The 56,342-nt window shown below is 66.3% G+C and carries 53 protein-coding genes (2 of these 53 only partly in view); 35 read left to right on the top strand and 18 right to left on the bottom strand.

Annotated elements, in window-relative coordinates; all coding sequences use genetic code 11:
• Positions 1-26, top strand: the final stretch of a protein-coding gene (locus AC1DCZ_RS04365) for an amidohydrolase family protein (RefSeq protein ID WP_476973531.1). The gene continues 655 nt to the left of window position 1, outside the view; only the last 26 of its 681 coding nucleotides appear in the window; its start codon lies off the left edge, out of view; it ends in the stop codon at positions 24-26.
• Positions 1-337, top strand: partial view of an amidohydrolase family protein gene (locus tag AC1DCZ_RS04360; RefSeq protein ID WP_476973530.1) — the 3' portion only. Its footprint begins 56 nt before the window's first position; the window shows 337 of its 393 coding nt (coding positions 57-393); its start codon lies beyond the left edge, outside the window; it ends in the stop codon at positions 335-337. Before AC1DCZ_RS04365 ends, AC1DCZ_RS04360 begins: the two co-directional genes overlap by 82 nt.
• A gap of 573 nt (positions 338-910) precedes the next feature.
• The gene (locus tag AC1DCZ_RS04355; protein ID WP_476973529.1) at positions 911-2,578 is read left to right on the top strand and encodes a phosphodiester glycosidase family protein; all 1,668 of its coding nucleotides are present in this window, start codon (positions 911-913) and stop codon (positions 2,576-2,578) included.
• 328 nt (positions 2,579-2,906) lie between these two features.
• On the opposite strand, the gene AC1DCZ_RS04350 is transcribed toward AC1DCZ_RS04355, so the two are convergent.
• Positions 2,907-3,320: a hypothetical protein gene (locus tag AC1DCZ_RS04350; protein WP_476973528.1), complete on the bottom strand. Its 414-nt coding sequence runs from the start codon at positions 3,318-3,320 to the stop codon at positions 2,907-2,909.
• 341 nt (positions 3,321-3,661) lie between these two features.
• Here AC1DCZ_RS04350 and AC1DCZ_RS04345 point away from each other — a divergent pair, with 341 nt between their 5' ends.
• The 5 genes from AC1DCZ_RS04345 to AC1DCZ_RS04325 all read left to right on the top strand — a co-directional run bounded on the left by AC1DCZ_RS04345 (position 3,662) and on the right by AC1DCZ_RS04325 (position 7,673).
• A complete protein-coding gene (locus AC1DCZ_RS04345; RefSeq protein ID WP_476973527.1) occupies positions 3,662-3,937 on the top strand; it encodes a hypothetical protein in 276 nt (91 codons plus the stop codon).
• A 259-nt stretch (positions 3,938-4,196) separates the two neighbouring features.
• Positions 4,197-4,661, top strand: coding sequence for a GatB/YqeY domain-containing protein (locus AC1DCZ_RS04340; protein ID WP_476973526.1), 465 nt, complete (start codon positions 4,197-4,199; stop codon positions 4,659-4,661).
• 107 nt (positions 4,662-4,768) lie between these two features.
• Positions 4,769-6,361 carry an ABC-F family ATP-binding cassette domain-containing protein gene (locus AC1DCZ_RS04335; protein WP_476973525.1) on the top strand — a complete coding sequence of 531 codons (1,593 nt, stop codon included), beginning with the start codon at positions 4,769-4,771 and terminating at the stop codon, positions 6,359-6,361.
• A gap of 98 nt (positions 6,362-6,459) precedes the next feature.
• Positions 6,460-7,224 carry an alpha/beta fold hydrolase gene (locus tag AC1DCZ_RS04330; RefSeq protein WP_476973524.1) on the top strand — a complete coding sequence of 255 codons (765 nt, stop codon included), beginning with the start codon at positions 6,460-6,462 and terminating at the stop codon, positions 7,222-7,224.
• Between the two features lie 125 nt (positions 7,225-7,349).
• On the top strand, positions 7,350-7,673 hold the full coding sequence (locus tag AC1DCZ_RS04325) for a hypothetical protein (protein ID WP_476973523.1): 324 nt from the start codon (positions 7,350-7,352) through the stop codon (positions 7,671-7,673).
• 93 nt (positions 7,674-7,766) lie between these two features.
• On the opposite strand, the gene AC1DCZ_RS04320 is transcribed toward AC1DCZ_RS04325, so the two are convergent.
• The 3 genes from AC1DCZ_RS04320 to AC1DCZ_RS04310 form a co-directional block, all read right to left on the bottom strand.
• Positions 7,767-8,501 (bottom strand): AarF/UbiB family protein, encoded by a 735-nt coding sequence (locus tag AC1DCZ_RS04320; RefSeq protein WP_476973522.1) that lies wholly within the window; start codon positions 8,499-8,501, stop codon positions 7,767-7,769.
• Between the two features lie 34 nt (positions 8,502-8,535).
• Positions 8,536-9,531 (bottom strand): magnesium/cobalt transporter CorA, encoded by a 996-nt coding sequence (gene corA / locus AC1DCZ_RS04315; RefSeq protein WP_476973521.1) that lies wholly within the window; start codon positions 9,529-9,531, stop codon positions 8,536-8,538.
• A gap of 102 nt (positions 9,532-9,633) precedes the next feature.
• A complete protein-coding gene (locus tag AC1DCZ_RS04310; RefSeq protein ID WP_476894221.1) occupies positions 9,634-10,131 on the bottom strand; it encodes an Lrp/AsnC family transcriptional regulator in 498 nt (165 codons plus the stop codon).
• 178 nt (positions 10,132-10,309) lie between these two features.
• On the opposite strand from AC1DCZ_RS04310, the gene AC1DCZ_RS04305 reads away from it, so the two are divergent.
• Complete coding sequence (locus AC1DCZ_RS04305) at positions 10,310-11,551, top strand: MFS transporter (RefSeq protein WP_476973520.1); 1,242 nt, start codon at positions 10,310-10,312, stop codon at positions 11,549-11,551.
• A gap of 75 nt (positions 11,552-11,626) precedes the next feature.
• Here AC1DCZ_RS04305 and AC1DCZ_RS04300 read toward each other — a convergent pair whose 3' ends face one another.
• A complete protein-coding gene (locus AC1DCZ_RS04300; RefSeq protein ID WP_476973519.1) occupies positions 11,627-12,133 on the bottom strand; it encodes an Lrp/AsnC family transcriptional regulator in 507 nt (168 codons plus the stop codon).
• 133 nt (positions 12,134-12,266) lie between these two features.
• Between AC1DCZ_RS04300 and AC1DCZ_RS04295 the strand changes: the two genes are divergently transcribed.
• A complete protein-coding gene (locus AC1DCZ_RS04295) occupies positions 12,267-13,430 on the top strand; it encodes a trans-sulfuration enzyme family protein (protein WP_476973518.1) in 1,164 nt (387 codons plus the stop codon).
• Here the strand turns inward: AC1DCZ_RS04295 and AC1DCZ_RS04290 are convergent.
• On the bottom strand, positions 13,427-14,743 hold the full coding sequence (locus AC1DCZ_RS04290; protein WP_476973636.1) for an MFS transporter: 1,317 nt from the start codon (positions 14,741-14,743) through the stop codon (positions 13,427-13,429). The genes AC1DCZ_RS04295 and AC1DCZ_RS04290 overlap by 4 nt on opposite strands.
• 166 nt (positions 14,744-14,909) lie before the next feature.
• Between AC1DCZ_RS04290 and AC1DCZ_RS04285 the strand changes: the two genes are divergently transcribed.
• A complete protein-coding gene (locus tag AC1DCZ_RS04285; RefSeq protein ID WP_476973635.1) occupies positions 14,910-15,905 on the top strand; it encodes a LysR family transcriptional regulator in 996 nt (331 codons plus the stop codon).
• A 73-nt stretch (positions 15,906-15,978) separates the two neighbouring features.
• Here the strand turns inward: AC1DCZ_RS04285 and AC1DCZ_RS04280 are convergent, their stop codons facing one another.
• Positions 15,979-17,016 (bottom strand): nitronate monooxygenase, encoded by a 1,038-nt coding sequence (locus AC1DCZ_RS04280; RefSeq protein WP_476973517.1) that lies wholly within the window; start codon positions 17,014-17,016, stop codon positions 15,979-15,981.
• Positions 17,017-17,106: 90 nt separating this feature from the next.
• Between AC1DCZ_RS04280 and AC1DCZ_RS04275 the strand changes: the two genes are divergently transcribed.
• Positions 17,107-18,003 carry an N-acetylglucosamine kinase gene (locus tag AC1DCZ_RS04275; RefSeq protein ID WP_476973634.1) on the top strand — a complete coding sequence of 299 codons (897 nt, stop codon included), beginning with the start codon at positions 17,107-17,109 and terminating at the stop codon, positions 18,001-18,003.
• A 61-nt stretch (positions 18,004-18,064) separates the two neighbouring features.
• On the opposite strand, the gene AC1DCZ_RS04270 is transcribed toward AC1DCZ_RS04275, so the two are convergent.
• Positions 18,065-19,096: a pirin family protein gene (locus AC1DCZ_RS04270; protein WP_476973516.1), complete on the bottom strand. Its 1,032-nt coding sequence runs from the start codon at positions 19,094-19,096 to the stop codon at positions 18,065-18,067.
• 115 nt (positions 19,097-19,211) lie between these two features.
• Between AC1DCZ_RS04270 and AC1DCZ_RS04265 the strand changes: the two genes are divergently transcribed.
• From AC1DCZ_RS04265 to AC1DCZ_RS04235, 7 genes are all read left to right on the top strand, one after another.
• Positions 19,212-19,664, top strand: a complete 453-nt coding sequence (locus AC1DCZ_RS04265) for an NUDIX hydrolase (RefSeq protein WP_476894116.1) — start codon at positions 19,212-19,214, stop codon at positions 19,662-19,664.
• Positions 19,665-19,959: 295 nt separating this feature from the next.
• Complete coding sequence (locus AC1DCZ_RS04260) at positions 19,960-21,054, top strand: ABC transporter ATP-binding protein (RefSeq protein WP_476973515.1); 1,095 nt, start codon at positions 19,960-19,962, stop codon at positions 21,052-21,054.
• Positions 21,054-21,791 (top strand): ABC transporter permease, encoded by a 738-nt coding sequence (locus tag AC1DCZ_RS04255; protein WP_476973514.1) that lies wholly within the window; start codon positions 21,054-21,056, stop codon positions 21,789-21,791. Before AC1DCZ_RS04260 ends, AC1DCZ_RS04255 begins: the two co-directional genes overlap by 1 nt.
• Positions 21,788-22,534 carry an ABC transporter permease gene (locus AC1DCZ_RS04250; protein WP_476973513.1) on the top strand — a complete coding sequence of 249 codons (747 nt, stop codon included), beginning with the start codon at positions 21,788-21,790 and terminating at the stop codon, positions 22,532-22,534. Before AC1DCZ_RS04255 ends, AC1DCZ_RS04250 begins: the two co-directional genes overlap by 4 nt.
• Positions 22,531-23,493, top strand: coding sequence for an ABC transporter substrate-binding protein (locus tag AC1DCZ_RS04245; protein ID WP_476973512.1), 963 nt, complete (start codon positions 22,531-22,533; stop codon positions 23,491-23,493). The genes AC1DCZ_RS04250 and AC1DCZ_RS04245 overlap by 4 nt, the downstream gene beginning before the upstream one ends.
• Before the next feature lie 224 nt (positions 23,494-23,717).
• Entirely contained in the window at positions 23,718-24,938 is a 1,221-nt protein-coding gene (locus tag AC1DCZ_RS04240) for a pyridoxal phosphate-dependent aminotransferase (protein ID WP_476973511.1), read from the top strand.
• 70 nt (positions 24,939-25,008) lie between these two features.
• A complete protein-coding gene (locus tag AC1DCZ_RS04235; protein WP_476973510.1) occupies positions 25,009-25,863 on the top strand; it encodes a PPK2 family polyphosphate kinase in 855 nt (284 codons plus the stop codon).
• 10 nt (positions 25,864-25,873) lie between these two features.
• On the opposite strand, the gene AC1DCZ_RS04230 is transcribed toward AC1DCZ_RS04235, so the two are convergent.
• Positions 25,874-26,104 (bottom strand): exodeoxyribonuclease VII small subunit, encoded by a 231-nt coding sequence (locus tag AC1DCZ_RS04230; protein WP_476973509.1) that lies wholly within the window; start codon positions 26,102-26,104, stop codon positions 25,874-25,876.
• Between the two features lie 93 nt (positions 26,105-26,197).
• Entirely contained in the window at positions 26,198-27,484 is a 1,287-nt protein-coding gene (xseA, locus tag AC1DCZ_RS04225; protein ID WP_476973508.1) for an exodeoxyribonuclease VII large subunit, read from the bottom strand.
• 220 nt (positions 27,485-27,704) lie between these two features.
• On the opposite strand from xseA, the gene AC1DCZ_RS04220 reads away from it, so the two are divergent.
• Both AC1DCZ_RS04220 and AC1DCZ_RS04215 read left to right on the top strand, forming a co-directional pair.
• Positions 27,705-28,550 (top strand): hypothetical protein, encoded by an 846-nt coding sequence (locus tag AC1DCZ_RS04220; RefSeq protein ID WP_476973507.1) that lies wholly within the window; start codon positions 27,705-27,707, stop codon positions 28,548-28,550.
• Between the two features lie 34 nt (positions 28,551-28,584).
• Positions 28,585-29,673: a 4-hydroxy-3-methylbut-2-enyl diphosphate reductase gene (locus AC1DCZ_RS04215; RefSeq protein ID WP_476973506.1), complete on the top strand. Its 1,089-nt coding sequence runs from the start codon at positions 28,585-28,587 to the stop codon at positions 29,671-29,673.
• Positions 29,674-29,768: 95 nt separating this feature from the next.
• Here AC1DCZ_RS04215 and AC1DCZ_RS04210 read toward each other — a convergent pair whose 3' ends face one another.
• The gene (locus AC1DCZ_RS04210) at positions 29,769-31,031 is read right to left on the bottom strand and encodes a DNA recombination protein RmuC (RefSeq protein ID WP_476973505.1); all 1,263 of its coding nucleotides are present in this window, start codon (positions 31,029-31,031) and stop codon (positions 29,769-29,771) included.
• A gap of 150 nt (positions 31,032-31,181) precedes the next feature.
• On the opposite strand from AC1DCZ_RS04210, the gene ychF reads away from it, so the two are divergent.
• Both ychF and AC1DCZ_RS04200 read left to right on the top strand, forming a co-directional pair.
• A complete protein-coding gene (gene ychF, locus AC1DCZ_RS04205) occupies positions 31,182-32,267 on the top strand; it encodes a redox-regulated ATPase YchF (RefSeq protein ID WP_476894128.1) in 1,086 nt (361 codons plus the stop codon).
• A 357-nt stretch (positions 32,268-32,624) separates the two neighbouring features.
• Positions 32,625-33,347 carry a nuclease-related domain-containing protein gene (locus AC1DCZ_RS04200; RefSeq protein WP_476973504.1) on the top strand — a complete coding sequence of 241 codons (723 nt, stop codon included), beginning with the start codon at positions 32,625-32,627 and terminating at the stop codon, positions 33,345-33,347.
• Between the two features lie 246 nt (positions 33,348-33,593).
• Here the strand turns inward: AC1DCZ_RS04200 and AC1DCZ_RS04195 are convergent, their stop codons facing one another.
• Genes AC1DCZ_RS04195 through AC1DCZ_RS04185 form a run of 3 tightly spaced genes read right to left on the bottom strand, consistent with a single transcriptional unit; the run spans position 33,594 to position 35,632 of the window.
• The gene (locus tag AC1DCZ_RS04195) at positions 33,594-34,361 is read right to left on the bottom strand and encodes an SCO1664 family protein (RefSeq protein ID WP_476973503.1); all 768 of its coding nucleotides are present in this window, start codon (positions 34,359-34,361) and stop codon (positions 33,594-33,596) included.
• Complete coding sequence (locus tag AC1DCZ_RS04190) at positions 34,361-34,915, bottom strand: DUF3090 domain-containing protein (RefSeq protein ID WP_476973502.1); 555 nt, start codon at positions 34,913-34,915, stop codon at positions 34,361-34,363. The genes AC1DCZ_RS04195 and AC1DCZ_RS04190 overlap by 1 nt, the downstream gene beginning before the upstream one ends.
• Positions 34,916-34,939: 24 nt before the next feature.
• Positions 34,940-35,632 carry a histidine phosphatase family protein gene (locus AC1DCZ_RS04185; RefSeq protein WP_476973501.1) on the bottom strand — a complete coding sequence of 231 codons (693 nt, stop codon included), beginning with the start codon at positions 35,630-35,632 and terminating at the stop codon, positions 34,940-34,942.
• Positions 35,633-36,606: 974 nt separating this feature from the next.
• Here AC1DCZ_RS04185 and AC1DCZ_RS04180 point away from each other — a divergent pair.
• Positions 36,607-36,810, top strand: a complete 204-nt coding sequence (locus AC1DCZ_RS04180) for a GNAT family N-acetyltransferase (protein WP_476973500.1) — start codon at positions 36,607-36,609, stop codon at positions 36,808-36,810.
• Between the two features lie 122 nt (positions 36,811-36,932).
• On the opposite strand, the gene AC1DCZ_RS04175 is transcribed toward AC1DCZ_RS04180, so the two are convergent.
• Both AC1DCZ_RS04175 and AC1DCZ_RS04170 read right to left on the bottom strand, forming a co-directional pair.
• Entirely contained in the window at positions 36,933-37,088 is a 156-nt protein-coding gene (locus AC1DCZ_RS04175) for a hypothetical protein (RefSeq protein ID WP_476973499.1), read from the bottom strand.
• A 72-nt stretch (positions 37,089-37,160) separates the two neighbouring features.
• A complete protein-coding gene (locus AC1DCZ_RS04170) occupies positions 37,161-37,754 on the bottom strand; it encodes a hypothetical protein (RefSeq protein WP_476973498.1) in 594 nt (197 codons plus the stop codon).
• 768 nt (positions 37,755-38,522) lie between these two features.
• On the opposite strand from AC1DCZ_RS04170, the gene AC1DCZ_RS04165 reads away from it, so the two are divergent.
• The 3 genes from AC1DCZ_RS04165 to AC1DCZ_RS04155 all read left to right on the top strand — a co-directional run bounded on the left by AC1DCZ_RS04165 (position 38,523) and on the right by AC1DCZ_RS04155 (position 43,161).
• A complete protein-coding gene (locus AC1DCZ_RS04165; protein ID WP_476973497.1) occupies positions 38,523-40,304 on the top strand; it encodes an ABC transporter family substrate-binding protein in 1,782 nt (593 codons plus the stop codon).
• Between the two features lie 179 nt (positions 40,305-40,483).
• Entirely contained in the window at positions 40,484-42,025 is a 1,542-nt protein-coding gene (locus tag AC1DCZ_RS04160; RefSeq protein ID WP_476973496.1) for an ABC transporter permease, read from the top strand.
• Positions 42,022-43,161 carry an ABC transporter permease gene (locus AC1DCZ_RS04155; RefSeq protein ID WP_476973495.1) on the top strand — a complete coding sequence of 380 codons (1,140 nt, stop codon included), beginning with the start codon at positions 42,022-42,024 and terminating at the stop codon, positions 43,159-43,161. The genes AC1DCZ_RS04160 and AC1DCZ_RS04155 overlap by 4 nt, the downstream gene beginning before the upstream one ends.
• A 24-nt stretch (positions 43,162-43,185) precedes the next feature.
• On the opposite strand, the gene AC1DCZ_RS04150 is transcribed toward AC1DCZ_RS04155, so the two are convergent.
• Positions 43,186-43,815 (bottom strand): PH domain-containing protein, encoded by a 630-nt coding sequence (locus AC1DCZ_RS04150; protein ID WP_476894159.1) that lies wholly within the window; start codon positions 43,813-43,815, stop codon positions 43,186-43,188.
• A 79-nt stretch (positions 43,816-43,894) separates the two neighbouring features.
• Here AC1DCZ_RS04150 and AC1DCZ_RS04145 point away from each other — a divergent pair, with 79 nt between their 5' ends.
• From AC1DCZ_RS04145 to AC1DCZ_RS04125, 5 genes are all read left to right on the top strand, one after another.
• Positions 43,895-45,721 (top strand): ABC transporter ATP-binding protein, encoded by a 1,827-nt coding sequence (locus AC1DCZ_RS04145; protein WP_476973494.1) that lies wholly within the window; start codon positions 43,895-43,897, stop codon positions 45,719-45,721.
• A gap of 252 nt (positions 45,722-45,973) precedes the next feature.
• Positions 45,974-47,617 (top strand): peptide ABC transporter substrate-binding protein, encoded by a 1,644-nt coding sequence (locus AC1DCZ_RS04140; RefSeq protein ID WP_476973493.1) that lies wholly within the window; start codon positions 45,974-45,976, stop codon positions 47,615-47,617.
• Positions 47,618-47,833: 216 nt separating this feature from the next.
• Positions 47,834-48,763 carry an ABC transporter permease gene (locus AC1DCZ_RS04135; protein WP_476894162.1) on the top strand — a complete coding sequence of 310 codons (930 nt, stop codon included), beginning with the start codon at positions 47,834-47,836 and terminating at the stop codon, positions 48,761-48,763.
• Positions 48,753-49,760 (top strand): ABC transporter permease, encoded by a 1,008-nt coding sequence (locus AC1DCZ_RS04130; RefSeq protein ID WP_476973492.1) that lies wholly within the window; start codon positions 48,753-48,755, stop codon positions 49,758-49,760. The genes AC1DCZ_RS04135 and AC1DCZ_RS04130 overlap by 11 nt, the downstream gene beginning before the upstream one ends.
• Before the next feature lie 11 nt (positions 49,761-49,771).
• Entirely contained in the window at positions 49,772-51,487 is a 1,716-nt protein-coding gene (locus AC1DCZ_RS04125) for an ABC transporter ATP-binding protein (RefSeq protein ID WP_476973491.1), read from the top strand.
• Between the two features lie 100 nt (positions 51,488-51,587).
• Here the strand turns inward: AC1DCZ_RS04125 and AC1DCZ_RS04120 are convergent, their stop codons facing one another.
• Positions 51,588-52,466, bottom strand: coding sequence for an SGNH/GDSL hydrolase family protein (locus tag AC1DCZ_RS04120; RefSeq protein WP_476973490.1), 879 nt, complete (start codon positions 52,464-52,466; stop codon positions 51,588-51,590).
• Positions 52,467-52,736: 270 nt separating this feature from the next.
• Here AC1DCZ_RS04120 and typA point away from each other — a divergent pair, with 270 nt between their 5' ends.
• From typA to AC1DCZ_RS04105, 3 genes are all read left to right on the top strand, one after another.
• Positions 52,737-54,665, top strand: a complete 1,929-nt coding sequence (gene typA / locus AC1DCZ_RS04115; RefSeq protein WP_476973489.1) for a translational GTPase TypA — start codon at positions 52,737-52,739, stop codon at positions 54,663-54,665.
• A gap of 26 nt (positions 54,666-54,691) precedes the next feature.
• Positions 54,692-55,069: a hypothetical protein gene (locus tag AC1DCZ_RS04110; protein ID WP_476973488.1), complete on the top strand. Its 378-nt coding sequence runs from the start codon at positions 54,692-54,694 to the stop codon at positions 55,067-55,069.
• A 260-nt stretch (positions 55,070-55,329) separates the two neighbouring features.
• Positions 55,330-56,139 (top strand): hypothetical protein, encoded by an 810-nt coding sequence (locus tag AC1DCZ_RS04105; protein ID WP_476973487.1) that lies wholly within the window; start codon positions 55,330-55,332, stop codon positions 56,137-56,139.
• Positions 56,140-56,342 lie beyond the last annotated feature (203 nt).

Here is a 56,342-nt window from a genome sequence, read left to right as displayed (position 1 = left end):
TTACATTGCGTACAGGATCCTGCTGAAAATGCTCAACGATAAAGACTTTGCGCTCAGCGCGCTGGCGGCGCTGGGAGACAAGAAGCAGTCCATCCTGCGGCGGTTTTACTACGACGTCGCCCTGTCCGCCAGCCCGGCGGCCCTGCCCAGCCTGCTCGAGGTAGCTGACCCCGGCCGCATCACGTACGGCACTGACTTCCCCTTCGCCCCCTCTGCGGGGATCGATTTCCTGCAGATGGAGTATGAGAATTACCCGCTGGACCCCTCCCTGCGCGCGGCGATAGACCGCGGCAATTCCGAGGCGCTGTTTCCCCGCCTGAGGCCTGATCAGGATTAGGTCAGTGTCCATCCGGGCCCCCTTGTCAGGCACATGCGGGTACAACGATCCTCCATCGGATTCCGTTGTTGCCGCCAACCGGTGACGGTCATCCTGCCGGGATCTACGGACCCTCCGGTCGGGACCCTGCGGGGACCGCAGCAAGGGGTAGAACGGCTGATCGTTGGCGGCATGCTCGTCTGGGCCGCGGCGCTGGCCATGCTTGCCTTCGGCACCGTCGCTCCTCCGAGCCAGTCGCGGGGCGTCCCGACCGGCAGCGAGTACGCAGCCTTCGCTTACTCTGGGACGCCACCTTGCCAAAGCGCGGACCATGCATGCCGTCCTTAGGCGCCTGTTCCGGAAGCGCAGTCCGTCTTGGACGCGTAGCGGGCCAACGGCGGCCGCCCCTCATCGTCGGAGGCTCCGTGAGGGCCGCTTGGTTGTCCGGCACCCAGGGCTGGCTCGTCCGGTATGTAGGTTTCCAACCCAATCCCGAGCCTGGTGGGTGAACGACCCGCAAAAGTTGGACTAACAGGTCGCCAACCCCGCGTGGAACGGGCGGAAACCGCCTGCGGCGCTGTCTACGGTGGATGGATGAAAGCCACCCCCCAACACCGCAACGCCCTGACTTGCGGCCTGGTTCTGGCCGTCTGTTCGGCGCTCCTCAGCCCTGCGGGCGTCAGCCATGCCGACGACAGTGAGAAGAACGGCCCCGGCACAGATACGGGCGCCCACCTTGACCTGGGTGCCGCGGATCTTCCGGAGAAACGAACCGTGAGCACGCTCGCGCCGGGCGTCACCTTGACGAAGATCAGTCATGGCGGACCAGACGCCTCGCTCTTCTGGACCGCCGAGGTGGCCATCCCCTCCGATTCACCGGATCCGGACGCGCCCGCCTCAGCACTCTCAAGCCAAGCCAGCGCGCGGCACACCGTCGACAGACTCAAAGCCGCCGGCGTGGTGGCCCGGGTCGAGCATGTCCAGTCCCCGCAACTGGCCGATGCCGGCGGCGACCTGGGGTACCGGGTCCGAGCCGGCCAGTTCGCCGCCCAGGCCGACGGCGATTCCATCGTCGCGAAGATCAAGGCGGCCGGGCTTGCCGCCTCGGTGATCTACACCGGCTGGGACGGCGACACCGGTGCCACGACCCGCGGGCCGTGGAACCTTGAAGTCATCACGATCGACCCCAAGACGTACCAGGGCCAGCTTGCCGCCTCCTTCGGCCCGGACCTGGAGAAACGGGAGACGACCAGCCAGTTGTCCTCCGACGCCCACGCCATCGCCGCGGTCAACGCAGGCTTCTTCGTGTTCGACCCGAAAGCCGGAGCCGAAGGTGACCCGGCCGGGGTCGGGGTCTACGACGGCAAAACCCTCAGCGAACCCGTCGCGGACCGCCCGGCCCTCGTCATGGACGGGAGGAAGAATGCCAGCAGCATTCAACGGCTCACCTGGGCAGGAACACTTTCCGGTGTCTCCGGCGACGCGGCCTTGGACGGGATTGACCGGGTCCCGGGTCTGATCCGCAACTGCGGCGGCGCCAACGACCTGCCGTCCCCGCTCGCCCTCCACGACGTCACCTGCACGAACGCCAACGAGCTCGTCACCTTCACCCCCGAGTTCGGACCCTCCACGCCCGCCGGTCCGGGACTAGAGGTAGCCGTGGACAGCCGGGACACCGTCACTTCCGTCGCGGAGACGCGCGGTGCAACCGTCCCGGCCGGCGGCCACACCGTCCAGGCAACCGGAACTGATGTCCCGCGGCTCCGTGCGCTGGCTCCCCTGGGCGCCAAAGTGAAAATCGGGACCGCCCTGCGCGGCCAGGACGGTAAGGCCCTCCACACCGACAAGGCCACCAGCGTCGTCAGCGGCGGTCCTGTGCTGGTCAAGGACGGCCAGGAAGACGTCACCGTCAAGCAGGATGGAATGGTCCACCCCAACGATGGCAACAGCTTCTACTACGGCTGGGTCCATAAGCGGAATCCGCGGACATTTGCCGGCACCGATGCCCGAGGGAATACCCTGCTGGTCACCGCCGACGGACGCTCGACCGCGTCGCTGGGCCTGAGCCTGAAGGAAGAAGCCGACGTCGCCAAATCGCTTGGCATGGTCCAGGCAATGAACCTTGACGGCGGCGGCTCGACCACGGCCGTGGCCGGAGGAACCGTCCTGAACAGCCCCTCGGGCGGCGCAGAACGACCCGTCGGGGATGTCCTTCTCGTCCTTCCCTCGCGCAAGGACAAGGAGGAAGACGCAGGCAAGTAGAGGGAGCACCGCGCCAGCTGCACGCCCCCCGGCCGTCGTCTAGTCCCGGGGATTCCGCTTCCGGGCCCTGCGTGCGGCCCGGACGGCCAGGACGATGAAGGCCGCGAAGAACCCCGCGGGCAGGAGAACCAGCGGGTTCCAGCCATCCAGTGTCATAAGTCATCCCTCGATCCGGTAATGATGCGTTGCGCAGACTCTACGCCGGGCCGCCGGGGACACTCAAAGGACCTGGAGCAGCACTCTCCGGCTCGCCCACCTAGCGTGCGCGGTGGTCCACATATTGGCGGACGACGTCGGGAGATTGGTTCTAAAGAAACCGCCTGACGGGTCAGGGCACCGTCACTGGCTTGAACCGGAAAGGCCCACCGCAGGCGGGACCGTCCGGGTGCTCCCCGGTAGGTTCAGTTTCGATCGGCAGCACGCGCTCAGCACGGGCACCTGAAGAGTCCACCGCGTCGACATGGACAGAGCTGACACTGACCGGCGGCACCAGATAGGGCGCGGACTGCGGCACCAGCCACCTGCCGTCCGGGCTCCTCGTTACCGGAGATGGAGTGCAGCCTTCCCCGAAGCAGGCTGAAACCGACGTCGGCCCGTGGGCGAAGACCAGTTCCACATCGCCCGTGTACGCGTACCCGGTTGCCGGGCAGACAGTGCGGCCGGATCCGCGGCTCACCACGGTCACGGCCAGCACAACGATCAGCATCCCCAGCATGACCAGAAATATCCCCCGCCGCTTCATAGCGTGAGCCTAACCCGGCAGCCCGGGCCGCTGACAGGGGCACCGGACTATCGGCGGCCCCGGTGTGGTGACGCGCCGGGACGGGTGCCGGATCGCTAGTGCGAACTGGCGGAAGGCACGGCATCAGCGCAACTCCGCTGGCAGGCCCAGCGATCTCCTCGGCTCCGGCCACGGACCCGCAGCTGTCAGGGACCACCGGCCGTCTCAAGAAGCCGGGCAGCTGACCCCCGGTTGTCCCGGTTATGGACCCCGACTGCGGGCCTTCGGCGTGTCACACCGGCATCAGCGCGTAGCCTCGAAGCAGGGGTTCCTCCCGCTCAACGCAATCTCCTGGGGGAAGCATGTTCCTGGAATTCGATGGTTACTTCATCAACCTGGCCAAGATCAATAACATCAAAGCCTCGACTGAATCGTGGGAAACTGACGTCTGGGACCTGTCCATTGACATGGGGAGCGACGACGGCGAAACGATCTGGCTCCTCAAGGGGTTCGACGGGTTGGCGCACGCGGAGGAGTTCAGGCGTGCTGTCATCCGCCATGCATGTACCACGGGGCTATGCACAGGCGAAGACATGGACCAGATTTTTCTGTCGACAAGGCCGGCCCGGTCGCACTAGTCCGGCCGCGCTTGTCCGCCCGCCGTACGAGTTCGGCCGGCGGAATTTCCTGGCCCGCGAAGCCGTCCTGACCGACGAGGCGGGGACGCATCCTTCCCGTGTGGCTGGAGTCGTTGGCTTGATGACGGACACTGGAAGGAGCAAGTGTCCGAGAACAGGGGCGCCCTGTTTGACCCGTACACATGATCGGTGCACATGACCGGTGCACATGATCGGAGCGTCCCGCACAGGGGCGCGAACGAAAACGAGGAACATCACCATGACTCTGAAAGACCGGCTGCACGCAGATGTCGTCAGCCACATGAAGGACCGCAACAAGGTCGCGCTCACCACGGTGCGCAACGTTCTGGGGGAAATCGAAACGCGCGAAAAGTCCGGTAAGACTCCGGTTGCGCTCGACGACGCGCAGGTGACGTCGCTGCTGCAGAAGGAAGCCGCGAAGCGGCACGACACCGCTCGCATCTACACGGAGGCCGGGGAGCCCGACCGTGCCGCAGCGGAAATCGCCGAAGCCGAAATCATTGAGGCGTACCTGCCAAAAGCGCTCTCCTCCGCTGAGGTGGAAGCCATCGTGGACGAGGCCATTGCCACCCTGAAGGCCGACGGCGTGGAGCTGACCATCCGGCAGCTGGGCGCCGTGATGAAACCTGTCACCGCCAAGGTCGCCGGACGCTTCGACGGCAAGGCCGTCAGCGAGATAGTGCGCAAACGCATCACGCAGTAGCAACACGCGCAACAGGACACCGCACAGCAGTACCTCCGCGCCAAGACCGCGGGCACGCCGTCGGCGAAAACCTCGCCGCGCCCCAAAAACCCTTTGAAGGGACAGCAATGAGCCTTATCCGGCTGCACGACGTCAACGTACGTTTCGACAATACGCAGATCCTGCGTGAGGCATTTTTTCGCCTTGAGCCGGGGGACAGGGTAGGCCTGATCGGCAAGAACGGCTCCGGTAAGACGACCATCCTGAAGTTGGCCCTCGACCAGGTGGAGCCGGACACCGGAACCGTGACCGTGGACCCCGGGACCAAGGTGGGGTATTTCTCCCAGTTCTCCGAGTTGAACGGCCAGTCGAGCATCCTCGAGGTGCTCGACGGGTTGTTCGTCGAGATCAAGGCCATCGAGGCCGAATTGGCTGCCATCGACGGCTCCATCGCCGAAGACCCTGTCGGCGCGGAACTGGACCGGTTGATCAGCCGCCAGGCGGAGCTGTTCGAGGCCATGGACCGCCTCGACGGCTGGGATTATGGCCGGCGCATCGACACCGTCCTGACCACGCTGGGATTCAATGAAGCCCACCGAGTCTGCGCAATCGATGAGCTCTCCGGCGGCTGGCGCAACCGCGCTGCCCTGGCCAAGATCCTGCTGGAGGGCCCCGAGGTGCTGCTGCTCGATGAACCCACCAACTATCTCGACGTGGCCGGCGTCGAGTGGCTCGAGGGCTGGTTCCGGGACTTCCGCGGGGCGGCGATCATCGTTTCACACGACCGGAAGTTCCTCGACGCCGTCGTCACGCGGATCATTGAGGTGGAAAACTTCCATCTGCACGAGTACCCCGGCAATTTTGCCGAATACGTGGTGCAGAAGCAGTTCCGCCTCAAGACGCTTGAGGCCCAGTTCGTGCACGAGTCGGAGCTGCTGGCGTTCGAGGCCGAGGGCATCGCGGACCGCCGCGAAGCCGCGAAGGCCGCCAGCCGCGGACTGGGAAACCAGCTGGCCAAGATCAAGAAGTCCCGCACGCCCCGGCCCGTGGACCAGATCGTCACGGAGATCTACGGTGGCCTGCATGTGAAGGATGTCCTCTGCCTGGTCGAAGGGCTGGGCAAGTCCTACGGCGACCACGTGTTATTCGAGGACCTGAGCTTTGAGATCCGCCGCGGCAACAGGATTGTGGTTCTGGGCTCCAACGGCAGCGGCAAGTCCACGCTGCTGAAAGTCCTGACCGGCGAGGAGCAGGCGGATTCCGGTGAGGTGGTCTGGGCCAAGGGGCCCGGCTTTGTCTCGTACAACCAGATGCTTGAGGACCTCGACGACGCCGACACCGTGTCCCACGCAGTCAACGCGCTGCCGGACAGCCTGGCCTTCAGCGCCACGAAGAAGTCCGTCAACAGGTTCCTCGCGATGTTCCAGTTCTCCGAGGCTGACCTCAAACAAAAGATCGGGAACCTCTCCGGCGGCCAGAAGGCGCGCGTCGCCATGGCACAGTGCCTGCTCTCGGGCGCCTCCGTGCTGCTTCTGGACGAGCCGACCAACCACCTGGACATGTCCAGTACCCAGGTGATGGAACGGGCGCTGCTGCACTTCCCGGGAGCCGTGGTGGTGGTCAGCCACGACCGTTTCTTCTCCGAGAAGATCGCCAACCGGCATCTCGTGTTCGGCAGTGACGGCGCCCAGCCCGGCGAAATCGATGTGCGCGCCGCCTAGGCCGGGCCCTTGAAGTGCCGGCCGCCGTGGCGTAGAAGAGACTAAGGCGCGCAACGGAGCCGCCGTGCCAAGCTCGCAAACCCCGGGGGAGAACCGCCATGGTCCAGACAGTCCAGTCCGCTGACGGAAGCACGATTGCCTACGAGCGAGCGGGGACCGGCCCGGTGCTCATCCTGGTGGGCGGGGCGCTGAACAACCGGCACTCGGCCGCCAACCTGGTGCCCCTGCTGGCGGAGTCGTTCACGGTCGTGAGCTACGATCGCCGGGGGCGAGGGGACAGCACCAACACCCCGCCTTACGCCGTCGACCGCGAAATCGACGACCTTCGCGCGCTCGCTGCCGCAGCCGACGGACCCGTCCATCTGTACGGGCACTCCTCGGGAGGGATTCTGTCCCTCGAGGCGGCTGCGGCAGGTGTCCCGGTCGGGAAGATCGCCGTTTACGAACCGCCTTACCTCACCGGCGGCGGCGATGACTGGCAGGTTTTCGTGGAGAAAGTAGGTGCCCTGGCGGACGGGGGCAACGGGGGCAAAGCTGTCGAGGAGTTCATCCGGCACACTGGCTCCGACTTTGACCCCGGGATGGCCCAGGCGCCCTGGTGGCCGGCATTGGTGGCACTGGCGCCCACGCTGCCCTACGACCTGACGCTCGCGGCCGACGGCGGGGTGCCCGCGGACCGGTTTGCGGGTATCTCCGCTCCCGTCCTCGCCCTGTATGGCGGCGCCAGCGCCGCGTGGGCGGCCGCCTCAGCCACCGCGGTGGCTGCTGCCGTCCAGGACGGACGGAAGGACGTCGTTGCAGGCCAGGATCACGCCGTGGCGCCCGACGCCGTTGCCCCGGTTCTGCTGGACTTCTTCCGCTGACCCCCCTCGAGGTCCGCGAACAAGGCAGGCGTCCCGCCGGCTGCGCTTCGCCGGCGAACGGCGCCGCAGGCGGCGGCCGGGACCGCGGACGAGGCGCGGGCGGCGGATTCGCGGGATAATGAAGTATGACAGAACAGGATCAGGACCGGGATCCCTGGGAGGAGTTCGACAGGCTCAAACCGGCCGGACCGGACCGCGTTGCCGGATTCCCGGGCGGGGAGCCCCAGGGCTTCGGCTTCCGCACTGGTGTGCGCAGCGCGCGGGTAGCCTTTGGGTTCGCCGTCTATGCCCTCGTCCTCGGGACCGTTCTGGTGCTGGTCGGGGCCGTTGCCTTCATCGGCAGCGGCCAGTGGGTGTGGCTCGGACTCATGGTGCTGATCGAGGCAGTCTTTGTACTGGCGTTCACCCGGCTGGTGGCCCTGACACGCAACAGGCGGTCCTCCCGCTGATTCGACGCCCGGCTGACGGCCGAGCCCGCAACCCCTCCCCGTCGGTCCTGCGGGATCAGCTGCGCCCGCCCGGCTACCTGCGGTGCCGCGACGTCACGGCCAGGTAGGCTCCGAGCGCACCCACCCCGCCGTGAACAGGGCCTTGGGGCAGTTCCGCCACCGGTCCGGTTGCACGGAGACGAGCTCCCCGATCGCGTTGATCAGGGCGGCCGTAATGAGTCCTGCCACGATCCTGTTCCCGGCCTTCTCGGCTTCGGCCATGAGCCGGTCCAGCTCGTCGGCCCGGAAGGGGACGTCGAATCCGCCGCGCTCCAGAACGTCCAGCACGCGACGAAGCACGTCGGGTGCGTCCGTCCCGAACCGCAGGGCCTCCCAGCCCAGCTTCTCCCGCCTGTCCGCCAGGGCCTCGGGGCAGAGGAAACCGATGATGAGCCTGCGCGTGAAAGGTGCCAGCTGCGCCGTGAGCTCGAACCCGGGATCCAGCTGCTTGCCCAGGCCGTCCGCCATGACCAGCATCTTGACCATCAGGGCCGTCTCGCGCGGCAGCCGGAGCCGGTGGGAACGCAGCAGGGCTGCCACCTCGGCGATCACGGGGACGATCGGCACCTCGGCCATAAGCACACGGACCAGCTGCCCGCGCAGCACGTCGCTGATGTGGCCGACCATGCCGACGTCGATGATGCCCAGCCGGCCGTCCGCTTCCACGAAGAACTTCCCCGGGTGGGGGTCGGCATGGAAGAAGCCGTCCTCAAAGACCATCTTCAACAAGACATCGCAGGCTTCCACGGGCAGATGACGCCGGCCGACGATGCTCGCCGACGGCGCCAACCGAGGGCGCCAACCGAGGGCGCGCGGAGGGCTGCTAGAGCCAGCCCTTCTTCTTGAAAATGCCGTACATCAGGGCCGCCGTGGCCGCCATGATGACGATTGCCATCGGGTAACCGAATGACCAGTGCAGCTCGGGCATCTTGTCAAAATTCATGCCGTAGACGCCGGCAACGAACGAGGGCGCAAAAAAGATGGCGGCCCAGGAAGAGATCTTCTTGACCTGCTCGTTCTGTTCCGCACTGGCCTCGTTCTGGCGGTTGGCCGTCAGTGTCCCGTCGAGTGTGAGGGCGTTCTGCAGGAGCGCGCGGAACGAATCGGCGCGCGAGATCAGCCGCTCCACGTGGTCTTCGACGTCACGGAGATTGTGCTGCAGTTCCGTGTCAACAGCGTATTTTTCGAATCCCGACCGGAGCCGCTGCATCATCGCCGGGAGCGGGTGGATGGCACGCTGGAACTGGATGACCTCCCTGGCGAGCTCATAGATCCGCCGCGAGACCTTCGGGTCGCCGCTGAAGAGCTGGTCCTCGATCTCGTCGATGTCATTCTCCAGACCGGCGACCACGGGGCCGTAGTCATCCACGACCTGGTCCATGAGCGCGTACAGGACCGCCTCCGGGCCGTGGCACAGGAGGTCCGGGCGGCGTTCGAGCCGACGCCGCACGTGGCCGACGACGGCCGTCTCGGCGTGGCGGACGGTCACCACGAAGTTCCTGCCCGTGAAGACGTGCAGTTCGCCGAACTCCACCGTCTCCGACTCGTCCAGGTACCTGGCGGGCCGCAGCACGGTGAACAGGTTGTCGTCGTACCGTTCCAGCTTAGGGCGCTGATGCGCCGAGATCGCGTCTTCGACGGCAAGTCCATGCAGGCCGAATTCCGCCGCGACGGCGGCCATTTCGGGTTCCGTGGGCCGGTACAACCCGATCCAGGCCATCCCGCCGTGCTTGGTGAGGGTTTCGAATGTCTGCTCGAGGCTTTGCGGTTCGGCGCTGCGGATGCCGTCAACGTAGACGGCGTTGTCGATGATAGTCACCGGGCAATTATCCCGTCCCCGCGAGCGGTTCGGCGCAAGCGGGGCCGGGACCTGCCGGGAGCGCTGTGCCGGACACCGCCCGGCGGCCGCGGCGACGGTGCCTCACCGCGACCGGCCGGGGGTCAGGGCGCTGCCCTGGGCAAGGCGGCCGATGAGCGGTTCCGTGCGGTACTGGATATGCGTATGGAGGGCCAGGACGGTCTCCGTCCGGATCACGCCCTTGATCCGGAGAATGGACCGCAGGGCTGCCTGGAGGTTGTGCGTGTCCGTCGCCACCACGCGGCACCAGACATCGCCGCGCCCGGAAATCTCGTGCACTTCCAGGACCTGGGCGATCAGGCGCAGGGCGCCCACGACGCCGTCGAGTTCCCGGTGGTTCACCTCGATCGTCACGAACGCGACGACGTCGTAGCCCACCGCCTCGAGGTCGATTTCCCGCCCGCCGTCGTGCAGCAGGCCCGAACGCAGCATGCGCCGGACCCGCGACTGCGCGGTGTTCCGCGCGATGCCAAGGGCGTCGCTCAGCTCGCCGATCTGGATCCGGGGATCCCGGATCAGTTCCAGCAGAATCTTCAGGTCTGTGGGGTCCAGACTGTTCAAATCGTCACTCCGGTTCACATCGACAGTCTGAGATTGACTGTTTTGATCAATTTTCGCACAAAAATTCGCCCCACAGATCAGTTCTGTTCCATTCTGTAGGTATCAATATTTCGACCGGGTCGTCCGTTCCCCCACCACAGGGAACATATGCGGCCCGATTTCATGCAAGGGCACGGCAATGACTGTCTTCAGCGAGCTTCGCATGCGCCCGGCCACAGCAGAACGCTGGGGCTGGGACGCATCCACCACCGCGCGCCTGGTCATGGCCGGCGTCGTGATCTTCACGCTGCTGGTCGGCGCCAACCTCGCAACGCCGCTGTACGCGCTGTTGCAGGCCAAGCTCGGCATCACGCCGCTGGATGTCACGGTCGCGTTCTCGGCGTATGTCCTCGCGCTCGTGGCCACCCTCGTCCTGGCCGGACACTGGTCGGACCACATCGGACGCAGGGCGGCACTTGTCCTGGCAGTACTCGTGGGGCTGGCGGGCGGCCTCGTCTTTGCTACTGCGGACAGCCTGCTGGCGCTCTCGACCGGCCGGGCACTGCAGGGGATCGCCGTGGCGCTCGCAACCGGGGCGAGCTCTGCTGCATTGCGCGAACTCCTGCCGAGCCGGCCGGAATGGGCCTCGCGATTCACGCTCCTCGCCTCGGCCGGCGGGGTGGCTGCCGGACCCGCCATCGGAGGAGTGCTGTCGCTCCTGCCGGGGCCCACGTCCACGCCGTACTACCTGCACTCCTTCGTCCTCGCCGCTGTGCTCGTGCCGCTGTACCTGCTCAAGGCCCGGCCCGCCATCAGCCTGCACGCCGGTCCGCAGCCGCTGCGGGTCCTGGCGCCGCGCCGGCCGTCGATTTCGCGTGAGGCGCGGGGTGCCTTTTGGCTGGCCTCGGCGGTGGGATTCCTGAGCTTCACCGTCTTCGGCTTCTGCCTGTCCCTGGCGCCCGGCTATTTCGCCCAGATCGTCCATGCCGATTCGCGGCCGCTGATCGGGCTGCTTGCCGGGTTGACGCTGGGGTCCTCGGCGCTGAGCCAGTTGCTCGCCGTGCGGGGACACTTCGTGGTGCCGGCCGGGCTGGCCGTGCTGGGCGTGTCCGTGCTGCTCATCGCCGCGGCCGCCGCCTGGAGCAGCCCGTGGCTGCTGATCCTGGCCAGTATCGCCGCAGGTGTGGGGCAGGGCGTGTCCTTCCGGACCGTCTTCAACGACGTTGCTGGAAAGGTCGAAGCCGCACGCCATGCCCAGATCATCAGCACCGTCTACGTCATCACGTACCTCGGCAGCGCGTTGCCGGTGATCGGCCTCGGGTTCGCGACGGGGATCCTGGGCCTGCAAACGGCGGTGGCCGGCTTCGTCGTGCTCTGCGCCGCCGCGGCGCTCACGCTGGCCGGCGTGACACTCCGCTCGGCCCTGCGAAACCGGGCCTGACGCAGGCGGTTCTTGCCGGCGGCGCTGCCCCGGGACGCTGCCAGTCGGGGGCGCTGCCGCCCGGCCGGGGCGGCCCTAGTCCGGCAGCGGGCCCTGGTTACCCTGGATGTGGTCGAACACGAGCGTCGTTTCCGTGTGGCCCACCACAGGGTCGGTGGCCAGGTTGTCAAGCACCCAGTCGCGCAGGTCCTCGGTCGTGGCCACGGCGATGTGCAGCAGGTAATCCACGGAGCCGGAGGTATGGAAGGTTGACAGCACCGCAGGGAGATTCGGGACCCTGGAGGTGAACCGGTCGATCTGCTCGCGGTCGTGGGCGCGGAGCCGGACGGCGATGAGGGCCTGGACCGAGCGTCCGATGGCGGACAGGCTGAGCTTGGCTTCGAAACCCTGGATGATTCCCCGCTCCGAGAGCGCCCGGGTGCGCATCAGGGCCGTTGACGGGGCGATCCCCACGAGTTCTGCCAGCTGCTTGTTGGAGATCCGGGCATCCGCCACGAGGGCCGCCAGCAGCCGCTCGTCGATCGCGTCCAGCGGCTCGCCGGAACCCGCTACCGGCCGAATATTCTTCGCACTGCTGCTCACGGTTCCTCCTCGAAGTGTTCTCTATTCATCATAAGCGCCATATTCCGGCGCTTCCATTCATGGGCCCTGTAAAACTCCGAATTATTGCCAGATACTTGCGGCATTCAATGGCGAATAATTCATAAGGAGCAAGGTGCTTTCTCAAGACTCGCTGGCCGTCCACGCCGGCCGGAACGGCCTCACCGAACTGGGCGTGCACGCCGTGCCCATCGATCTCTCCACCACGGCGCCCCTTCCGTCGGTGCACGACGGCGGTCTCGCCTACGAGCACATGGCCACCGGCGGTACACACATGGAGGGCCAGAGCACGGTCTACCAGCGCCTGTGGAATCCCACCGTCGCCCGCTTTGAGGAGGGCGTCGCAGTCCTCGAAGGCACTCCCGAGGCCGTTGCGTTTGCCACCGGGATGGCGGCGCTGAGTGCGGTGCTGCTCGCCGTCGTGGCTGCCGGCAAGAAACACGTCGTGGCGGTGCGGCCGCTCTACGGCGGCAGCGACTACCTCCTCGCCTCGGGGGTGCTGGGCAATGAGGTGACCTACACGACGCCGGAAGGGGTCCACGCTGCCCTCCGCCCGGACACCGGACTGGTGATCCTGGAGACCCCGGCCAACCCCAGCCTGGAGCTCGTGGATATCTCGCGGGTGGCTGCAGCGGCGGACGGCGTGCCGCTCCTGGTGGACAACACCTTTGCCAGCCCGGTGTTGCAGCAGCCATTCAGGCACGGTGCGGCCATGGTGATGCACAGCGCCACGAAGTTCCTCGGCGGGCACGGGGACGCCATGGGCGGTGTCGTGGCTGCGGCTCCCGAGTGGACCACCCGGTTGCGCCAGATCCGCGCAGTTACCGGAGGGATCCTGACGCCTTGGCCGGCCTACCTCCTGCACCGCGGCCTCGCAACGCTGCCGGTGCGGATGCGTGCCCAGCAGGCAAGCGCCGAGAAGGTCGCGGCGGCCCTGGCGGAGCACGGGCTGGTGAAGCGTGTCTACTACCCGGGCCTGCCGGAGTGCGATCCGCAAGGCCTCATCGGCACGCAGATGTCCGGACCCGGCTCCCTCATGGCGTTCGACCTCGCCACTGCCGAGCACGCAGAACGGGTTCCGTCCGCGGTCCGCATGATCACGCATGCTGTCTCCCTCGGCGGGATCGACACCCTCATCCAGCATCCGGCCGGTCTCACCCACCGCCCCGTTGCCGCCGAGGCCAAGCCGCACGCCAGCCTGCTGCGTGTCTCGGTGGGCCTGGAGGATGCGGCCGACATAGTGGCTGATCTCCTCCAGGCGATCGAGGCCACCGGTTAGCGACCCAGCTGCCGAGGTGTGGGCGTCCCCGGACCCGCCGCGCCGGAACCGGGGGCTCCCTGGCGGGCGCGCACCGCGGCGGGATGCACGACGGCGGTGATCACCGCCGTCGTGCAGGCCAGCCCAATGACCGTCAGGGCAAGGGCTGACCAGCCGAGCGACTGGAAGACGAGTCCGCCCGCCCAGCCGATGACGCTTGAGCCCAGGTAATAGGCAAGGTTGTAGAGCGAGGCCGCCTGGGCGCGGCCGCTCGTGGCGATCACCGCGGTCCAGCCCGAGCCGACGCTGTGCGCCGCAAAGAAGCCCCCGGTGAACAGCAGCAGGCCCAGCAGGATCAGCGCCAGCAGCTGCGTCAGCGTCAGCGCGAGCCCGGCCACCATGAGCACCGTTCCGGCGACCAGAACGGCGCGCCGGCCGAACCGGAGGGTCAGTCCCGCGGCCCAGCGGGCCGAGACGGTTCCGGAGAGGTAGGCCAGGAAGATCAGGCTGATGGCGGTGGCGGGGAGGCTGAAGGGTTCCCCGGACAGCCGGAAGCCGAGGTAGTTGTAGACGGCCACAAAGCCACCCATCAGCAGGAACGCCTGGACGTAAAGGGCCAGGAGACGGGGGTTTCGCGTGTGCCCCGCCAGCGTCCGGAGCGCACCTCGGAATCCGCCGGCCGCCGCTGCCGTGAACCCCTGTGCCCGCGGCACTAGGACCAGGAACAGGACCGCGGCGGCGGTGGCCAGGACGGAAACGGCGAGGGCCGCCGCCCGCCAGCCCCACAATTCGCCGACGGGACCGGCCACGAGGCGCCCGGCGAGGCCGCCCAGGGTGGTGCCTGCGACGTAGCTTCCGGCGGCGAGAGCGGCATGGGCTTTGTTGACCTCCTCGTTGAGGTACGCGATCGCGATGGCCGGGATACCGCCCAGCGCCATCCCCTCGAGCATCCGAAGGCCCAGAAGCACCGGGAAGCTGGCGGCCAGCGGGACGGCCAGCCCCAGGACCGTGGCCGCGGAGATGCCCCACATCATGGCGCGGACCCGGCCGATGCGGTCCGCCAGGAAGGACCATGGCAGCACCGTCAGCGCCAGGCCCACGGTGGCCAGGGAGATGGTCAGTGCCGCCTCGGCCGCCGTGACATGCAGGTCAGCGGCCAGGATGGGCAGCACCGCCTGGGTGGAGTAGAGCTGGGCGAAGGTTGCGACGCCGGCGAACGCCAGACCGGCGAGGATCCTGCGGTACGCCTGTGACCCCTTGGCATGCCCCGCCCAGGCCTCAGGGGTGGCCTTGAAGGTGGGGTTGGCGGCGTGCGGCATGGAAAAGCGTGGCATCACATCAGGGTAGATGGTTGGCGAGGTATGCATCCAATGCATGATTCCCATGGCACCGATGTAAAATACGGAACAGTAGGATCCGAAACCCTGTATTCCGGACTCGGGACTCCGAGGCCTGCGCTCCGGAACCTTGGACGCCAGCAGAACGGACGGTGCCGCAGCCATGGACGTGGAGCACAAACAACTGGTTCAGCTTCTGCCGCTCCTACCCGTCCTTGCCGAACTCGGCCGCACCCGGCACGTCACCGGAACCGCCGAGGTTCTGGGCCTGCCGCAGTCCACGGTCAGCCGTGCAATCGCGCGAGCCAGCGCAATCGTTGGCACGGAACTGCTCGTCCGTGATGGCCGCGGGGTGCGGCTGACTCCCGCGGCGGACGCGCTGCTGCCCCATATTGATGCCGCCCTCGCTGGCTTCCAGGCCGGGCTGGACCTCGTCCGGCACGAGTCCGAAGTGGTGCGCGGCAGGATCGCCGTGTCCTTCCAGCACACATTCGGGGAGGCGACGCTGCCCCTGCTGATCAGCGCCTTCCGGAGCCGGCATCCGCAGACGGCGTTTGATCTCAGCCAGGGCGCCCGGGACGGCTGCCTTGCCGGGCTGGCGGCCGGCGCGGCGGATCTGGCCCTGACGGCACCTGTCGCGGCGCCGAGCCGGACCATCGGCTCGGCCGCCCTATACAGGGAGCCGCTGCGGCTCGTGGTGCATCACACGCACCCGTTGGCCGGCCGGAAAAGCGCACGCCTGGCGGACATCCGGCAAGACCCGTTCGTGGCCATGGGATCCGGCTACGGCATGCGCTCCCTGACAGATGCGCTGTTCCGGGAAGCGGGGTTCCGGCCCCGCATCGCCTTCGAAAGCCAGGACGCGCACACCGTCCGAGGACTCGTCTCGGCGGGGCTGGGAGTCAGCATCCTCCCGCCCGGGGGCCCGGCTCCCGGGCGCGGCCAGCCGCCGCACTCCGCCGCGCAACAGGGCGGGCTGGGCTGGGCTGAAGTGGCACTGGAGTCCGGACTCGCCTTCCGCGAGATCGGCCTCGCCTGGCGCGAACGCCGCGGGGCCGCCGACGCCGAACCAGACGCGGTGCGGCTGTTCCGTGAACTTGTGCTCAGCGAGGGCCCTGCCCTCCTTGCCGGGTCTGTGCGGCAGCGCTCGGGGAACTGAGGTCCGGGGCCATGCGGCGAACTCGGCGTGCGAGTGGGCGGCGCGAGCGGGGGAGTGGGGCGCGGCGAGGACGTCAGCCCTGGACGAGGAGCCCGGCCAGGATGTCCGCGACCGGGCCGGAACGCGCCCGCTGCCAGCCCGTTCCCGCCCAGAGGTTCAGCCGCTCGGCATCCCCGGCCGCAGCAGCCGCGGCTCTCAACGGCGCGGTCAGGTGGTGTACGGCCGGGTAGGCGTCCGGAGCGTCGGGGTGGTCCCGGACGAATTCGTTCTCCAGTGCCCGCGCCTGCCGGCCCGTGAAGGCGCGGGTCAACCGGGTCTTGGTGAAGTGCGGGCTGGCCAGGGAGTGCTTGTGCAGTTGCCGGGCGCCGCTTTCATCGGCGCGGAGAAACGCCGTGCCCAGCTGGGCTGCCTGGGCCCCGGCCGCCAGCACGGCTTCCATCCCGGCGGCATCCATGATCCCGCCCGCGGCCACGAGGGGGAGTTCGACGGCGGACCGCACCTGCGCGAGCAGCTCCGCCGTCGTGAGGGACGGCGGAGTGGCGTCCGGCGGGCCCGGTTGGAACGCGGCGCTGTGGCCGCCGGCGTTTGAGTGCTGGACCACCAGGGCGTCCGCACCCTGTCCGGCGGCCTGCAGGGCTTCTGCCGGGCTGGTCACGGTGGCCAGCACAGACGAGCCAGCACGCTTCAGCGCCCGCACCACGTCCGTTCCCGGGAGGCCGAACGTGAAACTGACCAGTTCCACCGGATCCTCAAGGAGGGCATCGATCTTTCCCTGCCACTCGTCGTCGTCGTCGAACCGCAGTGCCGGAAGTGTCACCCCGTACCGCTCGGCGTCGGCGCGCAACTCCGAGCAGTAGGCTTCCAGCCGGGCCCTCACAGCCGGGGACGGCGCCCGCTGTGCCGGGTCCGGGACGAACACGTTCATGCCGAACCGCACCCCGAGGTCCCGGGCGCTGCGGATGTCCGCCTGCATGGCCGGCACGCCCTTGTAACCGGCGGCCAGGAAGCCCAGGCCCCCGGCGGCGTGCACCGCCGCGACGAACCCCGGTGTGGAGGTTCCGCCGGCCATGGGTGCCGCGATGACGCGGGTGCCGAAGAGGGAATGCGACATGGCTCACTCCTAGGTGCGATTCAGTAGGCTTGCCTGGTGACTAATTCTGACATCCCGCCGGCGGCGGAATCCGTTTCCCTTTCCCCACAGCTGGCCGGAGGTACGCCCGGGTCGGTGATCGGCATCGATATCGGCGGCACCAAGACCCGCGGGGTCCGGTTCGAAGGCGGCATGGCCGTGGCCGATGAATCGGTCGGCAGCTCGAACGTCCAGAACGTCAGCCGGGAGGAAGCGGCACGCAACCTCGCTGAGCTGTTCGCCAGGATCGGCGGCGGCGATGTGGCCCGGGTGTACGCGGGAGCCGGCGGGATCGATACCGACGAGGACGCCGCCGCGCTCGCAGCGCTGATCGCACCGCACGTGCCCGGCGCCAGGATCACCGTGGTCCACGACTCCCGCCTCCTGCTGGCCGCGGGCGGTGCCAGCACCGGCGTCGCCGTGATCGGCGGCACGGGCTCGGCCGCCTGGGGCCGGAACAGCCGCGGCGAAGAGGCCCGCGCCGGCGGCTGGGGCTACCTCCTGGGCGACGAAGGCAGCGGGTACTGGCTGGGCCGGGAGGCGGTCCGCCACAGCCTGCGCCGGATGAACCAGGGGCTGGAACCGGACGAACTCACGACGGCGCTGATGGCCTCGTGCGGGGTGGATGACCCCAACAAGCTGATCGCGCTCTTCCACTCAGCCGACACCGGGAGGCGCTATTGGGCCGAGCGGGCCCGTCTCGTGGTCGATGCCGCCACCGCCGGCCACGCGGCGAGTCGGGTCCTCGTGGACCAGGCCGGCCAGGATCTCGCAGCCCTGGCAGTGCAAGCGGTCCGAAAGCTCGGGATCGACGGCCCGGTGATCCTGGGCGGCGGACTGGGCATGAACGTTCCCCGCCTGCAGGAATCCTTCCGCTCCGCCCTGGCCGCCGCGGGGATCACCGACGTCCGCGTCCTGGAACAGGACCCTGTTTTCGGTGTGCTCCAGCTCGTGGCCGAGCAGGGCTGAGCACGCCCCTTGCCTGCGGGCCGCCCGGCCCCCGCTGGGCCGCCGACCGGGGTTAGACCAGTCAGAACCGGCGGCGCGGTTTCAGCGGGACGCCGGGCAGAGGCGGGGCCGGGATGCGGCCCGCCTCGGCGCCTGCGTCCGGGCCGTGTCCGGGGACGAGACCGAACCGCGACTGGGCGGCCGCGGCGTCGGACAGCTCCGCCTGGGCCTCCCAGTCCAGGCGGGACTGCTCCACCTCGGCGTGCGTGCGGACCACGAAGTTCCACCACATGAGCAGTTCTTCCTCGAAGGGCTCGCCGCCCAGCAGGACGAACCGGGTGCCTGGCGCGGCCGCCAGGTCCAGCGTGGCCCGGCCGGAGCCGAGGTAGCCCAAGGGGCCCGGCGGAACCGCCTGGCCGTCCAGGGTCAGGCCGCCGTCGAGCACCAGCACGGCGTGCTCGAAGCCAGGGTTCAACGGCAGCGTGACGTCCCCGTTGCAGCTGACGTCGGCCCCAACGATGGGGGAGTACGTTGTCGCCGGCGAACTGGTCCCGCCGAGACTGCCCACCATCACGGTGGCCGTGAATCCCGGCCCGCTGAGTTGTGGGAGGTCCCGGTGCTGTTCGAAGGCCGGAGCCCGGTGCCGCTCCGCGTCCGGCAGCGCCACCCACAACTGGAGCCCGCGCTGCAGGGGAAGGTCCGGGGTGGACGCCGGTCCGCCGCCGGACTGTCCGGGAAGCACCGCGAATTCCGAGTGGGAGATCCCGCGGCCGGCGGTCATGATGTTCAGCTCTCCGGGGCGGACAATGACGTCGCTTCCCACACTGTCGCGGTGCCGAACGGTGCCCAGAAGCGGCCACGTGACGGTCTGCAGGCCGGTGTGGGGATGCGGCAGGACCGACATGGCCACGCGGTCGGGACCGAAGCTGTCGAGGAAGCACCAGGCGCCCACGGTGGGCAGTCCGCGCTGCGGCAGCGTCCGGGACACGGTCATGGCCCGGATGCCGCCGAGGGGCACCTCCCGGGCGGGCCACAACTGCAGGCACGGGCCGCCGCCTTCGGCGGGGGAGGGCGGGCAGACTTCTTCCATCGGGCGGACTTCGAGGTTGGTCACAGTGAAACTCTAGGACGGAACGGTGCGCTTCGGCAGTGCCGGGCCCACGAGGGGATTCCGGGGCCGGACGCGCGCTGGTCCCGCGCCGCCGCTTTCACGCCGCTACGCTGGACCGATGAGCTTGAACTTCGATACCCGCCCGGCTGCCTACGCCGTCATCATCCGTGAGGGGAACATCCTCCTCGCATACTGGAAGCAGGGCGGCCGCGAAGGCTGGACCCTGCCCGGCGGAGGCCTGGACCTGGCCGAGCACCCCGTGGACGGCTGCCGCCGCGAGATCTACGAGGAGACCGGCTACCACGCGGAGATCGGCGCCCTGCTGGGGATCGACGTCGGGCACTGGCCCGCGGAGATCCGGATCGACGGCGGGGAACGTGACTTCCAGTCGCTGCGGCTTGTCTATGAGGCGCGGATTACCGGTGGGGAGCTGCGCCACGAGGTAAACGGCAGCACCACCCACGCTGCCTGGATCCCCCTGGACGAGGTGGCGCAGCTGAACTGTGTATCGCTTGTGGCCGCGGGCCTCCGGCTCTACCGCGAACGGCCGGTGGACGGAAAACTTTCCTGAACCAGCCACGCGACCGCGGCCGCGCGCGCCGCGGCCATGACGCGCCATGACGCCGCCATGCGGCGGGCCCATGAGCGCGAAAGGCGCCAGTTCGTGCGGTGGCGGGTTCTTCCGGTGCGGCACCCATCCAAAATCGTTGTGCTTCCGAAGCCTTACGGTAGCCGCGGTGCCGCTGACATTCTCCGGGGTGCTGACTACGCTGGGTTCTACCTGCTTTACAGCCAAAAATCAACGCGCATATGATCAGTTGGCTGGACCGCCCGATGTTGCCGCCAACAGTTAGGTAAGACCGGAAATGGCCGAAGCCATGATCGAGTTCCAGAACGTCACCAAGCAGTACCAGGGCGGGCAGCCTGCCGTTGACAGCCTGAGCATGTCCATCGACAAAGGCGCCATCACGGTCTTCGTCGGACCGTCGGGCTGCGGAAAGACCACCTCTTTGCGGATGATCAACCGCATGGTCGAGCCGACGTCCGGGACCATCACCGTCGACGGAGCGGACGTCACGTCCGTGCCGGCGGCGAAATTGCGACGGTCCATGGGATACGTCATGCAGTCCTCCGGGCTGATGCCGCACCGTTCTGTGCTCGACAACATCGCCACCGTGCCGCGACTCAACGGTGTCTCCAAAACCGACGCCCGGCGGCGTGCGCAGGAGCTGCTCGACGTCGTCGGACTGGCCTCCTCACTAGGCAAGCGGTACCCGTCCCAGCTCTCCGGCGGCCAGCAGCAGCGCGTTGGCGTGGCGCGGGCGCTCGCGGCCGATCCGCCAGTGCTCCTCATGGACGAGCCCTTCAGCGCCGTGGATCCGGTGGTCCGCGACGAACTCCAGAAGGAGCTCCTCCGCCTCCAGCGTGATCTGGCCAAGACCATCGTCTTCGTCACCCACGACATCGACGAGGCGACCGTCCTCGGCGACAAGGTGGCCGTCTTCGGCGCCGGCGGGAACCTGGCGCAGTACGCCGCGCCGGAGGAGATACTGCGCGCCCCGGCGAACGACTTCGTGGCATCCTTCGTGGGCCGGGACCGCGGGTTCCGGCACCTGGCTTTCAGCCCCTCCGACGGCGTCACCATCCACCCGGTCCACACCCTCACCAGCGACGAACTCCGCCAAGACGCCGGCTCCTCCGACGAGTGGCGGCTGGTGGTCGACGGCGGCCTGCGCCCCCTCGGCTGGGCCGGCCCCGGCAAGGACTCCTCGATGGTTCCGGGAGGCTCCTTGTTCCGCAAGGGCGAGACGCTCCGGCGGGCCCTGGACGCGGCGCTGTCCTCCCCCTCGGGCCTGGGCGTCGCCGTCGACGCCGACGATAGGGTGGCTGGCGTCATCACAGCCGCCGAAGTGCTGGCCGTCATCGAGTCGGACCGCCGCATCCGGCAAGGCGCGCTCTGATGGAGTGGTTCCTGGCCAACAGCGGGCAGGTCTTCACGCTTGCCGGCCAGCACCTCGTCCTGGCCATCGTCCCGATGGTCCTGGGGCTGCTGATCGCCATTCCGCTGGCGCAGTTCGCGCGGCAGAACCGGGCCCTGCGTTCGGTCGTGCTGACGGCCTCATCGCTGCTCTACACGATCCCTTCCCTGGCGCTCTTCATCATCCTGCCCACGATCATCGGAACCCGGATCCTGGACCCTGCCAACGTGGTGGTGGCGCTCACCATCTACGCGGTCGCACTGCTGGTCCGGGCAGCCCTGGACGCCTTTGATTCCGTCGACGAGGACCTCCGCCAGGCAGCCGTCGCCATGGGATTCAAACCCGTGGCCCGCTTCCTGCAGATCGACCTTCCGCTGTCCCTGCCGGTGATGTTTGCCGGGCTGCGGGTGGTCTCGGTCAGCAACATCTCGCTCGTGAGCGTCGCGGCGCTGCTCGGAATCGGAAACCTCGGGATGCTGTTCACCTCCGGCCTCCAACGCGACTTCGTCACCGAAGTCGTGGTCGGCATCATCGCCATCCTGGTCCTCGCCCTCCTGATGGACGCGGTCCTGGTGCTGGTGGAGCGCGTGCTGACGCCCTGGACACGGGCGGCGGCACCCACGGCCGCACACCAGGCCGCTCCCGCGGAGACGACAGGTCCTGGCGGGGCGCCCCACCGCCTCCCGGAGACGGCCGGAACCCGAGGGGACGCATTATGAGCAACGTCGTTACGGACACGTTCGACTGGCTCGCCAACCCGGTCCACTGGTCCGGCATCACCGGGATCCCGGTACGGCTGGCCGAGCACCTGCAGTACACCGGCCTCGTCATGCTGATCGCCACCGCCATCGCGGTTCCGATCGGCCTGTACGTCGGCCACACCGGGCGCGGACGGGTGGCCGTCGTGGCCCTCGCCGGCGCCCTCCGTGCCCTGCCCACCCTCGGCCTGCTCACCCTGTTCGTCCTGCTGGCAGGCATCGGGCTGATGCCCCCGGTGTGGGCCCTCGTGATCCTCACCGTGCCGCCCCTGCTGGCAGGCACCTACGCCGGCATTTCCAGCGTGGACAGAAATGTGGTGGACGCCGCCCGAGCCATGGGCATGACGGAGCTGCAGGTGCTCTTCCGGGCCGAATTCCCGAACGCGCTGCCGGTGATGTTCGGGGGATTCCGGACCGGGGTGCTCCAGGTGATCGCCACCGTCTCCGTCGTGGCGTACATCAACCTGGGCGGCCTGGGCCGCTACTTGTTCGACGGCCTCGTCCTCTCGGACTTCCCCCAGATGCTGGGAGGATCAATCCTCATCGCTGGGGTCGCCATCGCCGTCGACCTCGTCCTTGCCCTTTTCCAGAGGCTGTTCCTCTCACGGGGAGCATCTTCCCAGCCAAACCGGAGCCAGCAGGCTGCGGTTGATCTCACAGACCCCGTTACCGCGGGGGCTGTTGTTCAAGGAGGTACGTCATGAAGGAACCCCGCCAACGAGTCCTCGGCAGGCGCGCATTCGGCGGCCTGGCCGCCGGAGTAGGCCTGGCCGTGGCCCTGTCCGCCTGCGGAGGCTCGTCCAATCCGCTGAGCTCCGCGCCCGCGTCCGGCGGGTCTACCGCCGGCTCGGGCGGCACGCTGGTGATCGGGTCCGCCGACTTCCCCGAGAGCCAGATCATGGCCGAGGTCTACGCCGGTGCCCTGAACGCCGCCGGCGTCACCGCAACCACCAAGCCGAACATCGGGTCGCGCGAGGTCTATTTCAAGGCCGTGCAGGACGGGTCCGTCGACGTCGTCCCCGACTACAGCGGCAACCTGCTGCTCTACGTAAACAAGGACGCCACGGAGGTCGCGGCCGATGACATCGTCAAGGCACTCCCCGGCAAGCTTCCCGACGGACTGGCCGTGCTGGATGCGTCCAAGGCCGAGGACAAGGACGCGATGGTCGTCACCAAGGCCACCGCTGAGAAGTACAAGCTGAAGTCCATCGAGGACATGGCCAAGGTCTGCGGCGATCTGGTGGTCGGCGCCCCGGCAACCTTCGGCGAGCGGGCCTACGGACTGCCCGGCCTGAAAAAGAACTACAACTGCGAGCCTAAGAAACTTGAGCCGTTCAGCGACGGCGGCGGCGCCGTCACGCTCAAGGCCCTCCTTTCGGACCAGGTCCAGGTGGCGGATATCTACACCACCACGCCGTCCATCCCGGACAACGACCTCGTGGTGCTGGAGGATCCGAAGAACAACTTCATCGCCCAGCAGGTCCTGCCGCTGTACAACAAGGCCAAGATGACGGACGCGGCGAAGGGCGCCATCAATGCCGTGTCCAACATCCTGACCACCGACGACCTCATCAACCTGAACCGGGCCGTCAGCGGAAGCCAGAAGCAGAACCCGAAGGACGCCGCGGCCGCGTGGCTCAAGGACAAAGGGCTGGTCAAGTAGGACCTCCCTGACGGGCTCTCCTTGACAACGACGGCCTGACAACGACGGCTTAACCACAACGGCGGCTTAACCACAACGGCGGCTGCCGGACTCCTTCTGTAGGCAGGGGAGCGCCGGCAGCCGCCGTTGCTGTCTCCGCAGGCGCTGTTCCCGCGCGTGACAGCCGAAACGCCTGTGAGTCATGTCTCAGCGGAAGTACATCCTCCATATGGCATATTTGATGAATGGCAGAATTCAAGCAGTCCACCAAGCTTCATAATGTCCTTTACGACATCCGTGGACCGATTCTTCAGGCCGCCCAGCAGATGGAGGCGGAGGGTCACCGGATCCTTAAACTGAACATCGGAAACCCGGCCCCGTTCGGGTTTGAAGCGCCGGACGCGATCCTGGTGGATATGATCCGCCACCTGCCGCACGCCCAGGGGTACAGCGACTCGCGCGGCATTTTTTCCGCCCGCACCGCAGTTTCGCAGTACTACCAGACCCGCGGGATCCAGAACATCCACGTGGACGACATCTATCTCGGCAACGGCGTCAGCGAACTGATCACGATGTCGCTCATGGCGCTGCTCGACGACGGCGATGAGGTCCTCATCCCCACGCCGGACTATCCCTTGTGGACAGCCTCGGTCGCTTTGGCCAGCGGCAAGCCCGTGCACTACCTCTGCGACGAGGAGTCCGGCTGGCAGCCGGACCTCGAGGACATGGAAGCCAAGATCACCCCGCGCACCAAGGGGATTGTGGTGATCAATCCCAACAACCCCACGGGCGCGGTGTATCCGGAGGCGACGCTCAAGAAGATCGTCGCCCTGGCCGAGAAGCACGGCCTGGTGCTCTTCGCCGACGAGATCTACGAAAAGATCCTCTACGAGGACGCGGTCCATGTGAACATGGCTTCCCTCACCGGTGACGACGTGCTGTGCCTGACCTTCAGCGGGCTGTCCAAGGCGTACCGCGTGTGCGGATACCGGGCGGGCTGGATGGCCATTTCGGGTCCGAAAAAGGACGCCGCGGACTACCTCGAGGGCATCAACCTGCTCGCTAACATGCGCCTGTGCGCCAACGTGCCGGCGCAGCACGCCATCCAGACGGCACTCGGCGGCTACCAGAGCATCAACGACCTGATCCTCCCGGGCGGACGCCTGCTCGAACAGCGCAACAAGGCCTACGACATGCTCAACGCCATACCGGGCGTAAGCACGCAGCAGGCCAGGGGCGCCATGTACCTCTTCCCGAAGCTTGACCCCGAGATCTACCACATCCGCGACGACGAGAAATTCGTGCTTGATCTGCTGCGCGAGCAGAAGATCCTGGTCTCGCATGGCCGCGCGTTCAACTGGGTCCGGCCGGACCATTTCCGGATGGTCACCCTGCCGCTCGTGAAGGACCTTGAAGAGGCGATTAACCGCATGGCGGACTTCCTGAGCCGGTACAAGGGGAACTAGCCTGAGGGCAGCAGCGCAGCACGGGCGGATGCCCCCGGCAAAGGCTGCCCGAACCGGAAAGAGGCCCTCCATGGCAGACGCTGTGAACTTCGACAAGCACCCCTCCGAAACCCTCCTTGCCGGAAAGGGATTCAAGCTCAAGGACTGCGATCCGGATTCCACCCCCGGCTACCCCGGGGACAAGCAGGACGGCGAGATGCTGCTGGAAGAACTGGACGGCAAGCTCGCCCAGCTCCAGGAGCAGCTTTTCGCGGAGTCCCGGTTCGGCGGCACCAAGCGTATCCTGCTGGTCCTGCAGGCCATGGACACCGCCGGCAAGGGCGGCATCGTCACGCACGTCATGGGTGCCATGAATCCGCACGGTGTCCAGCTGAAGTCCTTCAAAGCGCCCACTGCCGAGGAAAAGTCCTACGACTTCCTTTGGCGGATCGAAAAGGAAGTGCCCGCGGCCGGTATGGTCGGGGTCTTTGACCGCTCCCACTATGAGGACGTCCTGATCCACCGGGTGCACCGCTGGGCCAACCCCGAAGAGCTTGAGCGCCGCTACCTGGCCATTAACGAATTTGAAGCCCGGCAGAGCTCGGCCGGTACCAGGATCGTCAAAGTCATGCTCCATATCAGCCGCGACGAGCAGAAGGAACGGCTCCTGGCCCGGCTGGATGACCCGGCCAAAATCTGGAAGTACAGCAGCACGGATCTGAAGGAACGAGCCTTCTGGAGCGACTACATGGACGCGTACCAGAAGGCGTTCGAGAAGACGGGCACCGAGGTCGCCCCGTGGCACGTCGTGCCGGCCAACAAGAAGTGGTTCGCCCGGATCGCCGTCCAGCAGCTGCTGCTGGACGCGCTGGAGGGGCTCAAGCTGCAGTGGCCCGTTCCGGAGCTCGACGTCGGTTTGGAACGGGACCTGGTCGACCGCTCCTGACCGGCTGCCGCTAGCTTTCTTTTGCGGCCTGGTCGCGGGCGGCAGCGAGGCGCTTGCGGGCGCCTTCGAGCCATTGTTCGCAGCGCTTGGCCAGCGCCTCGCCGCGCTCCCACAGGGCAAGCGATTCCTCGAGGCTCGCTCCGCCGGCCTCGAGTTTGCCGACCACGCCGATAAGTTGCTCGCGGGCGTCCTCGTAGCTCAGACCGTCGATGTCGGCGTTCGGATGTGTCTCGGCAGGCATGTGGTGCTCCTTGGCTGTGTCCCGGAGGGCCGGGGGTCCTTCGATGGTGATCTGTGGTGGTGGTCTCTGGTGGGGTCCGGCCGTGTTCGGGGGTCAGTCCCCGGAGGGCTCCTGGCCGCCGGTGGACTGTGCGGTGAACCTGCCGCCGGCCACCCGGACCGTCAGGTCCGTCCCCGACGGCGCCTGGGCGGGATGCCGCACAACCTCCCGGCCTGCGCCGGGCATGTCCCCGCCGTCGGCAAGCTGGACGACGGCGTAGCCGCGGTCCAGCGTCTTCTGCGGTGAGAGCGCGCGCACCTGCGCTTTGAGGTGCACCAGCTGGTCCGCGGCCCGCACCACGGCGGTGCTGATGGCCGAGTGCGACCGGACTTTGAGCCGCTCGAGGTCGTCGTGGCGCTGGCTGATCATGACATCCGGGGACAAGAGCACCGGGCGGGACCGCAGCGACGCGAGCCTGTCGGTTTCCCGCTCCACGAGCCGGGTCGCTCCGCGCCGGAGCTGGTCCCGCGCCTGGCGGACCCGGGCGAGTTCCTCGACCACATCGGGGACGATCCTCTTCGCGGCGTCGGTGGGGGTCGAAGCCCTGAGGTCCGCCACGTCGTCGAGGATGGGCCGGTCCGCCTCATGGCCAATGGCGCTCACGACGGGCGTCACGGCGTCGGCGACGGCCCGGATGAGTTCCTCGTTGCTGAACGGAAGCAGGTCCTCGAGGGCGCCGCCGCCGCGGGCAATGACAATGACATCGACGTCGGGATGGGCGTCCAGCTCCCGGAGGGCCCCGATGACCTGCGCGACCGCGGTGTTGCCCTGGACGGCGACTTCGCGGATCTCGAATTCGACGGCAGGCCAGCGGAGGGCCGCGTTGCGCAGCACGTCCTTTTTGGCATCGGAATCGCGGCCGGTGATCAAGCCGATCCGGTGCGGGAGCAGGGGGAGGCGTTTCTTGCGGGAGTCGGCAAACAAACCTTCCGCCCCCAGCGCGTGGCGCAGCCGTTCGATCCTGGCCAGCAGATCACCGAGACCCACAGGCCGGATGTCTTTCACCGACATGCTGAGCCGGCCCGTCTTCAGCCAGAATTCTGCCTTGAGCAGTGCCACGACACGGGAACCGCGTTCCAGCGGTGTCTCCTGGCGGTCCAGGACGTTGGTCCAGACGGACGCCGGGAGGGAGATCTCGGCGTCGATGTCCCGCAACGTCAGATAGGCGTTGCTGCCGCGCCGGTTAAGCTCGATGACCTGGCCTTCGACCCAGGCGGAGGGCGCACGGTCGATGTGCATCTTGAGCTTTTGGGACAACAGCTGCAACGGCCAGGGGTCGTCCGGGCTCGTTTCCGCCGCGGTGGCCGGTACCGTGCTGGCTGCCGTCACGTCGTCAGACATGCCTGGGCCGCATGGCGGAGAGTGCCTGATGCATCTGTGTGGGTGTCCTTTGCCGGGGCCGGGCCGCCGGACGGCACCATCCCAGTGGGAGGACCGGCCGGCAGCTGGATCTTGTCTGCTTCAACTCTATCCATAGCTCTACCACCGGGCCCCGACTTTCCGGGTCGCGGGGGCGCCCCCGTAGGATGGCCGTATCCCAACAACCACCTAGGACTCTCTCTTGCGCACCTTTGTCTCGGCCGCCGCTGTACTTATCGGGCTCCTGATGGCGGCGGTGGCCGGTCCCGCCGTGTGGGTGGACCGCAACATCGTCCAGGAGGACGGTTTCGTCGCCCTGACCAGCCCGCTGGGCAAGGACCCTGCCTTTCAGCAGAGGCTGGCCGCGGCCGCGGTCGACAGCCTCGGTTCCGGCGACCAGATTCCGGAAGCCCTGACGGAACTTGTCCGGCCGGTCCTGGAGAAGGCCGCGCAGTCCCTGACCGGCCTGCCCGGCTATTCCGATGCCTGGGCGGAAACCCTGCGCAAGAGCCACCGTTTGAGCTTCGCCGGTCCCGGCAGCCTTCCGCCGCAGGCCGACGGCGCCACCTCGCTCACCCTGGACGTGGCGCCCTTGGTGGGACTCGTGGCGCAGCAAATCTCTGACGCAACCACGGTGCCGCTCCAGGCGCCGGACCAGGTGCTGATCCACATAGGCCAGTCCAACCAGCGCCAGCTCATCGACCGGGTCGCGGCCTACACGCCAATGGGCTCCGCTGTGGCGCTAGGGGCTGGCATCGCGTTCGTGCTGGCCTTCGTTGCCGCCCGTCGGAGGTGGACGGTCCTTGCCGGGACGGGTGCGGGCGCGCTGGTCCTGGCCGGTGCGTGGAAGCTGGCCGGTGATGCCGCAGGCCGTGCCGTGGCCGGGACGTCGAGCGGCAATGAGGTGGCGGAGATCTTCAAACGCGAGTTTGTCGCAGCATCGACGGCCAGTTTCGACCAATGGACGCTGGCCGCCGCGGTGGCCGGCGGTGCCCTGCTCGTCACCGGGATCCTCGTGCGCGCCGTCAGCGGCCGCCGACGCCGATAGCCGCCGGCATTTCGAACACCGGTAGCATGGGGACATGACCACGACCGCTGTTTCCGTTCCCATGCCATCCGTCCCGCGCCGGCGGCGTTCGCCGGAGGACGTGCTGGCGGCGGCGCCCGTTGCCGGACCCAAGAAGGTGCTCCTGGCGGCACCTCGTGGCTACTGTGCCGGCGTGGACCGCGCCGTCATCGCGGTCGAAAAGGCCCTGGAGCATTATGGTCCCCCCGTCTACGTCCGCAAGCAGATCGTGCACAACGTCCACGTGGTGTCCTCGCTCGAGGAAAAGGGCGCGATCTTCGTCGATGAGACCGACGAGGTCCCTGAGGGCGCCCTGGTGATCTTCTCGGCGCACGGTGTCTCGCCGGCCGTTGTCCAGTCCGCCGAGGACCGCGGCCTGCGCACCATCGACGCCACGTGCCCGCTCGTGACCAAGGTGCACCGCGAGGCCGTCCGCTTCGCCAAGGACGACTACGACATCTTGCTGATCGGCCACGACGGCCACGAGGAAGTCGAAGGCACAGCCGGGGAGGCCCCCGAGCACATCCAGATCATCAACGGCCCGCATGAGGTCGACAAGGTCACGGTCCGGGACCCGGAAAAGGTCATCTGGCTCTCCCAGACCACCCTGAGCGTGGACGAAACCATGGAAACGGTGCGGCTCCTCAAGCAGCGGTTCCCCACCCTGCAGGATCCGCCCAGCGATGACATCTGCTATGCGACGACCAACCGCCAGGTGGCGATCAAGAAGATCTCGCCCCAGGCAGACCTCGTAATCGTGGTCGGGTCCGCGAATTCCTCGAACTCCGTGCGGCTCGTGGAGGTGGCGCTGGAGTACGGGGCGAAGGCCTCCTACCGAGTGGACTTCGCCAACGAGGTGGACGAGTCCTGGTTCGAGGGTGCCGCCACCGTCGGCGTGACCTCGGGTGCCTCTGTCCCGGAAGTCCTCGTCAAAGACGTGCTGCGGCTCCTCGCCGACTACGGGTACGGCTCGGTCGAGGAAGTCGTCACAGCCGAGGAAGATCTGCTCTTCTCGCTGCCGAAGGAGCTGCGCGCCACGCTGAAGCAGGCCGGCGACGTGACCCGCGCCCTTGGCGGCCGCGGCACCCGCCCGGAGCACTCCTAGCCCTCCCGCCGCCGCAGCCGGGCGACCCGTCACACCGTCGGGCGTCGCTGCCGTCCCCCCGTGGTGCGGCAGGCGGGGGCGGTGCGGCTGGCGCGTCAGGCTGCCGACTCTTCGGGGCGCTCCGCGGACCCGTCCCCGCCCCGGACCACGGATTGCAGTTCCCCGGACTGCAGCTCCGGTGCCGCCACCGAACGCGGTGTCACTTCGACGGCGGCGGGCGTTGCCAGTCCGGCAGCGTCGAGGGCGTTGAGCTTCCTGGCGGTGGGCAGCACCCGTGCCTCGAGCGTGCCGACCATGGAGTTGTAGCGGTCCACCGAGGTCTTCAGCGAGGCTCCCAGCTTGGTGACGTTTTCGCCCAGCGTGCCCATCCGGTCATAGAGCTGCCGGGCCAGTTCGAAGAGTTCCCGGGCGCTGTCCGTCAGCACGTCCTGCCGCCACGTGAAGGCGACCGATTTCAGCACCGCCAACAGGGTTCCCGGCGAGGCGAGGACCACGTTTTTGGACAGCGCGTAGTCCAGCAGCGCCGGGTCCGCCGTGAGCGCAGCCGCCAGGATCGACTCCGCGGGCAGGAAGCAGACGACGAGCTCGGGGGAGTTCCCGGGGATGTCCCAGTACTTCTTGTTGCCCAGTGCATCAACGTGGGCCTTCAGCGCCTTGGCATGCGCGGTGAGATGCGCCTGCTGGCCGGTGGACGCCTGGCCGAGCTGCAGGCTGCCCGACGACGTGCCCAGCTCCTGCGCGGCGAGGTAGGAGGCCAGCGGGACCTTGGCGTCGACGACGAGCTGCTTGTCTCCGGGCAGCAGCACTACAAGGTCGGGGCGGAGGCTGTTGTCGGCGGCGGCGCTGTGCAGCTGCTCATGGAAGTCGACGTGACGCAGCATCCCGGCTGCCTCGACCACCCGCCGCAGCTGCACTTCGCCCCACTGGCCGCGGGCGCTGTTCGACCGCAGGGCGGACTCCAGGGCGTGCGTTGACCGCAACAGCTGCTCATCGGAAAGCCGGGCCTCCTGGAGCTGTTGGGCAAGCTGCCCGTACTGCTCCAAGCGGTCGCGCTCGAGCAGAGACACCTGCTGCTGCACGGCGGTGAGCTTCTCCGCCACCGGAGCGAGCGCGCGCAGCACACTGCCGTCCTGTGTCCGTGCCTCGCCCAGTTCCCGATTCTGGGCCCCGAGGAGGCGCCTCTCGGCGTCGGCAGCGGCGAACTGCGCGCTGACCTCGGACAGGCGGGCCGAGACGGCGTCGAAGTCATGTTCCACAGCCAGATAGCGACGGCGGAGCACGAGATAGGCGGCGGCGGCGCCGGCCACGGCGCCCACCACCAGCATGAGCAGGGCAAGAATCAATGCAAAAGCGTCCATGGCTTCACTCTGGCACGCCCCTGTGACAATTCTGACGCCGACGCTCTCCGGCGCCGGCGCCGTCCAGCCTCCCGCTCACCCGCGCCGGGCCGTACGCGCTGGACAAGGGGCCGCGGAGATCCCCGGCCGCAGCGGGTAGAATAAGTAGCCGTGGCTCTTACTATTGGCATCGTCGGACTGCCCAACGTCGGCAAATCAACTCTTTTCAACGCACTGACCCGCAACCAGGTGCTCGCAGCGAACTACCCGTTCGCCACGATCGAGCCCAATGTCGGCGTCGTGAACCTGCCGGACCCCCGGCTCGAGAAGCTGGCCGGCATCTTCGGCTCCCAGCGACTGCTGCCCGCCCCGGTGTCCTTCGTGGACATTGCCGGGATCGTGAAGGGCGCGTCGGAAGGCGAAGGCCTGGGCAACAAGTTCCTCGCCAACATCCGCGAGGCCGAGGCCATCGCCCAGGTCGTCCGCGTGTTCGATGATCCCGACGTCATCCACGTCGACGGCAAGGTCGATCCCCGCTCGGATATGGAGACCATCAACACCGAGCTGATCCTGGCCGACCTCCAGACGATCGAAAACGCCATTCCCCGGATCGAAAAGGAAGTCAAGATCAAGAAGCGGGAAGCCGCCGAGCTTGCCGCCATCAAGGCAGCCCAGGCGGTGCTGGAACGCGGCGACACGATCTTCGCTTCGGTCAAGAGCGACAAGCTCGAGATGGAGCACCTCAAGGAGCTCAGCCTCCTGACCGCCAAGCCGTTCATTTACGTCTTCAACGCGGACGACGGCATCCTGGGCAGCCCGGAGAAGCAGGAAGAGCTGCGGGCCATGGTTGCCCCGGCGGACGCCATCTTCCTGGACGCCAAGCTCGAGTCCGATCTCGTCGAACTGGACGAGGAGGAGGCCCGCGAAATGCTGGAGATGAACGGCCAGGACGAATCCGGGCTCGACCAGCTGGCGCGCGTGGGCTTCCACACCCTCGGGCTGCAGACCTACCTGACGGCAGGACCGAAGGAAACCCGCGCCTGGACCATCCACCAGGGGGACACAGCCCCGCAGGCCGCCGGTGTCATCCACTCGGATTTCCAGCGCGGCTTCATCAAAGCCGAAGTTGTCTCCTTCGACGACCTGCTCGAAGCCGGCTCCATGGCCGAGGCCAAAGCCCGCGGCAAGGTCCGCATTGAAGGCAAGGAATATGTCATGGCCGACGGCGACGTGGTGGAGTTCCGCTTCAACGTGTAGCTCCTGAGCTTCCTTAGGCCTTGTGCGATGGCCGCTAAGAACACGTGTTCTTGGCGGCCATGAGCTTTTGCGACCGGGCGCCGAGCCAAAAATGTTGCCGCCAGCATTTTGCCGCTTGGGGCGACCGGGTCACGCGCCCCGAAAGATTGACGCGTTGTTTTTCTAGGACCCCCTTATCCTTCCCAGATTCGAATAGGGTTCGTTGCAGCTGGGTCGACGGGCCTAGTGCATTTGGGATGGGGGAGCCCTATGACGTCTGACTTTGCATCGCAGCGATTTGGGTCAGGGAGAGATGACACCGTTAGGCGCGTCGGAGTGAATGAGCGGGTCGCTGGTCAAGCCGTAATGGAGAAGCTGATGGCCGATCGGCTGGGGATGCCGCGTCGGTCCTTCATGGGTCGTGTTTTCGGCGCCGACCCGCTGACTCCGGACAATTACCCCTGGTACAAGGGTGCTCTCGGGGAAATAGCAGTAGGGCAGATCCTTGAACGATTAGGTCCGGACTGGACGGTCCTGCACGCCGTGCCGGTTGGTGCAGGCGCGTCCGACATTGATCACGTGCTGATAGGTCCGGGCGGCGTGTTCACTCTCAATACCAAGAACCACACCGGGCAATCCGTTTGGGTTGCAGGCCGGACCTTGATGGTGTCCGGCAAGAAACAGCGCCATCTCTACAACGCCAGCCACGAAGCCGCCCGTGCCGCGAAACTTCTCACCCGCGGAGTCAACGCGGCTGTCGAGGTCACCGGGGTCGTGGTCGTCGTTGCCCCGAAGAGTATGATCGTCAGGGAGAGACCCTCCGAGGTTGCTGTGGTCACTGACCGGCAGCTCCTTCGGTGGCTCAGTGACCGCCCGATCGTTCTCACGCCCCGGCAGGCAGCGGCGATCACAGCCGCAGCCGCACAACCCGGAACGTGGCACCGGAATCCACCTGCAGCGGCAGACCCTGCGCTGCTGCAACACGAATTCGCCAGACTTCGATCCCGCGTGGACAGCGCGCGACGTCGCCGCGCGGGATGGCTCCTAGCCCTTCTCGTCGGGGGCCCGCTTGTCCTGGCGACGCTTTCTGCCTACTTCTGACGGCACACCCATTGGAACGCTCCAACCATACGCCGAATCTCGCAACCAACGGTGAATAAGCCGCCCAACCCGACAAGTTTCGAGACGTTGTGTAGGGCGGCCAGGGGTGTTGCGGCCAAGGTACCTTCACCGGGCAGTTGCGGGGGCGGCGCCGTTCTTGCCTGGCGTTGGATCCACTCTGCGGGCGCGTCCGCAGAGGACGACTCAACGTCACACTGCCCGGCGAAGCCCGTAGCCGTAATTCGATTAGAACAGCGGCCAGGGCACCGCCGACATCTCACCGCTCGGAGCCGGAAACTGCCCTGCCAAGCGCAACCGGGCGCAGCGCGCGGCGAGCGATGCGATTTCTTCGGCACTGAGCAAGTCCGCCAGGTTTCGGCCCAGCCCGCCGTGCAGTCCTTCACTGACGCGATCGATGCCGTCGCGTTCCTCGGCGGTCAGGGCGTCTCCTATCCATCCCCACAGCACCGTGCGCAGCTTGTGGTCACGGTGAAAGGTGAGCCCATGATCCACGCCGCGCCGGTGTCCGTCCGTCATGGCAAGAATGTGGTCGCCCTTGCGGTCGGCGTTGTTGACGACCATGTCGAACACCGCCATGCGTCTGAGCGCTGGCGAGTCTTCGTGAACGAGGGCGACCATCCGTCCGTCCTCATCTCGTCCCTCGAGGACGCGTTTCCAGCCCGTCTCCGGCACCTGGTCCGTCGCGACCAGGTTCACGGCGTTTTGGGCGGGGTCTTGCTCCTGCCAGAGCTGCACCATTCCTTCGCCCATCGGACCATCGCGCAGCCAGGTGTGCGGCACGACGTCCCAGCCGAAGGCCTGAGAGACCAGATATGCGGCCACCTCCCGGTGAGCCAGGGCGCCGTCGGGAAAATCCCACAGCGGACTTTCGCCCGCTATCGGCTTATAGACCACCACCACGTCGCCGATGCTGCCCAAAAATGTGGCGTTTGAGGCCGTCGTGATGCGGCCGGTGAGCGTCAACTCGGCGGTCACGAGGTCCGACGCCGGCATCAGACCTCGGGAAGGGTGCAGATGTGCCCGTCGGCGTCTATGGGGTAACCGCAGAGCGGGCATGCCGGACGCCCTGCGCCCACGATCTCCCGGGTGCGCTTGGCGAACGCGCGGGCGGTGCCGACCGGCATTCGCACCAGCAGCATTTCGGCCGCATCAGCGCGGTCCTCATCCAGCGATTCGTCGTTGGCATCGGCATCGGCATCGGTGATGGGGTAGGCCTCAATGACGACCTGGGCCGTGGTTGGGTCCCACCCTAAGCTCATGGCGCCGGTGCGGAACTGCTCCTGAACGGCCTCGAGCTGGTCATTGTCGACAAGTTCAATGGGAGTATTCGTGGGAACGCTGAAGGGGTTGCCCTCGACGGTGATGAGCTGGTCGAGAATTTCGTCGATCTTCTCCGCGAGCAGAGCCGACTGCTGCTTCTCCAGGGCAATACTCACGATCTGCGTCCCTGCGCGCACCTGCAGGTAGAACGTGCGCGCGCCCGGAAGGCCAAGGGTCCCAACGACGACCCGATCAGGCCAGGCAAACTCGTGAACACGTGTAGGCATGTCAGTATTTTAGTCACATGTGGTTCATGGCGCCTTCTGCCCTGCACCGCCGCCCACCGGCGCGTCGCCGGCGTGGATGCCGTGCGACAGCCACGACAGATCACCCGCGTCGGTGTTGGTCGCGTAGACGCTCGGACGACTGGCGCCGTAGCGCACGATCGATACGGAGGCCGGGCCCACGTTAATACGCTGGAACAGGTCAAGGTGCATGCCGAGCGCGTCGGCGAGGATTGACTTGATGATGTCACCGTGACTCACCGCCACCCACAAGGCCTCTGGCCCGTACTCGGCTTCGAAGGCTGCATCGTGGCGTCGAATCGCTGCCACCGACCGAGCCTGCATCGCGGCCATGGATTCACCGCCGGGAAAGACGACGGCGGACGGTTGCGACTGCACAACCGGCCACAAATCCTCGGTCGCGAGTTCACTGAGCGTGCGGCCCTGCCACTGGCCGTAATCGCACTCGGTGAGATCGAGATCGACCGGCGCGTACGGCCTGCCCGCCTGGCGGTCGAGGATGAGCCGGGCGGTCTGCTGGCAACGCTCAAGAGGGCTCGACACCACCCCGACTAAGGGCACTGGTGCGAGCCGGTCTCCAGTCAGGGCCGCCTGGTCGCGCCCGATCTGGTCCAGTCTGACGCCGACGGCGCGGCCGGCCAGCAGTCCAGTGGCATTGGCTGTGGTGCGGCCGTGCCGCACGAGAATAACTGTCGCCATCCACCCAGCCTAACCACCCGCTCGATGGCGGTGTGAACCGTACCGGGTCGCGCGTCGAACCGGCAGATAAAGCACCGGCAGAACCCTTCAAGCGCGCCGACGCGCGCAAAGCGGCCCGGACGGACTCGGCACGCGCTGACCAGCTCGCCGCTCATGGGTAAATCGTAGTAGCAGAGTCGCCTAATTCATCCCGGCCGGAGTCGGCAGGTGTCACCCCGGCTGCTGCGCTCAGTCTGCGCGGACGGTGGCTCCTGCCGGGTGAGTCCTCCTGAACGACACCGCTGAGACGTACTACTGCCTCGGGGGCCTGCCCGCTCACGCCCTATCCTCACCGCCGAGCCGGACGGGCCGGCCGTTTACCGGTTGCAGGGCGAAACACTGGACCGGGTCGGAAAGTGGACGTGGAGCAACCTCTCGCTGTGCAAAAAGAGGTACACCTTCAGTGCCGCGAACACTGCGAACGGTCTGCACATGGACCCTGGACGGGGATAAGGCCATGACAGTCGCATGTTTCCGAGCTCGGCGCGATTGATCGTCCAGCCGCTGCGGGGTGAGTTGAACGATCTCCTCTGCTGGTGGAACGACGCCATCGCCACAGTTCGGTCCCGGGAAACAGTGGCCGGACAAGATCAATCCCGGCCGCCCGCCCCGTAGGACGACTTCGGGGCTGTTTCGTTAGGCTGAGAAGATGCCCTACGGAATTCGCCAAGCAACACCAGCTGATGCTGACGCAATCGTCAGGATGCACACCACTGCACACGAGGAATGCTACGGTCACCTGTTCCCCCGGCGCTGTTCGCCGCCCGCCGGGACAGCATCAGGGAACGCATAGACCAACGCGGCCCGTTCCTGGCCAGCAAAGATCCCCGGCTCGTAGCTCATGATGAGGCCGGCGAGGTGGTGGGCTGGCAGATGCCGGCCCGGCACGGGACCCGGATATGGCGGGCGTCCCGGAGCTCTACAGGATCTATATCTTGAGCCGTACCTACGGTTCGGGTCTCGGCACCCGGCTGATGGAAGCCGCCATCGGCGACACCCCGGCCTACCTCTGGGTACTCGAGGACAACCCCCGCGCCCGAGCCTTCTACCGAAAGTCGGGATTCAGCCCTGACGGGGCACGCAAGGTCCTGGCACGGGACTGGGGTGAGCTGCCAGAAATACGGCTGGTCCGCGGCTAAGACGCAACGGCGTGACGGCGCCCGGTACGGGATCCCCATTCGGGATGGCTGAAGTGGGCGGCCTGCAGATTGAGTTGGCACGGTGCCTGCACCATGGCGGGGCCTTGAAGTGAAAGGTTTGGCTACTGCCCGGGACGGTTGGGAATGTCGGCGTCCCTCGTCAGGTCTGCTCCCTCGTTCAGGGGCAGCGCTTCGATGGCGGGGTCCCGCACCAGTGCCGATACGAGGTCATGGCTGCCGGCGACCACCGTGGAGTCGAAGTCTATTTCCGTCACCATGACCCAGTTTCTGTCCGCCGGCCACAGGATGTTCGGTAACTGCGGGAATTGCGGGGAATGGTGCCAGGGCGCTTAATTCACCCACCCGGGGTGACGGTAAAACTGTGGCGCAGCATTGAAAAGGTAGTGGGCGCGCCCCGGCAGGTTCAGTGTTTCTCCGTTGACCACCTCTGCCGGTAGAAGGCCCGAACCGGGTCCGCTGTCCAAGGCGGCAGAATCGGAAGCATTTCTCACGGCGGTCCAGTCGTCTGAAAAAGTGAGCTGGGCATAGCCGATGGAACTTGTCAGGCCTCCCCATCCTTCCCATATGGCGGACACGCCCTTGGTTGGCGTGGAGGTGTGTTCACAGAGGCCCGCAGCCACCGCCGCCAGTGTGCCCGGTGCGAGGTTGCCGGTTAGGGGTTCCGAATAACGCCAGCCTTCGCTGTCCAAAATTTCCTGCCGGCTCGGTGCTTGCCCAAGGAGTCGGTGGAATTGGGCCAACGGGTGCATCTTGGTCCCGAACGCTCGCGCCACGACAGACCAGCGGACCTGTTCCTCGTCGAGGGGGAAGACATCCGTTCGGGGATGTCCGTGCCAGGTGCCGGTGTTCTGCGGGCGGTCCCTCGTCACCGGATGGAAGATCCTGGCGTAGGCGGGGAATCCCCGTGGCACGACAGCGTGCACGTCATGCCACACGGTATCCATCAATGGCTGCGGTGGACCGGCGCGACGAGGTCTGCCAGGTGATTGACGATTCAGGGGATGCGGACGAAGCAATCCGTCGCCTGGGTCAACGGCTGGGCGTGGGAGCACTGGGCAGCCGTGTCGTCCTCGACATGCAGGTCAGAACATTCACCCGGGACCAGCGTCAGGCCATCGTTTCCCATGCAGAAGAACTCAGATCAAGGTTGCCCGATGGGCGCTGGGCTGGGTGCGACACGACTATCCGCGCAGCCCCCAACGCGCCGCATCACCGTTTGGGCCGCGAACCATGGCAGCCCGGGCGTTTTGCATCGCCGTGCGCGACCCCGTCCCCAAAGTGTCCGTTGCGGGCTCCCAAATGGACGCTGCCGGCTTCGCCCTCTAAGCGCTCATGCGTAGATTCCCGCTACAACGTGTGCTACGAAGCGATTTCTCGGTCATCCGCCAAGTAATGGACGATTAACTCGACAAGCCCCGATTCTTGAATCGGGGCTTCTCTGTGTGCGGCGCCCTTATCGTTTCGATCGCTGGCCGTCAATGATTCTGTGGAATTTAGGCTGGAGTGAGCTCTCAAATGTTGCAGCTCGGTAACGAACTTTACAGGCGGTCAACTTTCGTCCCCGACTGCGGCATTTCGGGTTTACGCTTCATGCCATGTGAGACGGGCCACACTGCCGCTGGGGGAGTGTGGACGTCTGTCTGGCGCCAACGGTGCCGGTCTCATCCACACCACAGAAACAAGGAGGCGGAATGCGCTTGGGTCGTATTTCCAAAGCAGTGGGCGTGGCAGCAGTAGCTGCCATCGCCCTCAGCGCCTGCGCGGGCAGCAGCGGCGGGACATCCCCGGCCACTGCGGCAGCAGCAAGCAAGCAAGGCGGATCGGCAACGGTAGTTGAGGTCAATGCATTCAATACGTTCAACCCCAATACGGCCGACGGCAATACTGATATCAACTCCAAGATCAGTTATGCGACTCACTCCGGCTTTTACTACATCGACAACAAGTTGAACGTTGTGCACAACGATAAGTTCGGCAAAATGGAGAAGACCTCCGACGATCCGCTGACGGTCAAGTACACCATCAACGACGGCGTGAAGTGGTCAGACGGCACGCCCGTGACCACGGCGGACCTCCTGCTGCAGTGGGCCGCCTTCTCCGGCTACTACGACGATGCCGATCCGGCGGCCAAGACGGGAACCTCCTACTTCTCCTACGCCGGCGACACAACGGGCCTGGCCCTAACCGACTTCCCGGAGCTCAGCGCCGATGGCAAGTCCATGACCCTGAAGTACTCGAAGCCTTTCGCTGACTGGGAAATCGCACTCGGCGGCCCCGGCATCGACGTCCCGGCGCACATCCTGGCCAAGAAGGCGGGCCTGGCGGATACGAAGGCATTCGTCGACCTCCTCAAGAGCATGCCCCGCGGCGATGCCAAGGCTCCCAAGCCGGCTGACGCCAAGATGCGGGCCATGGCGGATCTGTGGAACACCGGCTTTGACACCAAGACGCTTCCGGCCGACCCGAGCCTGTACCTCTCCAACGGCCCGTTCATCGTCAAGAGCGTGAACCAGGACCAGTCCCTGACCATGGTCAAGAACAAGGACTACAACTGGGGCCCGGCAGCCAACCTGGACGAGATCACCGTGCGCTACATCGGTGACTCCGCCGCCCAGGTGCAGGCGCTGAAGAACGGTGAGGCCGACATCATCGCGCCGCAGGCATCCGCCGACACCGTCGATCAGCTCAAGGCACTGTCGAGCCAGGGCGTCACGGTCGACCAGGGCGCGCAACTGGCATACGACCACATCGACCTGAACTACAGCGGCCCGCTGGCCGACAAGAACGTACGCCAGGCGTTCATGAAGACGGTTCCGCGCCAGGATATCGTCGACAAGATCGTGAAGAAGATGGATCCGAACGCGAAGCCGCTCGACTCCCAGATCTTCGTCCCGGCCCAGGCTGCCTACGCGGACTCCGTCAAGAACAACGGATCCTCGGACTACCAGGCCGTGGACATCGACGGTGCCAAGAAGCTCCTGAACGGTGCCACCCCCGAGGTGCGCATCATGTACAACAAGGACAACCCCAACCGCGTTGACGCGTACTCGCTGATCCGCGAATCCGCCACGAAGGCCGGCTTCAAGATCGTCGACGGCGGCCTGGGCAAGTCTGACTGGGGCAAGGCGCTCGGCAAGGGCGGCTACGACGCCACCATCTTCGGCTGGACCAACCCGGGGGTCGGCGTGTCCGGTGTCCCGCAGATCTTCAAGTCGAATAACGATTCCAACTTCAACAAGTTCAGCGACCCCGAGGCCGACAAGCTGATGGACCAGCTGATTGTCACTACCGACCACAGCAAGCAGGACGACCTCACCAAGCAGATCGACAAGAAGATCTGGGACTCCGGCTACGGTCTTCCGCTCTTCCAGTCGGTCGGTGTCGACGCGTACAGCGACCGCCTCACCGGCGTGAAGTACATGCCGAACCAGACCGGTGTCTGGTGGAACTTCTGGGAGTGGGCACAGAAGTAGGCCGACGACCGCAAGCGACACCCGCCAGCTGAGGCGCCGGGACCCAAGCACCACGGTCCCGGCGCCTTCTGGCGGAACTTCAGCCGACGCGGCACGGCGCCGCGTGATCCGCGGCACCCGGCCCAACACTGCGACCGGCCCGGGCACGACCCGGGCCCGAATCCCGAGGTTCAATTTCCATGGTGACCTACATTGTCCGGCGGCTCATCACCGCTGCACTCATTCTTCTTGGCGCCTCCTACCTGGTGTATCTCCTGACAGCGGCGTCCGGGGACCCCCTTGAGGAATACCGCGCCAGCAGCGCACCCAACAGGCAGGCGCTGATGGACGCCAGGACCGAGCTGCTGCAGCTCGACACCCCGGCCCCGCTGCGCTACTTCAAATGGCTGGGCGGAGCGGCACAATGCCTCGTTCCCTTCGCCAATTCCTGCGATCTCGGCAAGAACATTGCCGGCCAGCCCATCACCGACGCCCTGGGCCACGCACTGATCCAGACCCTCACGCTGGTCACGGGCGCGACGGTCCTCGCCATCCTGGTCGGCATCACCCTCGGGATCGTGACGGCCCTGCGCCAGTACAGCACGCTGGATTACGGCGTGACCTTCATGGCGTTCCTCTTCTTCTCGCTGCCCATCTTCTGGGTCGCCGTCCTCCTCAAGGAGTTCGGCGCCATCGGATTCAACAACTTCCTCAGGGATCCCGACATCCCCTTCCCGACAGCGCTGGCGATCGGTGCCGCCCTCGGTGTGGTGGCCGCCGTCGCGGCCGGCGGGGAGCTCAAGCGCAGGGTACTTACCGGCGGCGTGGTCTTCGCGTTCGTCGCCGCCGTGCTCGTCTACTTCTCTGCCACAGGCTGGTTCAAGGCCCCCGGGCTGGGCCCGGTAGTCATCGCCATCGCCGGTGTGGGCATTGCCTTCGCCGTTACCCTGCTCTCAGCCGGGCTGAAGAACCGGAAGGCACTTCAGTCCGCCTTGATCGCTGTCGGTGTGGGCCTGGTCCTGTACTTCGTCCTCCAGCCGCTGCTGAACGAAGCCACGTTCCTCATGATCGTGCTGCTGGCCGTGGCCGCTGTCCTCGTCGGCATGGGCATCGGCTTCCTGATGGGAGGGTACGACCGCGGGCAGTCTATGCGGGCGGCCGCGCTGACGTCGTTCCTGGTGGGGTTCCTGATCATGCTGGACCGTTACATGCAGGCATGGCCGACCTACTTCAACAACAGCCGTGTCCGCGGCCGCCCGATCGCCACGATCGGCGCCAGCACCCCGAACATCGAAGGCGATTACTGGGTCCTGAGTCTCGACTCGTTCACGCACCTGATCCTGCCCACGATGGCCCTGATCCTCATTTCGCTGGCCGGGTACACCCGTTTCACGCGCGCTTCCATGCTGGAAATCATGAACATGGACTACATCCGGACCGCCCGTGCCAAAGGCCTTTCCGAGCGCACCGTCGTGATGCGCCACGCCTTCCGTAATGCCTTGATCCCCATCGCCACCATCGTGGCGTTCGACATCGGCGGCCTGATCGGCGGCGCGGTCATCACGGAGTCGGTCTTCTCCGTCCGGGGGATGGGTTTCCTGTTCCTCGACGGGATCCAGCACATCGACCCCAACCCGGTCATGGGCGTCTTCGTCTGTGTGGCCATCACGGCCATGGGTTTCAACCTCATTGCGGACCTCGCGTACTCCGCACTTGATCCACGCGTAAGGGTAAAAGCATGAGCCAGCCAAGCCAGCAGGATGAAATCATGGCCGAAGAGGCCAGCCTGGGGCGGTCGGATGCCGCAGGAATCGAACCGGTCCTGGAGGCCAAGGGCCTCAGCCAGGGGCAGATCGTCCGGAAGCGGTTCCTCGGCCACACGGGTGCCATTATCGGCCTCGTCGTCTTCGCCATCATCTTCCTCATGGCCTTCACCTCGGTGGGCTACGCCGGCATCCCCGGCTGGTGGAAGTACAGCCATGAGGACGTCGCACCCCTGCTCAACGACGGCGTACCCACAGCATCGCTCTGGCTGCCGGCCTGGGGCGAACACCCGTTCGGCCAGGACCGGATCGGGCGCGACCTCTTTGCCATGACGATGCGCGGCGCCCAGCAGTCGATCACCATCATGGTCGTGATCGGCGTCATTGCCGGGCTTGTCGGAGTGGTGGTCGGTGCCCTGTCCGGCTATTTCCGCGGCTGGATGGAAGCCGTGCTGATGCGCATCACGGACGTCATCATCATTGTTCCCGCACTGCTTCTGGCGGCCGTGATGGCGCAATTGGCGGGCCGGCGCGATCAGGGCAGCTGGTTTGCCTCATTTGCCAGTAACAATGGCGTGCTCGCCATCGGAATCTTCCTGGGCCTGATCAGCTGGGTCGGGCTTGCACGCCTCATGCGCGGAGAGTTCCTCACCCTGCGTGAGCGCGAATTCGTGGACGCGGCCCGGATCTCGGGGGCCAGCAACGCGCGGATCATCTTCAAGCACATCCTGCCCAACGCGGTCGGCGTGCTGATCGTGAACGTTACGCTGACCATGTCCGCGGCCATTCTCACCGAAACTGCGCTGAGCTACCTCGGTGTCGGCGTCAAAGCTCCGGACACCTCGCTCGGCCTGCTCATCTCGCAGAACCAGGCCGCATTCGCCACGCGCCCGTGGCTCTTCTGGTTCCCGGGCCTGTTCATCGTGCTGATCTGCCTCAGCATCAACTTCATCGGCGACGGCCTCCGGGATGCTTTCGATCCGCGCCAGAAGAAGTTCAACGCCAAGAAGGCAGAGGGCGCCGGGAAAGCTGACCACACCGTGCTGCCTTCGTTCGCAAAGACACCCGTCTCCGCGTTTGACGGACCTGCTGTCGATGGAACCAAGGGCGAATAGATGCCGGCCCCGCGCAGGCTTGCCTTAGGCGGCTGTGACAGCCACGTAGCTGGCCGCCAGAAGAAGTACGACGGCGCCCGCCGCCACCCAGCGGAAGGTCACCTTGACCGCTGTGGTGGCGGCGTCGCCGGCGGCGAGCTCACCGCTTTCGACCAGTGCATGCCACCGGGCCCTCACCAGCATGGCTGCCTGGCCGGAATCGGTGGTCTTCAGGTCCCCGGGACGGACGGACTTCCCCGGACCGTACGTGGTTGCCGGCAGCCCCTGAAGGTCTTCGGCGCGGGCGTTGCGGCCACCCCAGATGCCGGGAGCGGGCGCGGCCCAGGAGACGTAGCTCTTGTGCGCCGTGACCAGCGTGAGCGCGAACCGGGTATCAACATGCACCAGCGCAGCCCATGGCACCACGATGGACCGGAACGGGTTCTCCAGCGTGACGCCGTCCTCGTGCACCACGACGGCCGGCATCCAGAAGAGCAGCCAGCCGAGAAAAGCGACGAGCACCAGCGGAGCCGCGCCAGCGAGTGCGCCTGGGCCTGCCATCACAACCGTCACCACGATGCCGAAGGCGGCCACCGCCCAGGACAGCCACGCGAACCATTTATTCGTTCGTGCTTTAAAGATTTCAACGTTCCCGGCATGCGGCGAAGAGCTCATGCCCCCAATAATTCAGTATTCCGAGCCGCAGCACTAATCCCCGGTGCTTCGACGGCTCGGGTGGAAGGAAAGCCCCATCATGACTGACTTCGTCACGCTCGATCCGCCGGCGGCAACCGAACCCGGCAAAGGTGAAACCGTCCTGGAGGTCCGTGACCTTAGCGTCGACTTCGGTGTGGACAAGAAATGGGTCCCGGCCGCGATCGGCCTCAATTACGAGGTGCGCGCGGGCGAGGTGCTCGCGATAGTGGGGGAGTCCGGGTCCGGCAAGAGCGCCAGTTCGATGGCGCTCCTGGGCCTGCTGCCCAGCAACAGCCGTGTGAGCGGCAGCGTCAAGCTCGCGGGCCGGGAACTGCTGGGGGCCAATGAGGCAAATATCCGGGCGGTCCGCGGCAAGGACGTGGCCGTGATCTTCCAGGAGCCCATGACTGCCCTGAACCCCGTCTACACCGTGGGTGCGCAGATTGTCGAGACGATCCGCCTCCACAATGAAGTCTCCCCCGACGAAGCACGGCTGCGTGCCCTGCACATGCTGGAGCTCGTGGAACTGCCGGATCCCGAGAAGGCGTTCCGGTCCTATCCCCACCAGCTCTCCGGCGGACAGCGCCAGCGCGCCATGATCGCGCAGTCACTTTCCTGCGACCCCAAGCTGTTGATAGCGGATGAGCCGACCACGGCTCTCGACGTGACCGTGCAGGCGGAGATCCTGGATCTCATGCGCAACCTCAGGAACAAGCTGGACAGCGCGATTGTGCTGATCACCCATGACATGGGCGTCGTGGCCGACCTTGCCGACAGGATTGCCGTCATGCGCAAGGGCCTGATCGTGGAGACCGGCACGGCCGCGCAGATCTTCCACAACCCGCAGCACGAATACACCCAGGCGCTCCTGGCCGCCGTTCCCCACCTCGGCCAGGGCACCGGTTCCGCCGACGGCGTCGATGTGACGGCCGCCCTCGCCGCGGCCACGAACGTCGAAATCCTCGCGATCCCGGCCGAGGAGCTGCTGCGGCGCGAGCGCGAGAACGCTGCGGCCCTTGCCTCGGCCGAAGCCACCCGGCCCAAGGGCGAGCCCGTGCTCGAGCTCTCGGACGTCGCCATCGAATACCCCAAACAGGGCCGGGTGCCGGCCTTCCGCGCCGTGGAGGGAGCCAACCTGGTGATCTATCCGGGACAGGTTGTCGGTCTGGTGGGGGAGTCCGGCTCCGGAAAGACCACCATCGGGAGGGCTGCCGTCGGGCTCCTGCCCGTGGCAGCCGGAACCATGAAGGTGGTCGGCCAGGACATTTCCGCCGCCAAGAGGAACGGCCGGCAGCTCCATGACATGCGCCGGCACGTCGGCATGGTCTTCCAGGATCCGTCGTCGTCGCTGAACCCCAGGCTCCCGATCGGCGAGAGCATCGGCGAACCGATGTTCCTCGCCGGAGTGGCCAAGGGCGCCGATCTGCAGAAGCGGATCGAGGCACTCCTGGACCAGGTCGAGCTCCCGCGGGATTACCGCAACCGGTACCCCCACGAGCTCTCCGGCGGGCAGAAGCAGCGCGTGGGCATTGCCCGCGCCCTCTCGCTCAAGCCGAAACTGATGGTCGCGGACGAGCCCACCTCGGCCCTGGACGTGTCCGTGCAGGCCAAGGTGCTCGATCTTTTCCAGAACCTGCAGAAGGAACTCGGGTTCGCCTGCCTCTTTGTCACACATGACCTTGCCGTCGTGGATGTGCTCGCGGACCGGATCTGCGTGATGCAGCGCGGCCGGATCGTCGAGCAGGGCACCCGGGAGCAGATCCTGCGGAACCCGCAGGAACCCTACACGCAGCGGCTCCTGGCCGCCGTTCCACTGCCGGATCCGGACAAGCAGCGGGAGCGCCGCGAGCTGCGCGCGCAGCTGCTGGCAGCAGGGGCCAGTTAACTGCGAGTAACCGGAATCGCCGTCGGGGCGAATACTACCAGTCCGTCTCGTGTGACTTGAAATACATTGCGGTTGACGCCAGCGGTCACATTATTGTCGGGTCACGGTTTGGCAACAGAGTTCCATCATTCGGACATTTTGGCGCTAGGCTACTTCCATATGTAGGCCACGTCACAGGGGATACCCCTGTGCCTGCCTGCGGGGAAGCATAAGTTTTTCCCTGACGAACTCCCACAACTCATAGGAGGCGGAATGCGTTTTTCGCGCACTTCCAAAGCACTGGGCATGGTGGCTATCGCCGCCCTCGCCCTGACCGGCTGCGGTGCCGGTGGCGGCACCGCAAGCGGTAGCGGCAGCACCGGTGGCGACACCAGCAAAGTAATCATTGCCGACGGTTCGGAGCCCCAGCGCCCCCTGATGCCGGCCGACACCAACGAAGTCGGCGGCGGCAAAGTCATTCAGATGATGTTCGCGGGGCTGGTCAGCTACGACCCCAGCGGCAAGGCAGTCAACGAACTTGCAGACTCCATTGAGGGCAAGGACGGCCAGCACTTCACCATCAAGATCAAGAAAGACCAGAAGTTTACCAACGGAGAGGCCATCACGGCCAAGACCTTCGTTGACTCCTGGAACTTCGGAGCAGCGGCCAAGAATGCGCAGCTCAGCGGCAGCTTCTTCGAAAGCATCAAGGGCTACGACGAAGCAAGCGCGGAAGGCTCGACCGTCGACACCATGTCCGGCCTGAAGGTCGTTGACGACCAGACGTTCACCGTAGAGCTGAAGCAGCCGGAATCCGACTGGCCGCTGCGACTGGGCTACACCGCCTTCGTACCGGTGCCCGCGGCCGCGCTCAAGGACCCGAAGGCGTACGGCGAAAAGCCGGTCGGCAACGGCCCGTACAAGATGGCCGACGGCGGCTGGCAGCACAACGTGCAGATCCAGCTCGTCCCGAACCCGGACTACAACGGCCCCCGCAAGCCCAAGAACGCCGGCGTGACGTTCAAGATGTACCAGAACGACGACGCTGCGTACCAGGACCTGCTGTCCAACAACCTGGACATCCTGCAGACCATCCCCACCAGCGCGCTGAAGAACTACCAGTCTGACCTCGGCGACCGCACCATCAACAAGCCGTACGCCGGCAACCAGACCATCGCCATCCCGGAATACCTGCCGGAGTGGAGTGGTGACGCGGGCAAGCTGCGCCGCCAGGCCATCTCGATGGCGATCAACCGCGACGAGATCACCAAGGTGATCTTTAACGGCGCCCGCCAGCCGGCCAAGGATTTCACGGCGCCCGTGCTTGACGGCTACAGCGACTCGATCCCCGGATCCGATAACCTGAAGTTCGATGCCGCGAAAGCCAAGGACGCGTGGGCCAAGGCCGACGCTATCCAGAAGTGGGATCCGAACGAGACGTTCACCATTGCCTACAACGCCGACAAGGGCGGACACAAGGCATGGGTCGAAGCTGTTGTAAACCAGCTCAAGAACACCCTTGGCATCAAGGTTGAAGGCAAGCCGTACGCGACCTTCAAGGAAGCACGCAACGACGCAACCGCCAAGACCCTGACCGGTGCAATCCGTGCAGGCTGGCAGGCTGACTACCCGTCGCTGTACAACTTCCTCGGCCCGATCTACAAGACCGGTGCCGGCTCCAACGACGCCAAGTACGCCAACCCGGCGTTCGACAAGGCAGTCACCGACGGCCTGAATGCCCCGTCCGTCGCCGACGGCAACAAGGCCATGAACAAGGCCCAGGAGATCCTCCTCCAGGACCTTCCGGCCATCCCCTTGTGGTACCAGGTTGCCCAGGGCGGCTGGAGCGACAAGGTCACCAACGTTGACTACGGCTGGGACGGCGTTCCGCTGTACTACAACATCTCCGGCAAGTAATCACAGGACGACGGCGGGGGCTGCCCAGACTGGGGCCTCCGCCGTCGTCGTGTTTCCCCCTCATTTCCTGATGGCCCGGCCCCACGGGTGTTCTTCGCAGTCCGCACGCCGTGAGTGAACCGGCGCCGGCCTGCACCCAAAGTGAAAAGGTTCTTTGATGAACAACTCCACCGCATCCCTGGACAGGATGCCTGCTCACGGGGGTGTGACTCGCTGATGGCGACATACATCCTCAAGCGTTTCCTGCAACTGATTCCCGTATTCCTCGGCGCAACGCTGCTGGTGTACTTCCTGGTGTTCAGCCTTCCCGGCGACCCCATCGTGGCTCTCTTCGGCGACAAGCCCGTCAACGAGGCCGTCGCGGCCAAGCTCAGGGTCCAGTACCACCTGGACCAGCCGTTCTGGATGCAGTACCTGCTCTACCTCAAGAGCATCTTCACCTTCGACCTCGGCCAGGACTTCTCCGGACGCCCCATCGCCGCGGTGCTCGGCGAGGTCTTCCCCGTTACTGCGCGTCTGGCCGTCATGGCCCTGATCTTCGAAGGTGTCTTCGGCATCGTCTTCGGCCTCATCGCGGGCCTGCGCAAGGGCAAGTTCTTTGACGCCACGGTCCTGGTCGCCTCGCTGATCGTCATCGGCATCCCGATCTTCGTGCTCGGGTTCCTGCTGCAGTTCACCATCGGCGTCAAGCTGGGGTGGGCCAAGCCAACCGTGAGCTCGGCCGCGACCATCCAGGACCTGATCCTGCCGGCGATCGTGCTCGGCCTTGCCTCGTTCGCCTACGTCCTGCGCCTCACCCGCACGTCCGTCATTGAAAACATGAACGCCGATTACGTGCGCACCGCAACCGCCAAAGGCCTGTCCCGTTTCCGGGTTGTCCGGGTGCACATCCTGCGCAACTCGCTGATCCCCGTCATCACCTTCCTGGGTGCAGACCTCGGGAGCCTCATGGGCGGGGCAATCGTGACCGAAGGCATCTTCAACGTTCCGGGTGTGGGCAACCGGCTCTACCGCGCCGTACTGTCCGGGGAAGGCCCCACCGTGGTCTCGATCGTGACCGTGCTGGTGCTGATCTACTGCCTCTCCAACCTGCTCGTTGACCTGCTCTACGCCTGGCTTGACCCGAGGATCCGCTATGACTCCTGAGAACACAACCTCTGAGAACACCACGTCAAGGCACGCCGCTCCCGTGCGTGCGCCCCGCCATATTGAACACTTTGTTGCAGATACGGCGGAAACGCCGCTTCAGGCGACGGACCGGGTCAAGGAAGAAAACGCGCCGCTGAGTCTTTGGGGCGAAGCCTGGAAGAACCTGCGCAAGCAGCCGCTGTTCCTCATCTCGGCGTTCCTGATCCTCGTCGTCGTCGCTGTCTCGCTTTTCCCGGGCCTCTTCTCCTCGATCGACCCGACATCCGAGGCCTGCCAGCTGGGCAACTCCGACGGCGGTCCTGCCGCCGGCCACCCCCTGGGCTTCACCCAGCAGGGCTGCGACGTGTACGCACGCGTCGTCTTCGGCACCCGTTCCTCGGTCACTGTGGGCCTGTTCACCACGATCGGTGTCCTGCTGATCGGCGGCATCATGGGTGCCCTCGCCGGCTACTACGGCGGCTGGGTCGACTCCATCCTGGCGCGCATCAATGACATCTTCTTCGCGCTACCGCTGATTCTGGGCGCCATCGTCCTCATGCAGCTGCCGATGTTCCGCGCCAACCGCACGGCGTGGACCCTCGTGCTCATCCTGATCACGTTCGGCTGGCCGCAGATCGCCCGCATCACCCGCGGCGCGGTGATCGAAGTCCGCAACGCTGACTTCGTCACGGCGGCGCGATCCCTCGGAGTATCGAAGTTCGGCGCGCTCATGCGGCACGTCATGCCGAACTCGCTGGCTCCGATCATCGTGGTGGCCACCATCTCCCTGGGCACGTTCATCGTCGCCGAATCCACGCTGTCGTTCCTGGGCATCGGTCTCCCGCCGAGCGTCATGTCGTGGGGCAATGACATCCAGGCGGCGCAGGCTTCGCTCCGGTCGAACCCGATGCCGCTGCTGTACCCGGCCATCGCGTTGTCCATCACCGTCCTGAGCTTCATCATGCTGGGCGATGCCCTTCGCGATGCTCTCGATCCCAAAGCGCGCAAGCGATGAAAGGGGACGCTATGAACGCCTCTGTCGAAATCCACGAAGTGGGCACCGCGGCGCAGCGCCCGCTGCTTGAAATCAAGGACCTGGCGATCAGCTTCGCCACCAGCAACGGCGAGGTCAATGCCGTGCGCAATGCCCACCTCACCGTGATGCCGGGCGAGACCGTCGCCATCGTGGGCGAGTCGGGGTCCGGCAAGTCGACGACGGCACTGGCCGCCATCGGCCTGCTCCCGGGCAACGGGCGGGTCGCGGCCGGGCAGATCCTGTTCGACGGCGAGGACATCTCCCACGCCAGCGAGAAGCGGATGATCGAACTGCGCGGAAACAGCATCGGAATGGTCCCGCAGGACCCGATGTCCAACCTGAACCCGGTCTGGAAGATCGGCTACCAGGTCCGGGAGACGCTGAAGGCCAACGGGCTCCCCAGCGGCCCCGACGACGTCGCGAAGGTCCTGTCCGAAGCCGGCCTGCCGGACGCCGCACGGCGTGCCAAGCAGTATCCGCATGAGTTCTCCGGCGGCATGCGCCAGCGCGCGCTCATCGCGATCGGCCTGTCCTGCCAGCCGCGGCTGCTGATTGCCGATGAGCCGACGTCCGCGCTCGACGTGACAGTACAGCGCCAGATCCTGGATCACCTGGAAAAGATGACCACGGAGCTGGGCACCGCCGTCCTGCTGATCACCCACGACCTCGGGCTCGCCGCCGAGCGCGCCGACAAGGTCGTGGTCATGTACCGCGGGCAGGTCGTCGAATCCGGGCCGTCGCTGGAACTGCTGCAGAACCCGCAGCACCCCTACACGCAGCGTCTGGTGACCTCGGCACCGTCGCTGGCCTCCCGGCGCATCCAGGCCGCCAAGGAGCTCGGTGTGGAGACCGAGGACCTGCTCGCCCCCAGCGAGGACGTCGTGGTTGAGACGTCCATGCCCGAAGAAGTCCTGCAGATCGAGAACCTCAAAAAGGTCTTCAAGCTGCGTTCGGGCTTTGGCAAGTCGACGGACTTCACCGCCGTCGACGACGTCTCCTTCAGCGTCAAGCGGGGGACCACGACGGCGATTGTGGGCGAGTCGGGTTCGGGCAAGTCCACCGTGGCGCAGATGGTCCTGAACCTCCTGAAGCCGACATCCGGCAAGATCATCTTCGACGGCGTGGACACGTCCACGCTCAACAGCCGGGAGATCTTCGCCTTCCGGCGCCGTGTGCAGCCGATCTTCCAGGACCCCTACGGTTCCCTTGACCCGATGTACAACATCTTCAGGACCATCGAGGAACCGCTCCGGACCCACAAGATCGGGGACAAGGCCAGCCGCGAAAAGAAGGTCCGCGAACTGCTGGACCAGGTGGCGCTGCCGCAGTCCACGATGCAGCGGTACCCCAACGAGCTCTCCGGCGGCCAGCGCCAGCGCGTGGCCATCGCGCGTGCCCTCGCGCTCGACCCCGAAGTGATCATCTGCGACGAGGCCGTCTCGGCGCTGGACGTCCTGGTGCAGGCGCAGGTGCTGAACCTCCTTGCCGACCTGCAGTCCAGGCTGGGCCTGACCTACCTGTTCATCACCCACGACCTCGCGGTGGTCCGGCAGATCGCCGACCACGTGTGCGTCATGGAGAAGGGCAAGCTGGTCGAGACCGGGTCCACGGACGACGTGTTCGATTCGCCGCAGCAGGACTACACCAAGGCGTTGCTCAATGCCATCCCGGGTGCCAGCCTCATGCTGCCCCCGGAAGTCGCCTGAGCAGGGCAGCCCCGCAACGGCAGGCTGACTGACAACACAGGAGCCGGTGTCCGCCCCCAGGGGCAGGCGCCGGCTCCCGTCTTGTGCTGGCCGGTCAGGATCAGCGGGACGCGTCGGAGGTCTCTGCCGCCGCGAGACCCATGACCCGCAGCTGCTGGCCGAGGATCGCCCCAAGGGCCTTGTGGCCCTGCTGGTTCAAGTGCACGCCGTCCGCCATGGAGTTCGTCAGCTCATACTTGGTGAGCCAGTCACCGGCACCCACGAACGGAAGGCCGTGCTTCTGCGCAACCGTGCCGAGAAGGGTGTCCACCTGCGTGCGGCGGCCGCCGCCGTAGTTGGCGCCGCGGGCCAGCGTCCCGATCATTGCCAGCTTGGCGGCAGGGTAACGCTGCTGGATGCTGGCGATGAGGCGCTCGGCATTGGCCACGATCTGCGCGTCCGTGGCACCGCGTGTGGCATCGTTGCCGCCGCCTTCGAGCACCACGAGGGGCGGAGTGCCGTAGGGCAGCTTCCAGTCCCCGCGCTGCAGGGCGTCGATGTAGTTGCCGGTCTTCCCGTTCGAAGCCACGTAGCCGGTGCCGCCCAGGCCGCAGAAATAGACGTCGTAGCCGACGGCGGCGAGGCCCTGGCGGGGCCAGCCGAAGGACGGCTCCGACTGGGAGTCGCCGATCAGCACGGCCGTGCGTCGGATGTTTTCGACAACGACCTCATCGCGGCCGTTGGCGGGGTTCCGGTAGACGGAACCCGGCGGAAGGCCGGCAGGATTCGCTCCGGTGTCGAGCTGCGTTTTGGCCGCACCGGCGGCGAGGGGCATGCCGGAAGCACCCGCCGGTATGCGCGGGGCCGTGGCCGAGGGCCCGGCGGAGGAAGATCCGGCGTCGGGTGCCGGTGGTGTGGATGCCTGTCCGCAGCCGCACAGAACGACGCCTACGGCGATCATCGGGGCGACGAAGCGGGACAGAGCCGATGCGTTGCGCATTGATGTCTCCGGGCTGGCTTGCTGCTGTCACAGCAATCATGGGGCACGGGCACAGGAAAATCCAGTGACTTTACTCACAACAAATCTACAGGATCCGCGCGCTGTCGTCTGCGGCCGGATGCCCCGGCGTTCGCATTTTAGGCCAATAAATGGCCTAGCCCTTAGACTGGTATCAGGTGCCCTGTGTCGAAAGGGCGTACCCGTCGTGCGTTCCGGTTGGAAATGTCGCGATACAACAGCTGACTTCACCACTGAATCGAGCAATAACGCATGTCTGAAACCACCACCAACACCGCGGTAGCAACTGCATCGCGCAGTGACCTGCGCAACGTCGCGATCGTGGCCCACGTTGACCACGGCAAGACCACTCTGGTCGACGCCATGCTCAAGCAGACCAACTCCTTTGCAGCACACAACCACCTCGAAGACCGCGTCATGGACTCCGGCGACCTCGAGCGCGAAAAGGGCATCACCATCCTGGCCAAGAACACCACGGTGGCCTACAACGGACCGTCCTCCAAGGGCGAGACCATCACCATCAACGTCATTGACACCCCCGGCCACGCCGACTTCGGTGGTGAGGTCGAGCGCGGCCTGTCGATGGTCGACGGCGTCGTCCTCCTCGTGGACGCCTCTGAGGGGCCGCTGCCCCAGACCCGCTTCGTTCTTCGTAAGGCCCTCGCCGCGCACCTTCCGGTGATCCTCCTGGTCAACAAGACCGACCGTCCCGACGCCCGGATCGAAGAAGTTGTCCACGAGTCCATGGACCTGCTCCTGGGCCTGGCCTCCGACCTCGCCGACGAAGTTCCGGACCTGGACCTGGATAAGATCCTCAACGTCCCGGTCGTCTACGCCGCCGCCAAGGTTGGCCGGGCGTCCCTCGAGAAGCCGGCCGACGGTTCGGCTCCCGACAACGAGGACCTCGAGCCGCTGTTCCAGGCCATCATCGAGCACATCCCGGCCCCGACCTACAACCCGGACGGCGTCCTCCAGGCCCACGTCACCAACCTGGACGCCTCCCCGTTCCTCGGGCGCCTGGCGCTGCTGCGCATTTACAACGGCACCCTGCGCAAGGGCCAGACTGTTGCCTGGGCCCGCGCCAACGGTGAATTGAAGAACGTCAAGATCACCGAACTGCTGGCCACCAAGGCCCTGGACCGCGTCCCGACCGAGTCGGCGGGCCCCGGCGAGATCGTTGCCGTCGCCGGCATCGAGGAAATCACCATCGGTGAGACCCTGACCGACGTCGACAACCCGCAGCCGCTGCCGCTGATCACCGTCGACGATCCGGCAATCTCCATGACCATCGGTATCAACACCTCGCCGCTGGCCGGCCGGGTCAAGGGCGCCAAGGTCACGGCCCGCCAGGTCAAGGACCGCCTGGACAAGGAACTGATCGGTAACGTCTCCATCAAGGTGCTCCCGACCGAGCGCCCGGACGCCTGGGAAGTCCAGGGACGTGGCGAGCTCGCGCTGGCCATCCTGGTCGAGCAGATGCGCCGTGAAGGCTTCGAGCTGACCGTCGGCAAGCCGCAGGTTGTCACCAAGACGGTCGACGGCAAGGTCCACGAGCCGATGGAGCACATGACCATCGACGTGCCGGAAGAATACCTCGGCGCCGTCACCCAGCTCATGGCAGCCCGCAAGGGCCGCATGACCAACATGGCCAACCACGGCACCGGCTGGTGCCGCATGGAGTTCATCGTTCCGGCCCGTGGCCTGATCGGTTTCCGCACCAAGTTCCTCACGGACACCCGCGGCGCCGGCATCGCAGCTTCCATCTCCGAGGGCTACGAGCCCTGGGCCGGCCCGATCGAGTACCGCACCAACGGTTCGATGATCGCCGACCGCGCCGGTGTCGTGACCCCGTTTGCCATGATCAACCTGCAGGAACGCGGCTCCTTCTTCGTTCGCCCCACCTCCGAGGTCTACGAAGGCCAGATCGTCGGCGAGAACTCCCGCGCGGATGACATGGACGTCAACATCACCAAGGAAAAGAAGCTCACCAACATGCGTGCCGCTTCCTCCGACACCTTCGAGAACCTGACGCCGCCGCGCGACCTGACCCTCGAAGAGTCGCTCGAATTCGCCCGCGAAGACGAGTGCGTCGAGGTTACCCCGGAATCCATCCGTATCCGGAAGCTCATCCTGGACGTCAACCAGCGCGCCAAGTCCAACCGGGCCCGCGCCAAGGTTTAATACCGGACCGTTACGGATACCACCCCGTGAAGAAGAGAGCTGCCGGTACGGCAGGCGGCATTGCCGCCGCCGTGCCGGCAGCTCTTCTTGTCTCCGTTGCCGGCACCGCCCTGCACCGGCAGGATGTCCAACTGGCTGGCGCAGGATTCCCCTGGGGCGCGGCCGCCGCGCTGATTCTGCTGGGTTCCGTGGAACTTTGGCTGGGTTCCGCGTTCCGTTCGGTAATCCCGACGGCGGTCTGCGGCGCCGGGTGCTACGCGCTGACCGGCTGGTGGTCCACGCTGGAGACCGGCAAGCGGCTCATCATCGGGGACCTGCCCGGGAATCTGTGGGTCTTCGGCATCGCGGTCGTCACGGTGGCCATGCTCGCCTGGTGCCGGCGCTACAGGCCTCCGCAGGACTGACGGGTTCCCCGCGTCCGTCCCCCCGCCCTGCCCGCGGGACATGCTCATTCTTCGTCCCCGACCCCGTGGGACATGCTCAATCTTCGGCCCCGCCCGAGGGCATGATGGCATCCTGTCCATTCCTGGGCCCGGCCAGTGGACATGTCCATTAGGGGCCGTTGGACATGCTCCCCGCGTGTCCGGCGCAAGGGACATGCACTTATCCACATAGCGTGGGCCGGCCCTGTGCGTCCCGCAGCCTCCGGCGGCACGATGGCGGCATGATCAACATCGTGGAAGTACTGACAAGATACGACGGCGTCGCCCGCGCCAAACACTTGGCCGCGGCGGGTGTCTCCGACTACCAACTCAAGGCCGCCATGGCCAACAACGCCGTCGCCCGGGTGGCGTGGGGCGTCTACGCCCTGCCGGGCGCCGACCCGCGACTCATCGCCATCCGGTCTCTCCCGGCCGAGCCCGCATGCGTCACCGCAGCGCAACTCCGCGGGCTCTGGGTCCTCGAAGCACCGGGTCAGCCGCATATCGCCATCACCCACAGCCGCAGCTACCCCGGATTCGTCTGCCACAGATCTTCTGTGCCACCGACCCTCATGGACACTGTCGTCCAGAGTCTGCGGTGCCTGCCGGAGCCCGACGGCCTGGTCGTCGCCGAGTCCGCTGTCGTGCTCAAGGGCCTTCCGCTCAGAGGGCTGCGCCAGCGGCTGGATGGCAGGAATGACGCCCGGGAACGCCGGATAATGGCCGCGATCGTCCCCCAGTCGCAATCCATCATCGAGTGCCTCGCCAGGTTCCTCCTGCGGCGGGCCGGCTTCCACGTTGAATCGCAGGTCAACATTCCCGGAATGGGACACCTGGACCTGATGGTCGACGGAAGACTCGGCATCGAAACGGACGGGGCGTCGTTCCACATGGACCGGACCAGCTTCGAAGAAGACCGACGGCGGTGGAACGTCACCACGCGCTTGGGAATTCCGACGCTCATCGTCAGCTATGCGCTGCTCAAGAACCACCCGCAGGAATTCATCGCCATGGTTCGAGACGCCTTGGGCAAGCTCCCCGCTGCTGCCTAGCACTGGACATGCCCCGCAGCAGATACACCCACAACTGGACATGTCCACCGCTTGCGGTCACGAATGGACATTGACGCGGCATGTCCGGTGCCGGTCCCGGCTGGAGGGCATGTCCATTGGTGCGGGGGCGTTGCCGGTCACCGTGGGAGGACATGTCCATCGTGTGCGGCCACGAATGGACATTGACGCGGCATGTCCGGTGC

This window comes from Arthrobacter sp. 10N418, from assembly GCF_056394725.1.
Note: the sequence above shows the minus strand (reverse complement) of the source record. Positions and strands in the feature narration are given on the sequence as shown.

Excerpts from the sequence above, each read along its gene's own strand:
- typA (WP_476973489.1), top strand. The coding sequence starts at position 52,737 with ATGTCTGAAACCACCACCAACACCGCGGTAGCAACTGCATCGCGCAGT.
- AC1DCZ_RS04195 (WP_476973503.1), bottom strand. The coding sequence starts at position 34,361 with ATGCCGGCGTCGGACCTCGTGACCGCCGAGTTGACGCTCACCGGCCGC.
- AC1DCZ_RS04305 (WP_476973520.1), top strand. The coding sequence starts at position 10,310 with ATGACTGTCTTCAGCGAGCTTCGCATGCGCCCGGCCACAGCAGAACGC.
- AC1DCZ_RS04290 (WP_476973636.1), bottom strand. The coding sequence starts at position 14,743 with ATGCCACGCTTTTCCATGCCGCACGCCGCCAACCCCACCTTCAAGGCC.
- AC1DCZ_RS04145 (WP_476973494.1), top strand. The coding sequence starts at position 43,895 with ATGACTGACTTCGTCACGCTCGATCCGCCGGCGGCAACCGAACCCGGC.
- AC1DCZ_RS04135 (WP_476894162.1), top strand. The coding sequence starts at position 47,834 with ATGGCGACATACATCCTCAAGCGTTTCCTGCAACTGATTCCCGTATTC.
- AC1DCZ_RS04215 (WP_476973506.1), top strand. The coding sequence starts at position 28,585 with ATGACCACGACCGCTGTTTCCGTTCCCATGCCATCCGTCCCGCGCCGG.
- AC1DCZ_RS04250 (WP_476973513.1), top strand. The coding sequence starts at position 21,788 with ATGAGCAACGTCGTTACGGACACGTTCGACTGGCTCGCCAACCCGGTC.
- AC1DCZ_RS04255 (WP_476973514.1), top strand. The coding sequence starts at position 21,054 with ATGGAGTGGTTCCTGGCCAACAGCGGGCAGGTCTTCACGCTTGCCGGC.
- xseA (WP_476973508.1), bottom strand. The coding sequence starts at position 27,484 with ATGTCTGACGACGTGACGGCAGCCAGCACGGTACCGGCCACCGCGGCG.
- AC1DCZ_RS04265 (WP_476894116.1), top strand. The coding sequence starts at position 19,212 with ATGAGCTTGAACTTCGATACCCGCCCGGCTGCCTACGCCGTCATCATC.
- AC1DCZ_RS04330 (WP_476973524.1), top strand. The coding sequence starts at position 6,460 with ATGGTCCAGACAGTCCAGTCCGCTGACGGAAGCACGATTGCCTACGAG.
- AC1DCZ_RS04190 (WP_476973502.1), bottom strand. The coding sequence starts at position 34,915 with ATGCCTACACGTGTTCACGAGTTTGCCTGGCCTGATCGGGTCGTCGTT.
- AC1DCZ_RS04340 (WP_476973526.1), top strand. The coding sequence starts at position 4,197 with ATGACTCTGAAAGACCGGCTGCACGCAGATGTCGTCAGCCACATGAAG.
- AC1DCZ_RS04345 (WP_476973527.1), top strand. The coding sequence starts at position 3,662 with ATGTTCCTGGAATTCGATGGTTACTTCATCAACCTGGCCAAGATCAAT.
- AC1DCZ_RS04185 (WP_476973501.1), bottom strand. The coding sequence starts at position 35,632 with ATGGCGACAGTTATTCTCGTGCGGCACGGCCGCACCACAGCCAATGCC.
- AC1DCZ_RS04210 (WP_476973505.1), bottom strand. The coding sequence starts at position 31,031 with ATGGACGCTTTTGCATTGATTCTTGCCCTGCTCATGCTGGTGGTGGGC.
- AC1DCZ_RS04155 (WP_476973495.1), top strand. The coding sequence starts at position 42,022 with ATGAGCCAGCCAAGCCAGCAGGATGAAATCATGGCCGAAGAGGCCAGC.
- AC1DCZ_RS04240 (WP_476973511.1), top strand. The coding sequence starts at position 23,718 with ATGGCAGAATTCAAGCAGTCCACCAAGCTTCATAATGTCCTTTACGAC.
- AC1DCZ_RS04245 (WP_476973512.1), top strand. The coding sequence starts at position 22,531 with ATGAAGGAACCCCGCCAACGAGTCCTCGGCAGGCGCGCATTCGGCGGC.
- AC1DCZ_RS04355 (WP_476973529.1), top strand. The coding sequence starts at position 911 with ATGAAAGCCACCCCCCAACACCGCAACGCCCTGACTTGCGGCCTGGTT.
- AC1DCZ_RS04140 (WP_476973493.1), top strand. The coding sequence starts at position 45,974 with ATGCGTTTTTCGCGCACTTCCAAAGCACTGGGCATGGTGGCTATCGCC.
- AC1DCZ_RS04200 (WP_476973504.1), top strand. The coding sequence starts at position 32,625 with ATGGCCGATCGGCTGGGGATGCCGCGTCGGTCCTTCATGGGTCGTGTT.
- AC1DCZ_RS04230 (WP_476973509.1), bottom strand. The coding sequence starts at position 26,104 with ATGCCTGCCGAGACACATCCGAACGCCGACATCGACGGTCTGAGCTAC.
- AC1DCZ_RS04350 (WP_476973528.1), bottom strand. The coding sequence starts at position 3,320 with ATGAAGCGGCGGGGGATATTTCTGGTCATGCTGGGGATGCTGATCGTT.
- AC1DCZ_RS04335 (WP_476973525.1), top strand. The coding sequence starts at position 4,769 with ATGAGCCTTATCCGGCTGCACGACGTCAACGTACGTTTCGACAATACG.
- AC1DCZ_RS04125 (WP_476973491.1), top strand. The coding sequence starts at position 49,772 with ATGAACGCCTCTGTCGAAATCCACGAAGTGGGCACCGCGGCGCAGCGC.
- AC1DCZ_RS04160 (WP_476973496.1), top strand. The coding sequence starts at position 40,484 with ATGGTGACCTACATTGTCCGGCGGCTCATCACCGCTGCACTCATTCTT.
- AC1DCZ_RS04165 (WP_476973497.1), top strand. The coding sequence starts at position 38,523 with ATGCGCTTGGGTCGTATTTCCAAAGCAGTGGGCGTGGCAGCAGTAGCT.
- AC1DCZ_RS04150 (WP_476894159.1), bottom strand. The coding sequence starts at position 43,815 with ATGAGCTCTTCGCCGCATGCCGGGAACGTTGAAATCTTTAAAGCACGA.
- AC1DCZ_RS04130 (WP_476973492.1), top strand. The coding sequence starts at position 48,753 with ATGACTCCTGAGAACACAACCTCTGAGAACACCACGTCAAGGCACGCC.
- AC1DCZ_RS04325 (WP_476973523.1), top strand. The coding sequence starts at position 7,350 with ATGACAGAACAGGATCAGGACCGGGATCCCTGGGAGGAGTTCGACAGG.
- AC1DCZ_RS04235 (WP_476973510.1), top strand. The coding sequence starts at position 25,009 with ATGGCAGACGCTGTGAACTTCGACAAGCACCCCTCCGAAACCCTCCTT.
- AC1DCZ_RS04175 (WP_476973499.1), bottom strand. The coding sequence starts at position 37,088 with ATGGTGACGGAAATAGACTTCGACTCCACGGTGGTCGCCGGCAGCCAT.
- AC1DCZ_RS04285 (WP_476973635.1), top strand. The coding sequence starts at position 14,910 with ATGGACGTGGAGCACAAACAACTGGTTCAGCTTCTGCCGCTCCTACCC.
- AC1DCZ_RS04280 (WP_476973517.1), bottom strand. The coding sequence starts at position 17,016 with ATGTCGCATTCCCTCTTCGGCACCCGCGTCATCGCGGCACCCATGGCC.
- AC1DCZ_RS04120 (WP_476973490.1), bottom strand. The coding sequence starts at position 52,466 with ATGCGCAACGCATCGGCTCTGTCCCGCTTCGTCGCCCCGATGATCGCC.
- AC1DCZ_RS04260 (WP_476973515.1), top strand. The coding sequence starts at position 19,960 with ATGGCCGAAGCCATGATCGAGTTCCAGAACGTCACCAAGCAGTACCAG.
- AC1DCZ_RS04105 (WP_476973487.1), top strand. The coding sequence starts at position 55,330 with ATGATCAACATCGTGGAAGTACTGACAAGATACGACGGCGTCGCCCGC.